Consider the following 57,671-nt stretch of genomic DNA (forward strand, 5'->3'; position numbering starts at 1 on the left):
AATAAAATATCCATCCATACCTTTATGGCCACTGCCAAAATCAATATCCCCATTATCATTTGCAGAATTTTAGTATTCATTCTCTTCCCTGCATTAGCACCAATTGGCGCCGCCAGTAAGCTGGCCACAACCAGTATCAGCGCAGGTAAAAGGTCGACGTGACCGGTAGTGATTTTACCGGTAATCGAACCAATAGATGAAATAAGGGTAATCGCCAATGATGAGGCGATGGTCATCCGGGTCGGTATCTTTAAAACAACAAGCATGATTGGCACCAAGAGGAAAGCACCTCCCGCCCCCACAATGCCGGCTCCAATCCCGACGATAAATGCCAATATTGCCCCCAGCCATTTATTAAATTGGACTTGATCGAGCGGGATATTATCAATCCCCTTTTTCGGGATAAAAATCAAAATGACAGCAATTAAAGCAAGAATACCGTATACAATATTTATGCCGCTTTCGGGCAATTGCGAAGATACGAATCCCCCAATAAAACTACCAAGCAAAATACTGATCCCCATATAGGCAATAAGAATTTTATTTAAATAATCGCCCTTCCGGTAGGCTAAAACACCCCCGATTGTGGCAAAAAATACCTGGATGGCCGTTATTCCTGAAACCTCGTGTGCTGTAAAATGGCCGATACCAAGCGCCGGAGGAATATACAAAAGCATCGGAAAATTTATGATGGCTCCGCCTATTCCCAACATACCCGATAGAAATGCACCTACGAATCCGATAATAAAAACTGTAATGATAAAACTAATTTCCATGACTGCCCCCTAAAAGTAAGGAACAATTTAGTCCCTTCCCATAATAAATATTACAGGTTGATGCCCAGTTGCACAAGAAATGTTTGTCTGACCAAACATAAATACCCATGTGGGTATTTATTTGAAAAAAAATAAAAGAGGGTACCTCCACTCTTGTTACCGGCTTTTCACGAGTAGATTTACGGCCTCTTTTACTAGATCTTCCATGTTTTTATCCCCTTGCTCTTCTGCCTTTTTTACGCACTCCACCAAATTGGAGCTTACAATAACACCAATTGTACGATCAATGGCAGTTCTAGAAGCAGATAGTTGGGTAATAACGTCTTTGCAGTCCTTGTTTTCTTCCATCATTTTTAATATTCCGCGCAACTGGCCTTCAATACGTTTGACTCTATTTTTAATTTGATCATTATAGTCCAAATCGCTTACCTCCTAATAAAAACAAGCATTGACATGATTTATATTATACCCGCAAAGGTATATTGTCAACCTACTTAAAATTAGTTGCATTTCTTCATAATTTAACTCTTCCATATTCACCTAATTTTTAGGACCCCATATGATAAAATAAACGTTAACTATTGATATTTAAGGGAGATAATGTATAATTCATAGTATAACTATAGGAATTAAGGGATAGGAGGACTAAAGCGTGATGCGTTTTTTTAAAAACCTTTTCGTTGAACATTGTCCGAAATGCAATAAAGAGTTGGAAACACATAAATCCAATTTATTAAGCTCAGTTGTCGTAAAATCCTGTCCAGAGCAGCATTATCAGAAAGAATATCATCCAGCCTTTGAAACATATATTGAAAGCGATACTGTCTCGTAATAGGCGGAGCTTCACAGCTCCGCTCATTATAGTTTTTATTACATATGAATTTTTCGTTTATTTAGAGATAATGTACATTTCTTTTTGGAATTTTTCTAATATCTCTTCAAAGGGGGAATGAATTAAAAGAGGAAACAGATCTTCGAGGGCTTCATAATAGTCCTGTCCTAACAACTCGCGCAAAATCACATACCTCTGAAACAGCAGGGCTATTTCAAAGTCAATGCCCATGTCATATAAACCATTAAACAAGTCTTCTTTTGGTAATTTTCTTATTTTCCTCAGAATCTTTTCATTTTTTTCGATAAATTTTTCATGGAGATAGTAGGTTACATAGTCTGTATAAATCATTTGCCCGATTTCATTTGTTTCTTTTTTGGAATGATTAAAGCCGATGACACGGTCTTCCTTTTTTTCCTGTAGGATAAATGTTTTATTGCCGCTTAAATGGGTGATGAAATTCTTGACACTTTTATCAAAAATTTTATCAAACTGGATGATTTGATGTAGTTTTACTGCAAAATCCTTATGTTCCTCCCCTACGACGAATAACCGGTCTACAATCGGCAACAGCTTTAAAACCCCTTCAGAAAGCTTGCTGGATGCATCATAAATGATAATATCATGTTTTTTCTTCATCGTTTTGACTTTTCGCTTTTGTTCCGTTAATGTCAGTTTGGCGAACTCATGGATCAATTCGTTCGAACAATCTTCCTTTTCTAGACTCCCATATGATATAAAAGCGACGGATAAATTTGTGTTTGTCTTAAGCCAATTATAGATCGATAATGACAGTTCAGTTACACCTGATTTTGCTTTCGGGGAATAAAACCCGACCAAATACATTTTTCTCACCTGCCTTATAGTTATTCATATTCAGATGTGAACTATTTGGTTGGACAAACTCCCATTCTTACAAAACGCTTTCTTGGTCCACTTCTATTTACAAACACTCCCGTTAAAAATTTTTCAAAAGACAATCCCATTTTCCTATGTTTTGCATTTACTATACCTGAGAGGAGATGAATAGACGAATGAGCGATAAAACATTTCATCAATTTGCCCATGAATTAGTAAATGAAGAAGTGAATGTTGTTACAACTCAAGGAAATTTTGAAGGAAGGCTTCTTTTAGTCGGTTCAGATATTATTGTCCTGCAAAATAGAATGGCTGCACGGCGCAGAATTATCATTAGGATTCTCGAAATCGTAGCACTGTTCCGAGCAGAAATCCGGCCAACAGGCCCATTTGGCTTTATGGGCGCCGCTCCTGAGTTTGAGGAATCCCATGAAAGCCGTGATCACGAGCACAACTAATCATGTAAAAATCCGCATTAAAAATACATGTTTGTCTATACGCCGTAAAACCTTCAGACATACCCTGTAGTAAAGAATGTTGGAGGTGATATGTATGAGCGGCGGCGGCGGAGCAGGATTTGCTTTAATCGTAGTTCTGTTTATTTTGTTGATTATTGTTGGTGCAAGCTTTATGGGCGGTTACTTTTATTAATAAATACCGTTAATATGGTAATCCACCATAAAAGACGATCTATTTGCAAAAATAGATCGTCTTTTTCATTCTTTCAAGCTGATATTTTAATATCTTTTTTGCTAATATAAAAGATAATTAAGATAAGTTATAGATGGCAGGGTGATATACATGGAGAAAGAGTTTTATAATCGGATGGGTAGTCAAGAACTGCTGCTGCTTAATCGTCTTTCAAACTATCAGGAAGTATACTGGTCGAATGGCAAGCTTGAGAAATATGAGACGGGAATCGAAAAATGTACGTTAACTTGGAATGATGTTGACGATGCGGAAAAGCGTCTGGAGCGCTTTGCTCCCTATATTGCAAAAGTGTTTCCAGAAACTCAGAATACAGGCGGCATAATCGAATCTCCGTTAGTAAAAATTCCAAGCATGCAACAAAAAATGGAACAAGATTTAGGGCAGCGAATTTCGGGTGATCTTTGGTTAAAATGTGACAGCCATCTTCCTATTTCAGGATCCATTAAGGCTAGAGGCGGCATTTACGAGGTTTTAAAACATGCGGAAAAATTAGCTTTGAGCCAAAGGCTTATAACAATGGATGACGATTACTCAGTTTTAGACAGTGACCAATTTCGTGGTTTTTTCTCGCAATATTCGATTGCAGTCGGTTCCACCGGTAATCTCGGTTTGAGCATTGGTATTATGAGCGCAAAGCTAGGTTTTAACGTTACTGTACATATGTCTGCGGACGCCAAACAGTGGAAAAAAGATTTGCTGCGTTCAAAAGGGGTAACTGTGGTTGAATACGAATCGGACTACAGCAAAGCGGTCGAGGAGGGCCGACGTCAGGCCGAGGCTGACCCGTCCTGTCATTTTATTGATGATGAAAATTCCCAAGATTTATTTCTAGGTTATGCCACTGCTGCATTGCGGTTAAAAAATCAATTACAAGAATTAAAGATAGCTGTAGATGAAAATCATCCATTATTTGTATACCTGCCATGCGGTGTTGGCGGAGGGCCAGGCGGTGTGGCTTACGGTCTAAAGCTACTGTTCAAAGATAATGTTCACTGTTTCTTTGCCGAACCCACTCATTCCCCATGTATGCTGCTGGGAATGATGACAGGCCTTCATGACCAAATTTCCGTGCAGGATATTGGACTAGATAATCTTACCGACGCAGATGGACTTGCTGTCGGCAGACCTTCCGGCTTTGTAGGGAAAATCATCGAGCCATTTTTAAGCGGAATTTATACGGTTAGTGATGTGAGGCTGTATAAACTGCTGAAGGATTTGGCAGACTCGGAAAATATTTATTTAGAACCCTCTGCATTAGCCGGGATGATTGGTCCTGCGTGGCTGGCTGGTGAGGCTTCGGATTATCTGAGAAGGCATGGGTTATCTGAAAAGTTAAGCCAAGGTACGCACATTGTTTGGGCGACTGGTGGAAGTATGGTGCCAAAGGAAATGATGGAGAAGTATTATCAAAAAGGTGTTAATTCATAAGTTCAGGGCCGCTGAATATGGTTGCGGCCCTTTTTAGTGTACCCCAAATTGGGCAATATGACTTCCAAAAGCTATATCTTTCCTTGGAAAATTCGACTCTTCTTTTAACAGTTTTGCCAGCATAATTAAGGCTTCATTAATAAAATGACCTTTATTCAACATGACGCAATCTGACCTCTTTGCCTGAGACACATCGGTAATTTCCGAGCGTGCCGCTATTCCCTTTTTCGTCAGTTTCTCTAAAACACCCGTTGCCCAAATAACAGGGACATGAGCAGCAGAACAGATCGTGAGGATTTCTTCCTGAACAAATGACAGGTTTTCGGGGCCAACCTCTACGGCCAGGTCACCTCGGGCAATCATAATCCCAAATTTATTAAAGTTTAACCCTTCGATGATGATTCTTGATAGTTGATGAATGGCGTCCTTGGTTTCAATTTTCGCTACAACGGCCAAATCCCCTGCTGCTTTTAGATCCAATTCCACCCTTAATTTTCTTAAATCCTGCGGTGAATGTACGAAGGAAATACCTGCAATGTCGGCATGTTTGGTGACAAAGCTTAAATCCTGAATATCTTTTTCAGTTATGGCGGGAACATTTAAGCTAAGTAGTGAATCAGGTAAATTTATCCCCTTCCCTTGTTTGACCTGGTATGGGCCAATTGCCGGTGACAGGATTTCAACTTCCACGTACTCTTTTGTTACGTGGTGAACAATTCCCATAATTTTTCCGTCATCGATGAAAATTCGGTCTTTTGCACGGACATTTCGAAATGCTTTCACCAGCGTCACCGGAACTCCAGCAGGTTGATCTGTTGTTTCCGGATGTCCAATTTGCTGGGGATCCAGATATAATCTTAATGTATCGCCTTTTTTGACAAAAATATTAGCGGATTGCAAGTCACCAATCCGCACCTTTGGGCCAGCCAAATCCATGAAAATTTTGCATGTCCGGCCTTGATAGTTACCTTCGTCCCTCAGTTTATTTTCCGCATTCCGCAATGCTCCAATAATTTGCAACCAAACCTCCGGATGATGGTGGGCACAATTGATTCTGGCAACATTCATCCCATTTAATAGTAAACTCTCCATTAAGACTTGCTCATGGATACTCTTTGCATCCAAGGTGACCATGATGGAGGATTGCAGGCCAGGGTTGGTGTTTCCAAAGAGTCCGTAGGTGCGGTGTTGCACGTTTTGCCTTGCAGCTTCCGGTGTCGGAGCGTGGAGGCTTGACGATGGAATTACCTGAGCATCCAAGTTTTTTAATATTTTTTCTAATGTATATAATACATGGGGCGCCGAGTGGTCAAGTGCTGCCAATCCTTTGTTTGTTAATTGTTCGCTGATTTCTGAGGTTAATTTTTTCCTTAAAGACAAATAGGCAATTAGGTTATCCCGACTTTCCACGAAGTTCGTTACTGGGAAATTATTGCTGGCATTTTCGCTTTCCTGTTTGACCTGATAATCTATACTCAACAGTTGTTGGGTGAAATCTGGAGAATTAATGGAAACCACTCTTATTCTCTCCTTATTGATATATTTAATTAAGGAGTAATCGGATGTTATTTTGGTTACCTTGGTAATCATTATATATATGGCAAAAGAATCATTATCATAAAATTGTATGCAGCGACGGGTAGAGCGATGTATGTACAGCTTTTTACTTGTGGTAACTTACATAGAAAAATTGATTTTGGTACTATTTTAAGGTGCTGGATGCAAGGAATTGGAACTGGGTAGTGTATAGAGGGGTTCTATGCGACCAAACGTGTGGAATCGAATCTGGTTGGGGAGCGTAGCGGGCTTCTATCTTACCGAACTTTGGAAATCGGTACCTGTTCGGGAGCATAGCGGGCTTCTATTCGACCGAACCAAGGAAATCGAAATTGGTTCGGGAGTATAGCACAGATCTATACGACCGAATTCGGGAAATCGGTACCGGGTTGGGATCCTAAACACCTTTATATCGACCGAACCTCCAAATTATCCCTCGCTCCGGTCGTTATGAACGCCCCCATAACGACTGAACTACCAAAACCCTCCACGATTCAGGCGTTATAAACGCCTCATAACGACTGAAACATCGAAAAGTTCCACGCCTCGGTCGTTATGAACGTCCCCATAACGACCGAACTACCAAAAACCACCACGCCTAGGGCATTATGAACGCTTCATAACGACTGTACTACTAAAACTCCTATGCTTCAGGCATTATAAACGCCTCATAATAACCGAACCATCGAAAAATTCCATGCTAAGGGCGTTATGAACGCCCCATAACAACCGAACTACCAAAAACCACCACACCACGGGCGTTATAAACCCTTTAAAATAGACAAAAAGCAGCACCAGCTCAAAAACCTACCGCCGGTACTGCTTCTACCCAACTTAAACCTGCTTATTCTTCCCTGTCCACCCGCTCAAATCCTTCCCCATCAACGCGTCCTCAAGCAGTTCCGGCAGGCGCTCCGGAGTACACCCGAAACAAGGAATCCCCATCGCAGCCAATCTCCTAGCATTGCTCTCGTCATAACTAGGAACACCCTTATCAGAAAGTGCCAATAACGCAATCACCTTTACACCTGATTCGCGCATCTCCTTCATTCGGCGCAGCATCCCCGCCTGATTACCACCCTCATACAAATCCGATATCAATATAAAGATGGTTTTTCCAGGATCACTAATAAATTGCTCACAATAGGCAAGCGATTTATTGATGTCCGTACCGCCGCCAAGCTGGATACCAAATAACATATCGACCGGGTCTTCCCTGCATTTTTCCGATAAATCCAAAATCTCGGTATCAAAAGCAACCACATGCGTCTTAAGCGACGGAATACTCGCAAAAATGGAGCCAATGATTGAAGCGTAAATCACCGAATCGGCCATTGATCCACTTTGGTCAATATCTAAAATGATATTCCATTGACTACTTTTTCGCTTCTGGTTGAAAAAATAAAATCGCTCCGGAATAATTATTTTACGCTCCAAATCATAATGCTTCAAATTCCGCTGGATCGTATATTTCCAGTCAATATAATTTGCACCGCTTGGCACAGTGGATCGTTTTTGCCGATTGATTGCTCCCTTCACCGCACGCTGCACATCGTTTTCAACAAGAAGCTTAATTTCCTCGACAACAGCCCGGACCAATTCCCGAGCGGTATCCTTTGTCCGCTCGGGAATTTTTCCTTTTAACGTCATTAATGTGGCCACCATTTCAATACTTGGCTTCACATTTCGAAGGGTTTCGGGCTCAAATAATAGTTGGGACATGCCTTTCCTCTCAATCGCGTCTGCTTGAATCACCGAAACAACATCATCCGGAAAAAAGGTCCGAACGTCGCCGAGCCATTTTGATAGGTGGTATCCGCCAGACTGTCCGAGCCCTGCTCCTTTTCCCTGGTCATAAAGTGCTGCAAGGGCTTCGTCCATCAACACCTCATCCGCCGATAACAATGAACCTCCATCAAGACCTGTCTGAAATTGCGATTCTGAAGCATTTCCCAATACCAAGCGCCAGCGTTTCATTTTTTCCTTCATGTCCATTTTAAAAGTCTCCAAAGTCAAATTCGTTCAATTCATCGAGAATCGTTTCTTCGGCTTCGGTAAGCGATTCATTTAAATACTCACTTACTTGAAGCTCGTCAAATCCCCAAATTCCACCTAAAATTTCTGCAACCTTCCCTCGGTCAGATGCGGAGAAGTTAGTAAAAGAGCGACGCAGGAACACAAGGGCGCGACGAAACTCTTCATCAGACAAGGTAGCAATGTAATTATCCATATTCTCCCATAGGTAGCTCCGCGACAACAACGCGTATTTATTGCTCATGCACAGACCCTCGAACCAACTCGCTCCAAGGTCGGCCGGAATCCCGGGCGAAAGCCTTCGGGAAACCTCTTCCTCCAGCGTCAGTGAATCTATTATGTTTTTCTCCAGCAACAATCCACAGGCATACCCGGATAACAATGGATTAAGGTCGTCACGTAAATATAATTCAGTCAGTTTCTCGAACCAAAGTTTTTCATCCACATGCTCAAATAGTTCCCGGGCTGTCTCATTCATTACCTGAATGGCTTTCATCATGACTTTTGCCCGTTCATCATCACATGACGCTGCCCCCAAAATCAAAAGCGTTCCTCGTAGAAATAGCCGCTCAACCAAGGGAATCAGCGTTTTTGTATCAAATCGTCTGACATCACCGAATTGAATTACTCTGCTTAATTCGTTAATCGCCTCGGCATTTTCCACAAAATCAACCGAATCAATGGCAAGACTCATTACCGTCTCTCTTGCTGCCTCAAGCATCTCCGGCATTCCGCACATATAGCTGATGCGGACAAGAAGGGCGGCGGCTCCGACGTGCTCGCAGGTATTCAGGTTTTCCCTTATTCGATAACCGGTTGCAAGCTCAAGCGTTTCCCCGAGCAGTGTCGATTCGACAAGCTGAATTTCAACCTCCGGGTTATACCGCAAACTCCAATTTTCAGCCCACGAGGCGTGCTCCTGTTGAACATTTAATGGCTGTGCAAATTGAATTCCCAGCACCTGCAGCTGATGGAAAAAAAACGAGCGATGCAAATCTAAAAACGCTGCAGCTTGACTTTTTACTCTTCGATTCTCACGCAAATCCAATTGGATGACTGCAGCAGTATTGGTCCGATATTTTACAAGCTTCAAATCTTTTAATCTTCTTAAAAAATCCTCCTGGATTGGGGTTTGCGATACCCCATCAGGAAGTTCTCCTATTTCGTTTCCGATTTCTACCTTTACGCAGGCATCAACAATTCTTGAAAAATCACCCCGGCCCATGCAGACAGTTGCAGCATCCCGTAAATCCTTTAGCGTTGGTGTGCTGTTCCTAAACGATGCTAAGGCATTGGCCAACCGGACCCCCTCCAACACCTCGGCGGTCGAACAATGATTTCCCGATGCCCGCAGTTCAGAAACAATTTTTATAAGATATTGTGAAGCAAGACGCTCCCAATCTCTCCGCTTAAGGCACTCCCACAACATTTGAAAATAAGCAGGCGCATGGTTCCCGGCGCCATATCCAGATTGTGAGGAAAGCTTATAATTGGAATAGGGCATTAAGGTGGTACTGATTTCTCTGTTTGGCAGCGCGTTAAAATCTACCTCAGGGAGCGAATCCGCCAAAAGTGCCGGAACATGGAATGCACCTGTTATAACGACCACTTTATCGGGCCGATGGCCCGCTTCTATTATTCTTTCAATCTTCCGGCTCATATACGATTCCCTGACCCGATGGTACTCCAGTTCAGCCTCGCTGTCTGTCTGCTCCTCTAATTTTCGTAATTGAACAGCAAAGCTCTCCATTGCCGAATTAAAGTCTTCCAAACTGCGAATTTGTTCAAATGACCTCTCCCAAAAGGTTTCATAATCGGACTCACCGGCAAGCTTGGCGATGGTTTCATAAATATTCACCCGATCTACTTGACTTACATCATCGGCCATTAGCTTTTTTCGAGGATAGCAAACCGACATACTGCTTGGCAAATCAATAAATTCAACATGAACATGATGCCTTGAAGCCCACATCATCGCCCGGTACTCCGGAGAATATTCTGCCAGCGGGTAAACGATTGTTTCGACCGGCAGCTCCTTCGTATACGCCATCATTGCAATCGGAGGTTTTGTTTCCACACGTGTAATGTCGGCAATTAATCCGGTCAGATCAGTTGGCCCTTCAATTAATACTGCGCTCGGTTGAATCTCATTCAATAACGTCTCCAGATGATAGGAAGCGGCCGGTGACAGGTGCCTGACACCAAAAACATTCGGTTTCATCGCTGATTCAGCTCACTGCAGGCCAGATACAATTTCCGCCATTCCGTGCCCTTTTTCTTCATGACATTTTCGAGGTATTCTTTCCAAACCAATTGGTCCTTCTCCTCATCCTTTACAATCGTTCCCTGCAGACCTGCGGCAATGTCTTCCTCTGTAATCACACCAGAGCCAAAGCTTCCGGATAGTGCCATGCTGTTGGTCAGCAAGGAAATCGCTTCTGCTGTTGAAATCACCCCGCTTGGTGATTTTAGTTTTTCTTTACGGTCAAGACTCATCCCGGAGCGAAGTTCACGAAAGATTGTGACCACCCTCTCGATCAGTTCCGCAGCCGGCGGATCTGCATGTAATTGATGCTGAGCGGAAAGCTCAGCAACCCGTTTCCTGACAATATTTATCTCAGTTTCCATATCCGAAGGCGCCGGCAATACCAAAATATTAAAACGTCTTTTCAAGGCGGCAGACATTTCGTTGACTCCCCGGTCTCTTGTGTTAGCAGTTCCAATCACGGAAAATCCTCTTACTGCCGATACATCCTCATTTAGTTCAGGGATGCTGATTGTTTTTTCTGATAGAATCGAAATCAGCGCATCCTGGACTTCTGAAGCACAGCGGGATATTTCTTCAAAACGGGCGATGGTTCCCGTTTCCATTGCACGAAAAATGGGGCTCTTCACCAACGCTTCCCGGGTCGGGCCATTGGCCAGGAGCATCGCGTAGTTCCACGAATATTTCACCTGATCCTCAGTCGTTCCGGCAGTTCCCTGGATAACTTTCCCGGAATCAGCATGAATTCCTGCCGCAAGCAGTTCCGAAAGCATCGATTTGGCTGTCCCTGGCTCACCAATCAACAACAGAGCCCTGTCAGTCATTAAAGAAGCAATAGCCATTTCAATCAGGCGCCGGCTGCCGATGTATTTAGGCGTGATCTCCAGTGCACCAGCTTTTCCACCGGCAATAAAGGTAAGCACGGATTTCGGCGACAGCTTCCAGCCGTTCGGAACAGTGCCGCTGTCATGCTTTTTTAGTTCATGTAATTCCTCCTCATAAAGCTTCTCAGCCGGCAAACGCAATAACTCCGCCATCAAATTTCCCCCTTATGGTTTAAAAAATAGACAATTTCCTGTAACCTGCTTTTTATTCGATCATTATCTATTTCATTTTCAGCAATTCTTCTAATTTCCTCTGCATATTTTTTCGGTAAGGCACACAACATCCCTAAGTTGGTAATAATCCAGCCATGATGAAACTGGACAGACTTCATATTGACATCTGTTTTTTTCAACACATCCATTAAAACGTCAAACATCTTTTCATAACCAATTTGGATAAGCGAAACCATGACTCCAGTTCCTCTCTTGCTCGAAAAATAAGGATTTATGGCAAGCTTGTCCAACAAATACTGAAGATGCTTTTGACTCATCACTCTTTTCGGGAGGCGAAAGACAAGCTGTTCTTCATCAAGCTCCATCAGCACGTCAACCCAGCGCTCATCCCATTCCATTCCTACCAGCTTATGCTCAGTAACAGGTTTATCGCCATATCCCGCATATTGGTTTTTCAGAAACCTTTCATCATATCCCCTTAGTTCCGGAATAAAGTAGATGAAGTTGTCCATCGTAGCAAGAATCGCATTGCCTCCGGGGTCTTTGCGCGACCGTTTTGCATATCTTGAGAAATGGTCAAACACTTCCTCTTTTGACCTTATGTACAGGCTAGCTTGCAGGGATAAATCAGCAAGCCCGGCCAAACGGGGAATTTGATGAACCTTCTCAACAAATTCAAGCGTTTCGGACCTACCTTCGTTAAGTAAACTAACAGCAGCAACTCTTGCAAGGGAGCTCGGAATATCCCGATTTTCAATGATTTCTTGTAAAAATTGGCCAGTTTCCAGGTTGGGAACAGGTCTGAAACAGAATAGCACAGCGTGAAGCCGTTTTACTTTTTCCTCCTCTTTTGTTTCCAGGAAGTCATTAAGTAATCCCTTGGCATAACCCAGCAGGGCTTCTTTTAATCTATCAGAAGCAAATCTGGCTAGATGAATCACGGTATCATGGTCACGGCCTTCCAATGCCTTCAGCAAAAATTGGACCGCTTTCGCACTATCCCGCTTCACTAATGACTCAAATGCAGCTCTCCTTGTATCCGGCTTTTTCGCCATCGCATATTCCAGCAAAAGTTCCTCCGCAGCATCATACGGATATAAAATCTCCAGCGCGGCGATTCGTACCTGCTCGGACCCTTTTTCCACACATTCTATATAAAACGGGAGGCCTTCTTCTTTTAAAATTCCACTGATAACCCGTAACCGTCTACCGTCAGCTTTTTTCCCTTTGATTGAAAAAGTAGATTGAACCATCGGCAGCACGGCCATGCCGAAGTCCGGCAATACTTTTTCCGAGATAAAATCAGCCAGCTGGAGATTGCTGTCGCCCAAAGCGGAAATAAGCGGCTGAATCAAGCGAAGGTCGTTTAAAGAGCCTGACTGGTAGGCCTGCTCAATCACCTCTGAACGGCTGGAGCCCTTTGTTGTCAACGCTTCCAAGATTGGTTTTAATTTTTGATAGCCAATATTGGTTGGGAATTCGTACACGGTACCCTTTGTAACCAAATCCCCGTCAACCCCTGTTTTCCCCATCGTATACATGACGGATGTGAGTAGTTCGGCTAACTCCAGCAATTGATTTGAAGAATCCCCGCCATCTGTCAAAGATTCTGTTAACATTGCCAGCCTTCCGAAAACCGCCGATTTTTCTCCAAGCTTCATAAGAACCGGTACTTTTTTCTTTAGACTCATATCGCCTTCAGCCAGGTCGCTCCCGGCAATCATCAATCGTTTTAAGTCATCGTGTAAATCCTGCAAGATTGGTAGACTCATACTGTTTCTCCTCCGTTAACCCAATAATCGGACAATCCGTTTTGGTGTGATCATCGTTAGAGGCTTTGCTGTCAACGCACCTGTCCCTAGTTCATGATAAAATTGGACAAGCATCGCACCATCGACTAAATCCTGATTTGACAATAAATCTATTATGCTAAGAGTATCAATTTCGGCAGGCGCTCCATTTGTCAGTGTCAGCCTTGTGCCGTCCTGTCCATCTAACACCCACTGTTCATCAACTTTGCCGACTTTGGAAAAAGAAATAAGCGCCACCGGATACTTATCCGCAAGCGGAAGCCTTAATTGTCCACGCACCTGCTTAAGCACTTCGGCTACATTCTGTTTTGCCATGCTAATGATCTTCTTTGTTTGTGGCGCCGGACCAAACTGATACTCCTCCCAGCGTATCCTCCGGTTACCTTCGCCCGGGTAAATAAATAACTCCTTTATGCTGACAACAGGAAAAATCGAATCATCTTCTTTAATATGCTTGGCGGCACGATAAGGGCGGTAATTTTTTGAGAAATATAGTTGTCCATCCGCTAAATCAAGCCATACACCCAGATCAATAAATTCCTTGCGGGCATCACTTTTGATTATCGAGAAGGATAATTGAACCAATTCGACATCTGTCTTGGTCATCCCTTGTTCGCGCAGCTCTGCCAGCTGCCAAATATGACCTAACTTCTCCTCAATGCTTGTCCCGGTGTCAGGCACCAGAGCCTGGTCCTCAAGCCTCTTGGTAAGATGCTCTTTACCTTTCTTGGTTATAGAATACAGAAGTAATACTTTTTCAAAAGCTAGTGAAAAGATTTCCTCTTCAGAAAGATTCTGCTGCCAAATGAATTGAAATTCCCGCAGTTCATTTTGCAATTCTTTTAAATAATAATTTCCTAACTGCTTGGCCGTTTCCTCAAGCCCTTTCAGTTTTTTGACATCAATCGAGGCAAATCCAGCTCGAACAATCTGCTGCAACTGGCGGTCCAATACATCTAGTCCTTCTAGCTGCGCCTTTAGTTTCTTCGTTAAAGCAGACTTGTTTACCTTGTGGGTGTTTGTTGGCTGCTCCTTCTTTTTCTCCCTACGGACAGCTGCTTTTGCCCGTTTGGAAATGATATCTTCCGGAATCGGTGCTGTCGTAAAATTAGCCCCGTTTAAAAAACTATACAGCAGCCCAAGCGAATGCTTACAGGGGAATTGCCTACTAGGACAGGTACAGCGGGCAGTGGGTGTTTCCCCAATAAAATCGACCGAGGTTAGATAATTGTTTTTCCCGCTTCCGATACATTCGCCAAATAAAACGCTTCCGTCTTCACTTTTTTGAAGGACAACGAATTGATTTTTCTTCACTAATCCCCAGCCATTTTTTACAGCTGAAGCATTCGGCGCCAAAGAATCTACATACTCTTCTGTAAATGTCAGCATATCCTACTCCCTCACAAACCTATAATTATAGATTCATTATACCTTATCGAAAGAGGTTGTTTGAACTACACCTTTACAATATGTGGTAAAAAATTCACAAAAAAGTACATGCACTAGGCATGTACCTTTTAAGCTTATGGATTTATACAAAAACTAGCAACAGCCATAGGTATAAGCTGATTAAGGTAAAAATTAATGTCGGCGGAATAACGAGAATTGTTACCTTTATATACTCCATCCAAGGAATTTGAATTTTATTGTTTTTAAGAATGTGCATCCAAATAAGGGTTGCCAGCGTTCCAATCGGCAGAATGAGCGACCCGATATCACTGCCAATGATATTGGCAAGATAAACAGTTTTCATGATTAATGGGTCCAAGCCCATTTCTGTTAATGCCAATGTAGAAATCATCAAAGCAGGGTGATTGTTAAAAATATTTGAGAGCACTGATGTAATCACACCCATCGTCAAGCTGGCATGGAACAGGCTGTCATTTACGATCGATTTTAGATGCACCAGCAACAAATTGGTCAGTCCAATATTGTGTAATCCGTAAATGATAACATACATGCCGAATGCAAAAATTAAGATATGCCATGGAATTTTACCAATAACATCTTTTGGGTTAATTTTTAAATACACCCATCTCCAGATTAACAGGATAATGGAGCCTAAGACAGCCACCAATGATACAGCAATGCCAAGATATGAAGCAATAAATAAACTGATTCGTACTATGAATATGAAGATGAGCATATTGATCATCAATTTCTTTTTTTCATTAAACAAAACATCGCTATTTTTTTGCAACGGGTGATAGAGTCGATTTTTTTGCAGTGGAATGGAGTAGGAATGCGGGGAAATTTGTGGAGGAATTTCCTTCTTGAAAATCATATAGAGCAGGAAGGATAGAAACACTAATCCAAGAACACCTGGCACAAACATCATTTCCGTCTGCATATAAAGGTCCATCCCGATAATCTTTAAGGCAATTAGATTTACGATATTGCTGACCCCGATTGGCGCACTTGAGGCTGTCGCAATGAGGGCACCACTCAAAAGGTATGGAATCATTTGCCTCACTTTTAAGCCTAAATTCTTGAGCGTTAAGATTAAAATGGGTGTAGTAATCAAAATGCTGCCGTCATTATTGAAAAAAAGTGTCATTAAAAAGCAAAGCAGTAATGTATACCAGTATAGACGTACACCAGAACCCTTTGAAACTTTTAACATTAAAGCTGCTGTCCAGCTGAAAAATCCGATGCTTTCCAAAACAATCGCCATAACGATTGTGGCTATAATGGTGATGGCTGCTCCCGTTACTTTTGAACTAATATCTATTAGATCGGCCGTAGAAACACTTCCGCTTAAAAAAACGATCACTGCTCCAATGGAAGCAGGAATAGCTTCATTCATATTTTTTGGACGGATAAATATCATTATCATAGTAAATAAAAAAGCTAGTATGGTAATGATAACCGTCGATTGGTTATAAATCGTAATAATTTCACATCCTTACCAATTGTGTTATTGACTTGATATTGTTTATCCCACCCCTCGTCCTATAGTTTATTTTACGCCTGTCCTTGACTGCTTGACCTAAACGAGTATCTCGGTCTCACATAAATCAGCAAAAGACTAAATAATTTTTCCTTTCATTATGTAGGCACCTGCCTGCTTTGGTTACAGAAGAAAAAAACAAAAATCCGGTACTATGGCTAAAAGTACCGGATGTTATTTTATATTTTCATAAAATACATTTTTAACTGAGTTATTATTTCTTTTTACCCTTGCCGCCCTTTTTTCCTTTGCTGCCATGGCTTCCGCTGCTGCCGTGGCTTCCCGAACTGCCATGGCTTCCGCTCCTGCCGTGACTGCCAGTGCTACCGTGGCTTCCTGAACTACCATGACTGCCGGTGCTGCCATGGCTTCCTGAACTGCCCTGACTGCCGGTGCTGCCGCCGCTTCCTGAACTGCCATGACTTCCGCTACTTCCTGAACTTCCGTGGCTGCCATGCTTTTTCGGACCAGGGCCAGGTTTTTTATGTTTTTTATGTTTTTTATTATGACCAGGGCCTCGACCCCCACTTGATCCTCCGCTGCTTCCGTGACTGCCGGTGCTTCCACTGCTGCCCGTACTGCCATGTGATCCAGTACTGCCGCTGCTGCCGGTACTACCATGCGATCCAGTACTGCCGCTGCTGCCATGTGATCCGGTGCTACCGCTGCTGCCATGTGATCCAGTGCTACCGCTGCTGCCCGTACTGCCGCCGCTTCCAGTGCCTCCGCTGCTGTGATGTTTCTTTGGACCAGGACCATGCTTCTTATGTTTTTTCAACGGGCCTTTTCCACTGCTGCCAGACTTGCCAGAACTACCGCTGCCCTTGGAGCCTGTGCTGCCAGTGCTTCCGTGACTGCCGGTGCTTCCATGACTGCCGGTGCTTCCATGACTGCCGGTACTTCCATGACTGCCGGTACTTCCATGACTGCCGGTACTTCCATGACTCTTTCCGCCTTTGCCTTTCTTATGTTTACCAGCAGGATTATTATGCATAAATGCAAGTACACCATTTGCTTCTGCTTGTTGTAATAATTCTTCAACGCCCAGATTTAACACCATTTATACACCACTTTCCAATACAATTTATTTTCTCTTTCAATTTATGAAATTGGCGTTTGTTTTGATATAGACAGATATATATTTTTCAAAACTAAAAGTCATTAGGAACAAATACACACCTCCAATATCTATTGCATATATCTAGATAAAATATGGTATAGGGGTATTAAAGTGTTAAAATACGAAATTTTAATAAATCCTAAGTGGTTAAGAAAATTGGAATATGATATTTGGAATGACGATTTAGTCCCAGCTGTGTTAAAGATTGGAAACAATCGCTATAAAATCAGACTTTCGTACCGCGGCAATGTAATTAGAGATAAGAAAAAGAGATCCTACCGGATTGTATTTGAAAAGCCATTTACAAAGAATGGCGCCCATGAACTTCATCTTAATGCCGAGTTCTCAGATATATCCTTGTGCAGGAACAAACTATCACTAGATTTTTTTGATCGGATCGGCGTTATATCTCCTCACTCACGCCATATACTTTTATACGTTAACGGATATTGTAAAGGCATTTACTTAGAAATAGAATCATTAGACCAATACCTTCTGGAAAAAAGAAATTTACCGGATGGTGCCATTATTTACGCAACCAATAATCGAGCAAACTTCTCCTTAATAACGAAAAAAAATGAACCAAAAAAGAGGCTCGACCAGGGGTATACGCTAAAATATGGCACTAAAGAAGATATGGAACATTTACGGAGCTTCATTGCGATGATAAATGTGCTAAAAAATGAGGATTTTAAAAGAGAAATCGTCAATATATTGGATGTAGACAAATATTTAAGATGGCTTTGTGGCGTGGTCTGTACACAAAACTACGATGGATTTATCCATAATTATGCACTCTACAAAAATGGAGAAACAAATTTATACGAAATCAGCCCATGGGACTATGACGGTACCTGGGGAAGAAACCTCCATGGCCGGCTCCTTGATTATGATTACGTCCCCGTTACAGGATATAACACTTTAACTGGGCGAATTCTACACTTCCCGGAATTTAAATCGAAATATAAAGAAATTCTATCATCTATTTTAGATAATGATTTTACCGTAGAGGTTCAAGCACCGATTATCAATGAGCTATTGGAAAAAATAAAACCCTACATCAGCCTAGATCCTTATATTGAATTGGATGAGGAAACACTGGACGAGGAAAAAAATGTCTTTTTTGAGTTTATTCGAAATAGAAATGCCTATCTTAGCAGCGAACTTTCTATTTTAATTTAGGCCTTAAGTATATGGTTTTTGACCATATTTTTTTTGCCTATTTTTCAGGTACTAGTTAAAAAAAGGCTACTTTATTAGTACAACATCATCCCATGATACATATAGATGCAGTGTAAATGTTTATCTAAATATAAGGAGGAAACTATGGGTTATGAATAAAGAGTCGATGATGCAATACGTGGGCAAAACGATTCGTGTCGATCGGGGTGGCCCTGAATCCAGGATGGGAAAAGTATTGGCCGTTTTTGAAGATTATTTTGTTCTTTTAACTGAAAGAGATGGCGTGGTTTATTACAAAACCAATCATATTAGAAGTGTGACTGAGAGTTCAAGGGATCTTTTGAAACTCGGTGTGAATATTCCAAAGGACTTCGAATACAAAACTGGCGAAAACTTTGTCAAACTATTAGAAAGTATTCGATATCAATGGGTACGTATTAACCGTGGTGGAACTGAAGCATTAGAAGGTGTACTAAATGATGTTAATAAGGATATTGCTTCATTAATTGTGAAAGAAGAAGTTGTACGTTTTTCTATGAAGCATATCCGAAACATAAGTTATGGTTTAGTGATTGAGGGCAAATCCGGCGGCGGTAAAAGCAACAAGAGCAATGATGATAATGACCATGATGAAGATAATGAGGAAGATGAGGGTTCAAGAGAGGAAAGTAACGATTAAAAATGAGTCGCTTCTCCTTTGAGGAGCGACCCATAATCTCTTTAGGAGGCTGAATAATGGGATTAGAGAAATTTACTGCTGCATTAGATTTGCTAAAAGGCTACTATGTGAATCTATTTGTTGGCGAGGAAGTTTATAAAGGTAAATTGCTTGGCGTTGAAGAAGACCATGTTGTCTTAGAAACCGACCAAAAATTTATCTTTTACTACCGAATTGATAAAATTCAGGCCATTACGAAGAATACAAAAGACTTTAAAGTTCTAAATTCCAAGACACCTTTTCAAAAAACACAAAGCTTAATTGCTTTATTAAATTCATTTCAACACTCCTGGGTCACCATTCTAAGTATCCATAAGCAAAGATTTAGCGGCGTGCTTAGTGAAGTAGATTCAGATTTTGTTACTTTGATTAATGGTGAAGAACGAATTTTATTAAAATTAGACTATGTTTCCAATATACTCAAAGGGTTTATAAAAGAAGAAACAAAAGCCAAGGAAAAAAAGGAAGCAGCGGAAGGACAAAACAAGACAGAAAACAAACAAGAACAATCGAAGGAAAAAGCAGCTGCTAAAAAGGATAATAGTAACCAAAAAACGGAAAAAAGTGCTGAAGCGGCAAAATCGGATTCACACTCTGAAAAGAATGTAAAAGCGGAAATCAAGGAAAATGATGAAAAGCATCAGGCGGCGGCACAAGAGCATACAGGCTGGTCTAAGCCATTTAAATTGGAAACCCCAGTGGCATCTATTGAAGAGGAAGAAAGCCATTCCAGCTCTGGAAATGAGGAATCAAAACAGGAGGAAAAAACAGCTCCAGTATTGCTTAAGGCTGTAGTAAAAAAGAACAGCGATAATCAAAATGATAATAAAACTAAAAATCAAGAGAAAACAAAACAGGTAGTTTCACAAAAAGGAACAGCGAAAGAAAAAAATGAGCAAAAGTCAAAACAAGTGGCGAAGTCGGATACTACTGCTGCTAAAACAAAGGAAAAAACAAGATCGGATGCTGTATCACCAAATAAGAAAGAAATGAAAACAACGGGAACCGCTCCAGCCAAATCAAAAGATAAAATAACAGCAGAAACCGCACAATCCCCATCTGCTACCACAAAATTTGAAAAAGGCCAAAAAGAAAAGAGATTTATATGGAATGCCTTCGAGCAGGAAAAGAAATCCTCCCGTTTTGCTGGTGAAGGAGCAGGTGGTTCAAATGTAAAGCCTTCCCCATTCGAGGGTGAAAGCGTGTCAGGATCGATGGTGAAATCTTTACCATTTGCCGAAATGGCATCTGGCTCCAGCAAGAACTCATACTCATTTGCTGAACCTGCAAAAATAAAGAGATTCAGAGTTTATTAATAAAAAAGCTGTTAATTATTTATGATAATATCAAGTAATCATTCAACCATTTTTATTGTCCACCCTAATCCCCTTTTACAAAAGTGAGCTGGGGTCTATTATGTTCATCCAATTTTTATTATAAGGGAATGTTGAAAGCCCCTCTCTTTTTGTAAACGTCACTCTTTGGAAAGGAGTGTGTGAAATGAATTTTAAAGAAGCAATTGGAAAATATATAAAAATTGAAATTGCCGGCAAGAAGCTTTTAAGCGGTATGCTGATTGATGTTGGCGGTGATTTGTGTGTATTGTTTAACGGGACTGATTATCTTTACATCCCTACTATTCATATACAAAACTGGCAGTATCTCAAACAGGATGAAATTGAGGAAATAACAATCAGTAATGAACCGACCCCTATCTATAATCATAATGAAGATATCTCTTTAAGGAAAATCCTTACATCCGCGAAGGGTATTTTTACAGAAATCTATGTTACAAGTAAACAAGCACTGCATGGCTACATTATCAGCATCATGAACAATTATTTTGTTTTTTATTCACCTATTTACAAAACCATGTTTATCTCCTTAAATCATTTAAAATGGCTTATACCTTACACAAACAATAAAAGACCTTATGGCCTAAGCAACTCCAATTTACCCGTAAATCCAAGTAATATCACCTTTGCTCGATCATTCGAAATCCAAGTAGAAAAACTAAAAGGAGAACTGGTTGTCTTCAACATTGGAGAAAATGAAAATGTCATTGGCAAAATCCAAAACATAAAAAACAACTTCGTCGAATTAATCTCAGCCAAAGAAGACCCAGTCTACCTCAACCTCCATCACATCAAAACCCTCCACATGACGTAGCAACTATCTATGCTCATCTGCCCGCAAAGTAAACAAGCTCTAGGCACAAAATAAAGTGGTATCTAAGTGATGTCAGGCACAGCCTTAGACAATTTACTGATAAGAAAGGCTGAACCAGATTCTTATTGTTTCTGATTCAGCCTTGTTGTTTTATTGGTAGGCCGTTTTTCAAAGTTATAACTTTGATTGAAGGTTTTCAGCCTCTGATATGATCCTGCCGATTAATTTGCTCACGGTTATGTTTCTAGCCAGCCTTGGACTTTGTCCGGACCAGAGTGACATATATTCGTGTTTTCCATTAGCGGCCGAGGCTTTTCTAACCGCCTTAGTCAGCTCGTTTTGCACTGGATAGTCAGGAAGCTTATCCTCCATTTGTTTATGCTTTTCGATAAACTGATTGTTTACCCCTCTAGCCATTTTACCGGAAAAGGCTTTGGTTAAAACTGTTTGGTCCTCTACCGCTTCTAGAATTGCCTGTTTATGTAGTTTATTGGCGCCGCTTTCTTGACATACCAAGAAGGCCGTCCCCATTTGTACTGCTAATGCGCCCAAACATTTAGCCGCCATCAAACCACGCCCATCCATGATACCGCCTGCAGCGATAATGGGAATACTTACATTGTCCGCAGCTTGTGGAATAAGTGATATCAAACCGATTAAACTTTCTTGGTCCCCGCCTAAAAACGACCCGCGGTGTCCGCCCGCTTCCATCCCTTGGACCACAACCGCATCCATCCCTGCTTCTTGATTCAATTTTGTTTCCTGTACTGTTGTGGCCGTTCCAATCAGGATAATAGAATTTTGTTTAAGTTTGGCTGTGATTTCCGCTGACGGCAGTCCAAAGGTAAAGGAACACACTGGGATTTTTTCTTCGATAATGATATCCACCTGTTCATGAAACTTCTTTAGGTCTTCTTCGAAACTAGGGAGACTTGGATTACCCTCTATTCCCAATTCCTTCTGCAGAGGTATTAAAACGGATTTGGCATTGTTAATCTTATCCTCATCGACATGATAAGTACTTGGAACAAATAAATTCACACCAAAATTACTTGAAGTTAACTCACGAATTTCATGAATTTGCTGCCTCAATTGACTTGGATTTAAATAACCCGCGCCAATCATTCCGAGCCCACCGCTATTGGAAACAGCGGCAACTAATTCCGAAGTTGTCACCCCTCCAGCCATTGGCGCCTGAATAATTGGATACTTAACTTCCAGCAACTTCGTTAAAGAATTTTCCCACATATTCAACCTCCTCTATACCTAACTTAACTATAACGATTAAATTCGATTTCCTGCAAGATAAATTCGGAAAATCATGATATTTCTGGTAAGCAACAATGAGAAACTGCTCCAATATTATGGTAAGCTATCGATATAAACAAAGTGTGAATGGATAAGTGGGTGTCTAAATGGAACGAATTATTTTGTATGATGGGGTCTGCAATCTTTGCAATAAGAGCGTCCAATTTATTATAAAAAGGGATTCCTCAGGCCAATTCAAATTTGCATCCCAGCAAGGTGTCTCCGGACAAAACCTGCTCAAGAAATTCACCTTACCCCATAAGATGAACAGTTTTGTGCTAATAGAAAATGAAAAAATCTACCTTGAATCAACGGCAGTACTTAAAGTTTGTAAGGATCTTTCAGGGGCATGGAGACTCCTCGCTGTTCTGTTCATCATCCCCCGCCCCATTCGTGACCGGCTTTATAAAACAATTGCCAGCAACCGATATAAGTGGTTCGGAAAAACAGAAAGCTGCATGCTTCCAAAACCGGAATGGAAAAATAGATTTTTAGATTAATGCTGCTAAACTAAAACAAAACAGCCCCTCTAGGTGCTGTTTTTTCCTTTTTAAAGATTTCAAGAACCGGTAAACGACTTTTTATGAAAGGCACCAATATACTTAAAAATTTCCTCTCCGCTTTCAGGCAACGCGGTGTCAGGAACCAATTTAAAAAACATGGCCCGATAAGGTTCAGGCACCCATATGTAATGATGAATGTAATCTGTTATGGTAAAACCGCATTTTTCCCAAAAGCGAATTCTTGCGAGGTTTTCGGGGGTCGGGTCGGATTCAACCTCTATAACAAGATTCTCACATTGGCCTTCCAGCGCCGACCATTCTTTAATATAAGTAACCATGTTTTTACCAATTCCCTGGTTTTGGTATTCTGTTTGTACAGCAAGGTAATCAATTAATAACGCAGATATTCCAGCAAGTTTTCCGCTGATTGCCATTGCCGCTGCCTGATTATCCAAAAATCCGACATGCAAGAAACAAAGCTTCTTCCTGAACATGTTTTCGGATAATCTTCTCCGGCTTTGCTCCCTTACCAAGAAAAGCCTCTTGATAAATGGGAAAAATCTTGCCCCATATAGCCTCATCAAAGTAGTCAATTGTTTTAAATTCCAATAATGGACAACCTCCATAAAGTACTTTCTATCATCATACTCATAAAATTCCATTAAAAAAAAGACCCTTGAACAAAGTCAAGGGCCAAAGCGAGAACCTAGCGGTCACAACTAAGTCTCAAATTAGGAGGTCTAAACTCAGAAGAATTTAAACATCTATAGTGTAACATTTTCTAAAAATTCATTCAATAGTTTAAAGTGTTAAAGACTAAAAGTATTTTAAAAATTCAGGAAAACCAGGATTTTCTATCCAAACGCTCCCACTTTTACTGACTTTTTTTGTTGACAAACCTGTATATACAAGTCATAATGAAAACGTAATCAAAACTTGTATATACAGGTTGTCTGAACAAACTGGTAAACGTATACAAAACCTGTATAAAATTAAGGGTTTGATAAAAATATAGGAAACAAATGGGGTATTACCCATTCGTTAGGGGGAAATCAGATGAGTAAATACACAGATCCTTCAAAGGAATTACTCAAACATATTGGCGGTAAAGAAAACATTGCGGCCGTTACTCACTGTGTAACTAGGATGCGGTTTGTTTTAAATGATCCATCAAAAGCTGATGTAAAAAGTATTGAATCAATCGGACTTGTAAAAGGTACATTTACCCAAGCCGGTCAATTCCAAGTTATCATTGGAAATGAAGTTTCAAGCTTCTACAATGAATTTGAAAAAATTGCAGGTGTTGAAGGCGCTTCAAAAGAAGAAGCAAAAATTGCAGCGAAGAAAAATCAGAACTGGCTTCAGCGTATGATGGGCCATTTGGCTGAAATCTTCACACCATTAATTCCGGCCCTTGTTGTCGGCGGTTTAATCCTGGGATTCCGAAATATTATTGGCGACATTAAACTATTAGATGATGGAACAAAAACAATTGTAGAAGTTTCTCAATTTTGGGCCGGTGTCCACTCCTTTCTTTGGCTGATTGGCGAGGCGATTTTCCACTTCCTTCCTGTCGGCATCACCTGGTCCGTAGCCAAGAAAATGGGCGCATCGCAAATTCTTGGTATTGTTCTCGGAATTACCTTAGTATCACCGCAATTGCTAAATGCATATGCCGTTGCAGGAGCGAAAGAAATTCCTACGTGGGATTTTGGTTTTGCACACATTAAGATGATTGGTTATCAGGCTCAAGTAATCCCGGCGATTCTAGCTGGATTAACTTTAGGCTTCCTTGAAACAAGACTGCGTAAAGTGGTGCCAAATTCCATCTCGATGATTGTTGTACCATTTTTTGCACTCGTTCCGACTGTATTAATTGCTCACACAATTTTAGGTCCGATCGGCTGGCAAATCGGTTCAGGCATTTCTCATGTGGTTTATTCAAGCTTAACCTCTTCATTCGGCTGGTTGTTTGCAGCAATCTTTGGATTTGCTTATGCTCCACTAGTCATTACAGGCTTACACCATATGACGAACGCAATTGACCTTCAGTTGATGAGTGAACTCGGCGGTACAAACCTGTGGCCAATGATTGCTTTATCCAATATCGCTCAAGGTTCTGCCGTTCTTGCGATGATTTTTATCAACCGCAAAAACGAAGAGGAAAAGCAAGTTTCAATCCCAGCGACCATTTCCTGTTACCTAGGAGTTACCGAGCCGGCAATGTTTGGGATAAACTTAAAATATGGTTTCCCATTCTTGGCCGCAATGATTGGTTCCATGGTTGCAGGCGTTGTATCTGTAGCAAGCGGTGTTATGGCTAACTCAATTGGTGTCGGCGGTCTTCCTGGCATCTTATCGATACAAGCAAAACATATGGCAATGTTTGCAGTCTGCATGATTATTGCTATTGTAGTTCCATTCCTGTTAACAAATATCTTTGCAAAAACAGGTATGAATAAATTCTCTTTGAAAAAATAACTCCAATCAAGGAGGGAGAACAACTCCCTCCTTTTCACATTAAATAAATTGGGCAGGTGCAAAAAATGTCAACAGCTTGGTGGAAAAATGCAGTTGTTTATCAAATTTATCCAAAAAGCTTTAAGGATACAACCGGAAACGGTTCCGGCGATCTACAAGGAATCATTGAAAAACTCGACTATTTGAAAAATTTAGGTGTTGATGTCCTTTGGCTCACCCCTATTTATCAATCTCCGCAGCGGGATAATGGTTATGACATAAGCGATTATTACAGCATTTATCCAGAATACGGCACAATGGAAGATTTCGAACAGCTCCTGAATGCAGCCCATCAGCGCGGTTTAAAAATCATGATGGATATTGTCATCAATCATACCTCAACAGAACATGAATGGTTTAAGCAGGCAAAATCCTCAAAGGATAACCCATACCGCGACTTCTACATTTGGAAGGATGGTGTAAACGGAGAACCGCCTAACAACTGGCAGTCCAAATTTGGCGGTTCAGCGTGGCAGTTTGATGAAACGACCGGCCAATATTACCTACATCTCTTCGATGTAACCCAAGCGGATCTAAACTGGGAAAACGAAAGGGTCCGCAAAGCCTTATATGAAATGATGCATTTTTGGCTTAAAAAAGGTGTCGATGGCTTCCGTCTTGACGTCATCAATCTCATCTCGAAAAACCAGCAATTTCCGCAGGATGAAACGGACGGACGCAAATTTTACACAGATGGTCCAAGAATCCACGAGTTTCTGCATGAGATGAACGAAAAGGTTTTTTCACATTATGATTTAATAACAGTCGGTGAAATGTCGTCTACTTCTATTGACCATTGTATCAATTACACAAAACCCGAACGTGAAGAGTTAAATATGGTGTTTAGCTTCCATCATCTGAAGGTAGATTACCCGAATGGGGATAAGTGGACGAGAGCGGATTTCGATTTCCATGACCTTAAAACGATTCTTTCTAAATGGCAGGTAGAGATGAATCAAGGTGGCGGCTGGAATGCCCTTTTCTGGTGCAATCACGACCAGCCACGAGCTGTGTCACGTTTTGGGAATGACAGGAAATATCATAAGGAATCAGCAAAAATGCTGGCAACAGCTCTCCACATGATGCAGGGCACCCCTTATATTTATCAAGGGGAAGAATTCGGAATGACCAATCCGAACTTTGATTCGATCGGAGACTACCGTGATGTGGAATCCTTGAATATTTATGAAATCATGAAAAACGAAGGTATGAGTGAAAAAGAAATACTCGATATCTTGAAACAAAAATCACGAGATAACTCAAGAACGCCCGTGCAATGGGATTCCAGCCGCAATGGCGGGTTTACGGATGGCACTCCATGGATTAATACAGCGGAAAATTCCCCTGAGATCAATGCCGAAAATGCCATACATGATCCCAATTCTATCTTCTATCATTATCAAAAGCTCATTCAACTTAGAAAAAATTACGATATCATAACAGACGGAGACTTCGAATTAATTTTAGAAGATGACAAAGAGGTTTTAGCTTACGTTCGTTCTAATGGCGTTGAAAAAATACTTGTTCTAAATAATTTTTACGGAAAAGAAAAAACGGTCTCTCTCCCTTCTCACTTACATCTTGATGGTGAACATGCTGAAGTGATAATCTCTAATTATGAGGATTCGGCTTCATTTGGGAACGAAATACATTTACGGCCGTATGAATCGATAGTTTACCATTTAAAGAAGTGATTGGTGATGTCTTTATGACTAACAAATATTTAACGATCTATAATAGGATTGTCGAACAAATTAAAAACGGAGAAATTTCTCCACAGACGCTGCTCCCCTCTGAGAATGAATTAACGGAACAATTCCAAACATCGAGGGAAACGATCCGTAAAGCGCTAAATTTGCTGTCGCAAAATGGATATATTCAAAAAGTCCGCGGCAAAGGATCCATCGTCATCGATGTCTCCAAGTTCGACTTCCCTGTTTCCGGACTGGTCAGCTTTAAAGAGCTTGGGCAAAAAATGGGCCGGAAACCCAAAACCATCGTGAATGAGTTAGAATTAATGAAACCGGACAGCTATATCCGGCAGCAGCTCCAGCTATCCGGGAAAGATCAAGTCTGGAAAGTCGTGCGGACACGTGAAATCGGCGGCGAAAAGATCATTTTAGATAAGGACTTCCTGAATAAAAAGTTTGTTCCTGAATTAACTGAAGAAATCTGCGCAGATTCTATTTATGAGTATTTGGAAAAAGACTTGAATCTTACTATCAGTTTTGCGAAAAAAGAAATAGTGGTTGAAGAACCGACGGATGAGGACCGTGCCCTTCTGGATCTTGATGGTTTTCATAACATTGTTGTTATTAAAAACCTTGTATACCTGGATGATGCCAGCCTATTTCAATATACGGAATCTAGACATCGCCCCGATAAGTTTCGGTTCGTCGACTTTGCCCGGAGGACACATTGATTCTTAAAGGAAATCTCTTGTAAAAGAGGTTTCCTTTTTAATTTTTTGCTACAATAAACCTAACTTAAGAACCTGAGGTGAAAAGTATGTGCGGGCGATTTACCTTAACAGCAACGATTGATCAGATTCTTGACCGGTTCGATATACAAGCTTTCCTTGATGAGGAAAATTATTTGCCAAGCTTTAACATTGCCCCCTCTCAACTGGTATTGGCAATCATCAATGATGGCACGTCCAATAGGATGGGCTTTTTAAAATGGGGGTGGATTCCTCCCTGGGCCAAGGACATGTCGATTGGTCATAAAATGATCAATGCTCGGGCAGAAACTTTAACAGAAAAACCAAGCTTCCAAAAGCCATTCCAGAAAAAGCGCTGCCTTATTATTGCGGATAGCTTTTACGAGTGGAAACGAAATGATGATAAAACGAAAACACCAATGCGGATTAAACTGAAGGATGATAACCTTTTTGCGATGGCCGGACTTTGGGACAAATGGAAATCCCCCGAAGGGCAATCTGTCTTTTCCTGCTCTGTCATAACAACAGCCCCGAACGAATTGATGAAGGATATTCATGACCGAATGCCGGTCATTTTAAAACCGGAGGACGAACATAAATGGCTTGACCCCTCGATTACGGATACGAATTTCCTTAATCAATTTCTGGTGTCATTTAATAAAAATCAGATGGAAGCATACGAGGTCTCTTCGCTAGTAAACTCGCCAAAAAACAACTCGATGGATCTCATTCAAAAAATATGCTAACGCACATTTTTTCCGACTATGGACAAGTTGCCTATATGCACGTCCACATTCTTTCATATGATGTACTAACCCATTAAGTTTTTCCTTCTTTTAAGTGGCCGGAAGCCACTTTCTTTTTTTTGTCCGAAACCCATCCGTATAAATGGTCTGTATCACATATAAAGTGAATACAATGTAAAATACCATCAGCAAATAACCAGGGGCACCCCCACTAAATTGCAGTGACTTGTTGATACCTTTTGTTTTTAGAGGTGAGATGATTGGTTTTCATTCCTACAAATATGAATATTTGTTATTTAAAAGTTGGCACCCCTGACCATAAGAGCGCTGTTTCCTTTGGTCAAAATATTTATTTGGGCATCAATACAGTTGGGAAGAAAAATCAGGGATTCGGCCAGCAGATGGCCGATGATTCTACAACCGTTTTTCCTATCGGAATCATATTTGATGATGAAATGATTGATATGCCTTCGATTAAAAGCGAACCCAAGCCGGGGCCGCACGCCTAAAAATTGAACAGGAGTGATTGGTTTGAATATTGCACCTATGGCCATCAATTTCATTGGTTTTAAGATTAATGCAGTGGATAACACCTCTGTGATCAACTTTGGACCGAACCAATTTATCGATCAGTTTCTATCTTATAAAAGAAACCAAGGAGTCGGCGAACAAAACGGTGATATCTCCCCTGTCAACATTCCGATTAACTATGTCATTGATCCAGACATTAATGATAGTGGAACAGTGAAAAACAGTGTTATCTAAATGGCATTAGGGAAAAAAATCCACTATACATTGAGGTGAACCTTTTGATCTTTGCACCAATGAACATCAATCTTGGTGATATAAAAATTAATGTTTTCGACCACGCCTCCGTCATGAACATGGGCCCCAATCTATTTATCGACCAATTTGTTTCCTATAAACGGAATCAAGGCTATGGAGAGCAAAACGGCGACTTTGTTCCGCTTTATATTCCGATTTGTACGGTATATGACCAAGATTTCAGTGACAGTTGGACAGGAAAAAGCAGTTTTATTTAGTATATAAAAATGGCCGTCTGGCTTTTCTGCCGGCGGCCATTTTTATGTTCTTCTTCACTAAAACTTTTCCAATATTCCAATTTGTTAGAATAGTAGTATAATAAAGGAAACTTTACATAAAGGAGAATCGCTAGTATGGATAACCTACTAAACGAATTTAAGAATCTGCCGACAACCTGCATTTCCGATGGAATGGATGGTTTAAATAACCTACACCCTTCCATTAAACCAATTAAGGAAGAGTACAAGCTTGCAGGGCGGGCCTTTACGGTCAAAATTCCAGTCGGAGATAATTTGGCTGTTTTAAAAGCGATTCGCAACGCACAGCCGGGTGATATCTTGGTGGTTGATGCCAAAGGAGACCAATACCGTGCCATTGCCGGCGATTTTGTTGTCGGCATGATGCAGACTCTCGGAATCGGCGGCTTGGTGGTTGATGGTGTCATCCGTGATATTGTGGGTATTAAAGAATTAAACTTCCCTGTTTTCTCCCGAGGTACGGCGGTCGCGGCAAGCGGCAAAGCAGGTGTCGGGGAAATCAATGTGCCGATATCCTGCGGCGGAGTCACGATAAACCCTGGTGACATCGTTGTTGGAGATGCCGATGGAGTAGTTGTCGTCCCTCAATCAATTGAACAAGAGATTTTAACTAAATCTCAAAACAAATTGAAAAAAGACCAGCAAAGAGAAGAAAAGATTTCCGGCAATCGTGAAGCGATCATTAAACATTTGGATGAAATGCTTTCCAAATAAAAATGCCCCCTTTTTCCTATTCAGGAATGGGGGTTTTATATTTTTTGATCCTACTTTAAAATGGTGCCTGACCGTTTTTAATTCGTATACTTATTTGGCGAAGTTTGGGAAATATAAAGATTATAAATGTAGATTTTTGGCTGGGATGGTTGCTTGTGGGGATGAAGATTAAAAAGATTCTTTATCATTTAATTATGCTCAGGGATAAAATATTAGTCCCTTTTGTGCTTTTATACATTTTATTGGCGGCGCTTGGGATTTTCTGGATAGAACCAAAAACCTTTGAATCGTACATTACCTCAATCTATTGGGTATTAACCACGCTGGCAACTGTAGGTTTCGGTGACTATGCGCCAGTAACAGATGCAGGAAAAATTTATACCATCTTTCTTTACATCACCGGTATTGGGTTAATAAGTGTATTTGTTGGTAAAGTCATTAATACCGTATACATAATTGATAAGCTTAAGGTTGGAGGAAAAATGAAATATACAGGGAAACATCATATTATTCTGATTGGCTGGAGCCCGAAAACAAAATTAGCCGTAAAGGAAATTCTTAAGACAGACAAAAAGACGGATATCGTCATTATTGATAATTTAGAAAAAGCTCCAATTTCCGAGGAACACCTATTTTATGTCCGCGGTGATGCGACCGACGAAGAAACACTCATGAACGCCAACCTTCCAAAAGCTAAGGGTGTAATCATTTTTGCCGACCAGGTTGCACAGGATAACTTTTTAACCAAGGACCCTCTTCTTGTTGACGGCAAAACCTTACTAGTGGCGACCGCGATCACAACACTTGAGGAAAAATTAAAAAAAGATATTCATGTTACGGCAGAAGTTATCAATGAAAACCATATCCAATTGTTCAAACATGTTCAGGTCGATGAATTTATTCCAACCCAGGAAATGATTTCGCACGCTGCCGTCCGTTCATTATTCTCACATGGCGTTACCCATATGTATTCAGAATTAATGAGTACACAGTATGGTGATTCCATGTATGAAATTCCGAAAAAAAAGGAGTGGAAAACGTACCGTGATGCTTTTTTTGAACTGCTTAATCAAGGGGCAACGTTAGTAGCCGACCGGGGAGACATGCACATTAATCAAAAGCTGGACCAAATGATTCCCGAAGATGCCCAGCTGTTTGTCATTTGTGATAAGGAGACCATCAGCCAATTAACTACACATGTTGAAAAATAATTTTTAAAAAAAGGGTGGGAAAAACACCACCCCTAAATAGAAAAATAATAAAAATAATGTGTTTCTCTTTTGAAGCCAATTTTTTCATAAAGACCTTGAGCAGGAATATTGTCAGAGGCTGTCTCAAGCAGTACACCTTTTGCTCCAGTATCCCGTGCCATTTCAATTGCCTTATGAATTAATTTTTCGCCGGCACCCTTGCCACGGTATTCCTTTTTCACATACAAATCATTCAAAATCCAAGAACGCTTCATGCTAACTGATGAAAAGCTTGGATACAACTGCGTAAAACCAACCGCTTCCCCACCTTCATAAGCGATGAAAATAACCGATTCCCCATTTAATATTCTCGTCTTTAAAAACTCCCGTGCTCCTTCGGAATCAGGCGATTGCTGGTAAAATTGTCTGTATAAATCAAAAAGCTCTGTTACAGCATCCAGGTCATTGATTGTGGCTTTGATTAGATTCATAATTCTCCGCACCCCCTTATAAATTCTCAGTTTCCTATTTTTGGTACACTTTATTGTACTTCAATTGGATTCATTTTTAATAGTCTTTTTTATTCCCCAAAAATGAAAAGTTCTTTTTACAAAAAATAAGGATTTATTTTTGGCTTAAGGTTTTCTTAAGGTTCACGCACCATAATGGGAAACAGTTAAGGTGAATGAATGAATTCGGAGGAATTAAGATGAAAAAGAATTATACGAAAATTGTTCTCGATTTGATGATGGCTATCACGTTTGTGCTGCTAATGAATCCAAGAGTATTAGATGGACTGCCGTTTCACGAAATTGCAGGACTGGTAATAGGAGTTGCTATTCTAGTACACATCGGCTTGAACTATCGCTGGGTGGTCAATACAACAAAAAAGATCTTTGACCCGAAGCTTCCTAATAAAACACGATTTAGTTATCTTTTAAACGTACTGTTGTTAATTTCGATGGCAGGTGTTATTATCACAGGCATATTAATTTCTAGGGTTGTATTACCAAGCCTCGCCATTCAGGGAAATCACACTATTCGTGAATTGCATGGACTATCTGCTGATGCCACACTTGCATTTGTTGGACTTCACGTTGGTGTACATTGGCAGTGGGTAATGAGTATCTGCAAAAAGGCATTTAAAACAAAGGAAGGGAAATTTAGGAAAGGTGTTATTGCATCAGTTGCCCTGTCACTCGCTATTTTCGCAGGGGGAATTCAATGGTTCGGTTCTACAGCTACACCAAGCATTGGTGAGTTCAAACCGATGCAAATGCAGCAAAGCACTCAAACATCTAATAATGGAAATACCCTAAATACAGAGAACTCAACTGCGATGACAAAGCAAGGACCTCCTAATGGAGATTTTCGAAATGAAAAATTCCATGGAAAAGAAGGACATGGAGGATCAAGCAACCCGTTTCTCGTAGTTCTTAACTATTTTGCGATTTGGGCAGTGATCATCATTCCTACTTATTATATTGAAAAGCGAATTTTAAGGAAAAAACGGAAATCTAAATTGGCCCATCCTCAAATGACATAAAAATGTATTTGTGATTTAAAAAAAGTCCGGTTGTAGCTCCGGACTTTTTTACTTCTTATGATAATTTGAGAAGATATTCATTCATCCAATTGTTACTTTTCCACTTTTTAGAAAGAATATCATTAATTGCAGGGGGATATGGACTTATTCTTATATGCTCATGAATACTTCCAAGTACGGACTCGTAATCCAACTCGGCACAAACGCTAAACCATTGTTGGACCGTTTCATTTTTTGCCACAAAGAGAGGATATACCCTTTCAATCAAGACAATCAGTTTATACGTCTCTTGTTTAGTCAATGAGAATCTCCTTTTGTAATCCCTTGGAATAATGATTATTTCAGTAATCCGCCACGTAATTGATTCACGCCAAATTCCAGATAAGCTTTTAAACAGGTCAGCATAAATACCCAACCTTCTTTATTGTCCAGAATATTATGTATTAATGCAGTGTCATTCTCTTGAAAGCCTTCTTCCATTATTTCAATAATCGTGCCGGACGAATCCATTTCTTTTAAGCTGATGGTTACGGTATGTTCGTCCTCTGGCGGACCCCAAAGAAAGACAATTTTTTTATTCTCCTCTACTTTTACCACTTTAATTTCCAGTTCAGCATTATACAAATCATATTCCAATTTGATGGTCTTTCCCGCTGCCCATCTTTCTGAACTCGATGAGAACCAAAAATTACCGATTTTCGAAGGATTGACAAAGGCCTCAAATACATCTTTGGCAGGCTTTTTAATTTGAAACTTTGTTAAATTATTCATTTCTAATCCACTCTCTTTCACGTATTAACATAATCAGGGTCGTCTCATAAAGTTTATTTTATACCATTTTAGCTTTTTCTTAGTCCACTATCTGAATAAATCTGTTTATCTTGTTTCGGTTTCACCTTCACACCAAAAATCCATCTCGTAACGGCCGTCCGCTTAATGATAAACTCATATATTAGCCAAGAAATAAGCAAAGTCAGGACCATAATGAGGAAAAACGACATAATCATACCAAGATTGATTTTTAAAACATAGTAACCTATGACAACTAAAACACTCTGGTGAATAATATAGATAGGAAATGCTGCTTCATTCATGTACGGGATAGCCTTGTGAGGAAAATTCAAAAATTTGTGACCGAAACCCAAAATTACCGCAAGCGTTAGCCAAACATTGAAGGTTCTTAAAATAGATATAAGTATATCCACACCTTGGAAAATCTGCCCATCCTGATTCATTTGCAGCAAGACAACCCATGCCGGAACTAAAACGACCAGTGCTGCCAATCCCTTCCCGCGAATTCGATTGAACATATTTTGATAGCTTTGATGGGAACAAGTAATAAAGCCCATTATAAAAATGAACAAGAAAAAGAATGGATTTTGACCGCCTGGTGCTGGGAGTGCCTGTGTCACAAACAAACCAATGAAAAGTAGGAAAAATACAGGTGGTCTGCTGCATACTTGATTAGATTTTTCTATTTTGCTTTTTCTCAGGGGATTTTTATAAAAGTTGAAAAACGGCAAGGCCACAACCGAAAGGACAAATAAATAGAGTATGAACCAAAGGTGTGCCGGTGTGAAGGTGCCAAAATAACCGGATAAATCGCTGAAATCAGTAAAAAATGATCTTAAAAAAGTGAAATAATTCCCTGCTGCTCCTGTGTGATTTAATTTCGCAAAATAACCCTGTGGCGGAATGATAAACAAAACGCCAAAAATCAAGGGAATCAACAATCGATTCACGCGATCTTTTATGTATTCCTGGTTCGACCTCCTCTTGAGGGCGTACCAGCTCGCTGACCCTGCCAGCCAAAAGAGCAGCGGCATAAACCAATAACTAGTTACGGCAATGAACCAACTAAGCCCCCAACTTAATTCCCCACTTTTCACATAAAACGGATCCCAATAATCAAACACCCTGGCGGAATGAAACGGAAATAACAGCAGGATTCCCAAATTTCTCAGCCAATCAATATCATATCTTCGATTCTCTTTCAATCAGACTCCCCCAGTCTAAAACCAATTTTTTCCTAGATATATTGTAGTGATTCCCACTGCTTCTTACAAGGAAAATTTTCCTAAAACCGAAAAAAACCCCCGATAATGGGAGTTTCATATTATGCTTTTATGAAAAAGTAGTAGGACGACATTCCTGTAGAAAATATAAAATAGCGGACTGGAAACAAAAATCCAACCCGCTTATTAATTCTATGAACCATTTTAGTTAACGAACCTTCCTGTTTTACCTTTTGAGCTCCAGTATTCATTACGGAGGTGAACCTTTTGGATTTTTCCGGAGGCAGTCTTCGGAAGTTCTTTTACAAAGGTGACACCTGTAACCGCTTTAAAATGAGCCAATTTTTCACGGGAAAACGAAATGATGTCCGCTTCGCTGACTTCAGCACCTTCGCGCAATACTACATATGCATGGGGAGTTTCGCCCCATTTTTCATGTGGAACTGCAATGACGGCAGCCTCTAATACCGCAGGATGCTCGTAAAGCGCCCCTTCCACTTCAATGGAAGAGATGTTTTCTCCGCCGCTGATAATAATATCCTTTTTTCGGTCAACGATCTCAATATTACCGTATTCATCGACCGTTCCCATGTCACCCGTGTGGAGCCAGCCGTTTCGGATGGTTTCCATGGTCGCCTCCGGGTTTTTCCAATAGCCAAGCATAACACCGTGGCTTCTTGTGATGACTTCACCAATCTCCTGACCGTTATGGGCTACCTCTTCTCCATGCTCGTTGACTACTCTAACATCAGATCCAATCATTGGATAACCCGCTTTTGCTTTGATGCGTGCTTTCGTTTCGGGTGACAAGTGTGTAAGCTCCGAGCGGATTGTTGAAACCAAGCTAAGAGGCGTAGATTCTGTCATTCCGTACACCTGAATAAACTCCCAGCCAAGCTCCTGTTCAACGCGGGTCACGAAGGCCGGTGGCGGTGCGGAACCCGCTATAACCACGCGCACGGCATGCTCTATTGCCGGTTTATTTTTTTCATAGTATTGCAGCAAAGAATTCAGCACGGTTGGTGCCATGTGCAGCACTGTCACCTTATGTTCCTGGATGGCATGAAAAATTGATTCAGGAGTAGCCTTTTTCAAACAAACATGTGTTGCACCATTCGCCGTATAATAAAATGGCGAACCCCAGCCGTTTACATGGAACATCGGAAGAACATGAAGATAGACATCTCGGTCGCTCACGCGCAGGTGGTGCATCGTGCTTAACGCATGCAGATAATTATTGCGGTGCGTCAGCATAACCCCCTTAGGGTTTCCAGTTGTGCCGCTTGTGTAAAGAAGACTGCAGACGTCATTTTCATCAAGTTCTGCGCGATTGAAATTCCCTGATGGGTAGCCTGCCAGCCATTTCTCATAATCTACCTCATCGGTTTGTTCATCTTTATATTGAACAATAATGTGTTTGACTGTTTCGAGCTGCTCTTTAATTGGAGTGATTAATTGATACAAATCCTGGTCAACCAGCAGTACTTTGGATTCACTATGATTTAAAATAAATAAGTAATCCTCAGGCTTCAAGCGGATATTGAGCGGAACCATGATGGCCCCAAGCTGGAAAGTGCCATAAAAACCTTCAAGCATTTCAACAGTGTTTGGCGCAAGAAATGCAACCCGTTCCCCTTTTTCTACACCTAATTCCCTTAACCCATGAGAAAGCTGGTTTACTCTGCCATTCAGCTCAGCATATGTAAATTGGCGTTCATCGCAAAAAACAGCCTGCTTGTCTCCATAAAGAGAAACGGCACGATCTAAAAATTCCGGAAGTATTAAAGGTACATTCATTTTTTTCACCTCTTTTTAAATTTTAGAATATTCCAACATAATATTATTCTATCATACAATTTTTAAATAAAAATACAAAAATTTGTCTAAAAATAAATAATTGCACCTAAGTACTAATCTGCTGGAAAATCCCATAAAATAGAATATACGTTCGTAGAGGAGGACGAGGAAATGCTTAAAAGCAATGATTCCTTGATTACAGGTGAGATGTTAGTCAAATATTACGAACTAAACAAAAAGAAAAAAGAAATCGAACTGGAAATGGATGAATTAAAGGAAGTGTTTCAAAGCTATTTTAATAATTTAGTAGGAAAGGACATGAAGGGCGAAATTACGGTGAGCGGTTATAAATTGCAAAGGCAGATTCGCAAAATGGAAAAATTCCATGAGGCGGAAACGGTGAAAAGGTTGGAAGAAATGCAATTGAACGACCTCATCCAATTGGTGAAGAAGCCCGATGATTCAAAAATAAAAGCGGCGCTCGAACTGGGATTAATAAAGCCAAATCAACTAGAGGGCTGTATCGTTACTTCTCTTTCCCCTGCTATCTCGGTAAAACCAGTGACACCGCGATAAATACAGACAGAAAATTTTATAACCGTATTGCATGCTTGAGGAATTCCCCAACCTTTATCGAAGTATTAATACGTATTTATTTTTACCTTCGTTTTCGTCTTCAACGGCTTCATGAAGAACAATTTACTTTCGGGGTCCTTTTGTTTTGGTCTTCATCGGCTTCATGAAGGACATTTTACTTTCGGGTTCCTATCGTTTTGTCCTTCATCAGCTTCATGAAGGACATTTTCCCTTAGGGTTCCTTTCATTTTGTCCTTCATCGGCTTCATGAAGGACATTTCCCCTCGGATTCCTATCGTTTTGTCCTTCATCAGCTTCATGAAGGACTTTTTCCCTTTAGATCCCTTTCTTTTTGTCCTTCATCACCTTCATGAAGGACATCTCCCCCTCGGGTTCCTTTCTTTTTGTCCTTCAACAACCTCGTGAAGGACATTTTCCACGATAACCCAATCCATTTTGTCCTTTATCCACTTTCCCCGTTACACTTTGTTGTTTATCCCCCATGCATCAGCCAAAATCCGTATCCCCTCTTTAATTTGATTCTCTGACAGCCCGCCGTACCCAAGTAAAACCTTCGAATCCACCCCGCCAGCCAACTCCGCATCATAGACAGACAACGGATACACTTTTACTCCAGCAGCCATCGCCCTCCGTACCAACTCCTCCTCCCTCATGCCATTCCTAACGTCCAAAACAATATGCAAACCCGACTTTTCACCGATTACCTTCACCCATTCACCCATAAAATCATGAATCGCTGAAATCAGGAAGACTTGCTTTCTCCGGTAAAGTGTCCTCATTTTATTTAAATGGGTTTGCCAATGGCCGTCGTGCATAAAACGATAAAGCGTATCCTGATGGAGCCGGGAGACCGTTTGTTTATAAATGGTGAATTGCTCCCTGTAACTGGCCAGCAGTTCTTCAGGAAGGACCATATAACTGATTCGCAAGGATGGTATCAACGACTTTGAAAAGGTGCCTAAATAAACAACTCTTCCGGATGAATCCAGCCCTTGCAAAGCTGGAATCGGTTTTCCTTTATATCGGTATTCCCCGTCGTAATCATCCTCAATAATGTATCCGTCCCTTTCTTCCGCCCATTTCAACAATTCCATTCGTCGAGCAATTGGCATAACCATTCCCAGCGGGAACTGATGGGATGGAGTGACATACACGACACGGGCGCCGCTCCCGCGCAAACATTCTACAGCAATCCCTTCTTCATCCAAAGGAACCGGAACAGTTCCGACACCTAAATCTTGCAAAACTGCCCTTGTCCGGTGAAATCCAGGGTTCTCCAAGGCATAAATTTCATCCCTGCCGATTACTAAACAAAGGAGTCCCATCAATACCTGTGTTCCCGCACCAACAACAATTTGCTCAGCTTTGCAACGAACACCTCTAGACTGAAATAAATACTTGGCAATTTCCTCGCGAAGCAGCCTTTCCCCTTGCGGATTGCCGGTATAAAACAAATCCCCCTGATCCTCATATAAGGCTTGAACCGACAGCCTTCTCCATAAACTGAATGGAAAATGTTCAAGGTCGACCTTTCCCGAATTAAAATCTATTTTTACAGCAGGATCCGTCAGCTCCTCAGCCATCCTTACAGGCTCCACCTTATCATGACTGACCATTAAATCCTCCAGCAGCTCAACAACAAACAATCCTGAACGCGGACGGCTTTCTAGAAATCCTTCCGAACAAAGCTGGTCAAAGGCAGACTGAACCGTGTTTAGACTGAGTCCCAAATAATTAGCCAAATTTCGTTTGGATGGCAATTTTTCCAGAGGTTTAATATTACCTTTAAGAATTTCATCTTTGATAAAGTTCGCAAGCTGCATATATAAAGGCGTTGGGCTTTTTTGATCCAATACAGGCATTACCTCAAGCATTGCCAATCCCCTCCAAAAACTGACCCTACTAAAATCATTTAATTTGATATCTTTGATTATACCAGTTTACCAATTAAACTTGAGTTCACATCTAAGAATTTCTCTTAGTGAATCCGTAACTTAATCTCTAAAAAATTTATTGAAATTGGCTACCCAATAAATATCCCAAGTAAGCAAGAAAAATTCCGATTATGTAGGTTAAAAATGTATAAATGTAAAATTGCCATTTTTGTTTTTTCAAAAGGAATTGTAGCATTTCTAATTTTAACGTAGAAAATGTGGTAAAGGCTCCCATGAACCCGGTTCCAAATAATAGAGCGAGCGTTGGGTCGGCCTTTGCCCCGCTAATCATTCCTAGAAGAAATGCACCGGCCAAATTAACAGTTAAAGTTCCTAGCGGAATTGCTGCCTTTGCATTTAACTGCTTGCTTATCAAAAAACGGGCAATTGCGCCAAAAAATCCCCCTAATCCGACCATTATTAAATGGACAATTGTCATGATTCTTGCACCGCCTCATTGTATTTAAATCCTAACCGGCTCATTATAAGACCACCGATAACACTAATAGCAACGTATAATACGCCTAAAACAACTTTTCCATCATGAAACATTTGGACAGTTTCAACACTAAGCGTGGAAAATGTGGTAAATGAGCCGACGAACCCTGTCCCAATCGCAGTTGTAATCACAGGTGGCAACGAAACCCGTTTAAACAAATTAGTCGTAAACCACGCCAGCAGAAAACTCCCGATTAAGTTAATTGTTAGAGTGGAAAAAGGAAAAGAAGCGCCTTTAAACAGCGAGATCCCTATCCAATACCTTAAGATTGCACCTAGCGCCCCGGCAATGCCCACTAAAAAATAAACCAAATAAAATGCCCCCTTGGCTTCGATATAAAAAACTCCTGCAAGGAAACACCCCGCAGGAGATAACAACAAATTTATTATAAACCCTGATTTTTGAAAAGGAAAGATTCCCTATTTTTAGAAAAATAAATGTGAGGAAATTTGCCGGTCCTTATGTTCCTCATATAGCTGATCAATCAACTCTTGGTGTACGGCCTCTTCCATGGTCACATTGCGTTTTTTTATTGTTATGGTAAAAAACAACATATTCAAGTTCATTTTGAGTTCCTCCTTCTAATGTTTCCTTTATTTATCTCTAGTATAGAAGGATTTCCCATTTCTAAAATCGTGACTATGATGGAGATTTTCCTACTCCTTTAGTCTGAGAATAGTAATCTTGCTTGAACATTTTATGTACAGAATAAATATTTTTAGCTGCGTACTGCTACCTTTTCCGGAAGCTCTGCCCCTTCCCAATCTTTGCAAACATCGACCCAATCCTTGGCGAAGGAATATTCAAAAACTTCATCACCGGTCAACTCGATTGCAGAATTTGCGCTTCCGCAAGCTGGAAAGAGAGTTTCAAAACGTTTCATGGAAACATCTAAATATACATCTAAATCATTTTTCAAACCAAACGGACATACACCGCCTACAGCATGTCCCGTTTGTTCCAACACTTCCTCGGCAGATAACATGCGGGCTTTAAAGCCAAAGGTTTGCCTAAATTTTTTATTATCAATTTTTGCATCTCCAGCCGCCACAACCAGAATGGCTTTTTCTTCTTCCCCTCTGAAGGACAAAGTTTTGGCAATACGCGCCGGAATAACGCCGATGGTTTCAGCAGCAAGATCCACTGTTGCACTCGACGAATCAAACTCCATCACATCCTGTTCGCGTCCCCAATGTTTGAAATGGGCTTTCACACTTTCTAAAGACATCCTATTCCATCCTTTCCCATTAATTTTATGAAGTATCATAACAATTTTCGTGGCGCAAAACAAATCAAATGCTTATCTTTGAAGCTTTTCAGCAATTAGGGACACCTGCAACCATATTGTTAGATACTGCTATCATTATCTACTTAAACAATATAAAATTGATATACATTTGCAATCATACTGGGATTAGTGACATTTGCCTATTTTTGTAGTCTCTCCATCGCTTATTATGATTTAATGGAAATAAATATTACAAATGGGAGGTAATTAAGTGAATACATTATTTAGTAAAGTTTTAGAATTAGACATTGCTTACCTGGATACCTTTACGAATAGAATCGACACATCCTGGGGGTATTTGTTTCATAATGAAAACCAGCCAGCCTATTATGATGCCAATCATGCGCATATCCATGAAGCTCCTTCTGATCCTAAGTCTGTTATTGAAGAGGTACTGGATTTTTATCAAAAGAGAAACTTGACCCCAAGATTCTATATCTTCAATATTGAAAATCAAGGACCTTTAATAAAAGAATTGTATGCCAGCGGCTTTCGATATGAAGAGCTCATCTCCCCTGTCCAAATTTGGAATAAAGAATTAACATCACGACAGCAAAATAACAGATTACAAATTGAGAGAGTTACAGAGGCCAATTATACAGATGCATTAGAAATTGAATGCCAAATTAAAGAGTTTGGCGGTCGGGGAGTGCGAGAAAAAGCCTTTGCCGTAGAGTTTAAACACCCAGCATTCAGCCGCTATCTGCTTAAGTTGGATGGCACTGCCTGTTCCACTGCCTGTTTGTTCGAACATGGGAATCAAGTCCGTTTGGAACACGTTGCCACACTTGAAGAATATCGCGGTAAAGGCTTAATCGGCGACCTCATTTATTTTCTTCAAGAAGAAGTTAAGAAAAAGGGCTTGGAGAACTTGTGGGTTTTCCCTATCGATGAACGGGTTCAGAATGTATATGCCAAATACGGATTTCAATCGTTAGGAAAATTTATTACAGGGCATGCTTTTTTGTCTGGAAAAAGCGTGATGGAAATCAGGGGCAGCTAATAGTGTTCCCTAATCAACCAATTAGTTTATACGAAGTTAGGTAGGGACAAATTCCCCCTTTTAAAACGTTTGAAACTTTTGTAATATTAAGAGATTGAGAGCTTAGAAACACCTTTGGGGGGATACAAATGAATTCGCATGGTGCAGTTTTGCCATATCCAAGGGCAAAGGGCATTATATTGGTGATTATCGCAGCTGTCTGCTGGGGCGCTTCCGGTACAGTTGCCCAATATTTATTTCACAATAAAGGCTTTAACTCAGGCTGGACGGTTGTCATTCGACTCCTTCTCTCCGGGACAGGATTATTATTTTTTGCACAAACTGTTGCGAAACAAAATATATGGAATGTCTGGAAAAACAAACAGGATGTGGTCCAGCTTATCTTGTTTGGAATCTTCGGCATGCTTGCCGCACAGTATACCTATTTTGCAGCGATTGAGTATAGTAATGCAGCTGCCGCAACGGTCCTTCAATACTTGGCACCTGTTATGATAGCTTCTTACCTTTGTCTGAGGAAAAAAAGATTACCGTCAAGGCTTGAAGTGATGGCCATCTTGTTCGCATTGGGCGGAACATTTTTGCTAGTTACAAAAGGGAATATTCATGCGTTAGCAATCTCTGTCCCTGGTTTTACTTGGGGAATTCTTTCAGCATTTGCGCTTGCTTTTTACACACTATACCCGGGCCGCCTGCTTGCAAAGTGGGGGTCGCTCATTACGGTTGGATGGGGAATGATGATCGGAGGTATCGTCTTCAGCTTTGTCTATCGACCATGGCAGTTTCATGGTGATTGGTCCGGGACGTCATTTTTGGCGATGGTGTTTGTCATCATTTTCGGAACAATCATCGCTTTTTTCTGTTACATGGAAAGTATGAAGTATATTAATGCATCAGAAGCGAGTCTTCTTGCTTCCGCAGAACCGTTATCGGCAGCCTTTTTATCTGTTGCTTGGCTGCAGGTTTCGTTTGGACCCGCTGAGTGGCTTGGCTCTTTCGCCATCATTGCAACAATATTTATTTTATCGGCTGTAAAAAAATAAGGATAACCTAAAGGGTCGTTGAATGACGACTCTTTTGGGTTATCCTCTGTTTTGGCTGATGAGAAAGTATAAATTCAACTACGCCTCATGAACCGTCCTATCGGACTCGCCAATCGGCGAGTTTTCATTTATTATTCCCCTAAATCAACGTTATGATAAACCTGTTGAACATCCTCAAGATCTTCAAGCGTATCGATTAATTTCTCGAACTTAGCAACAGCATCTTCCGGAAGCTCAACCTCGTTTTGCGCAAGCATGGTAAGTTCAGCTGTAGTAAATTCTGTTATGCCGGCATTTTTGAAAGCTTCCTGCATAGCGTGGAACTGGTCTGGCTCAGCATAAACGATGACCTGATCCTCTTCCTCTACCACGTCACGAATGTTCACATCCGCTTCCATAAGGATTTCAAGGACGTCCTCTTCTGATTTTCCTTCTACGCCAATTACAGCAGTTGCATCGAACATATATGCAACAGAACCACTGACACCCATATTTCCGCCATTTTTACCAAATGCAGCACGGACCTCAGAAGCGGTGCGGTTAACATTATTAGTTAAGGCATCAACAATAATCATTGAGCCATTCGGGCCAAAGCCTTCATAACGAAGTTCATCAAAGCTCTCATCCGAACCGCCTTTTGCTTTATCAATCGCCTTATCAATAATATGTCTTGGCACGTTGTAAGTCTTGGCACGCTCCAGGACAAATTTTAGACCCTGATTAGCATCCGGATCGGGTTCGCCGCGGCGTGCTGCCACATAGATTTCACGGCCGAATTTAGCATAAATACGACTTGTATTTGCATCCTTTGCTGCTTTTTTATCCTTGATATTGTTCCATTTACGACCCATATGAACACTCTCTTTCTGGTTTGAATCTATCCAAAATTATTTATGAAAAAGCTGTTACAATTCAACCTTTTCAAAAATAGCTTTTGGGAGTCTACTTTTCTAAATATACACAGATAATATTATACCTAATTTAGCTCATTTGTTAAGAGTTTGATTATCAAAAAGAAAGAAAGTTCATTAGAACATGATCATTACCTTCACCTCATCAAGTGTTAAAGCCATTCATTATCAGAAATAATAACGAGAAATCCACTGTACTGCCATAGCATAATGCCAGTACTAATGTTTATCCAGCCCAGTAAGAGTGAGACTATTTTTTCCTTTTTCATATTTAAAAAAGCGGTCCACTTTTAAGTGAACCACTTACAACATTGCTTATCTAAATTTTGGTGTCCTTCAACACTTTCTCCGAAATTTTACACCAACATTTGAAATAGCGTACTATCCTTATTTACTTCCCTGCAGTTAAAACCTTTCGTCTTGATTCGTTCAATTAAAGGGAAATAGTCTTCTCTATCCTTCAACTCGATACCGACTAATGCCGGACCGGTTTCACGGTTGTTCTTTTTCGTATATTCAAAATGGCTGATATCATCATTTGGTCCAAGGACCTCTAATAAGAACTCCCGCAATGCACCTGGGCGCTGTGGAAAATTAACGATAAAATAATGCTGCAGTCCTTCATAAAGCTTTGAGCGTTCCTTGATTTCCTGCATCCGGCCGATATCATTGTTTCCGCCGCTGACGATGCATACAACAGTTTTACCTTTAATCTGTTCAGCATAAGTATCCAATGCAGCAATAGATAAAGCACCTGTAGGCTCCACAACGATCGCATTTTCATTGTATAAAGATAAAAGCGTCGTACAAACCTTTCCTTCAGGTACAACTACGATATCATCGATAAGCTCTTTACAGATATTAAAAGTCTTCGTACCAACTGTTTTAACCGCCGCACCATCAACGAATGGGTCAATTTTATCAAGCGAGGTGACTTCCCCTTTTAAAACCGATTCCCTCATCCCAGGGGCGCCTTCAGGTTCAACACCGATTAATTTAGTTTCTGGAGAAAAATGCTTCAGGTATGTACCCACACCAGCCATTAGACCGCCGCCGCCAATTGCTCCGAATAAATAGTCGATATTTTCATGACAATCATTTAGAAGTTCTACACCTACTGTACCTTGCCCGGCAATGACGTCATAATCATCAAACGGATGGATAAACGTCCTGTTTTCTTCGCGGCTGCATTCTATTGCTTTTTCGTAAGCATCATCAAAGGTATCGCCTACCAAAACGATTTCGACGCTGTTCTTGCCCCAAAACTTTACTTGGTTTACCTTTTGTTTTGGTGTCGTATTCGGCATAAAGATTTTCCCGCTAATGTTTAATAGGTGGCAGGAATAGGCAACCCCCTGTGCGTGGTTTCCAGCGCTTGCACAGATAATGCCATTCTCTAAATCCTCGGGGCTCAACCTCTTAATTCGATTGTAGGCTCCACGGATTTTAAAAGAACGGACACTCTGCATATCTTCACGTTTTAAGTAGACGTGGCAGCCATAACGCTCAGACAATAAATGATTGTATTGTAGCGGAGTCGGCGAAATCACATCCTTGATGGTGTGACTAGCAATGATGATATCCTCCACATTAAATGTTTCGACCTGTTGACTCATGGTCAATTTCCCTCCTCAAGTTTGAAAAATCTCAGCTTTTATAAACAATAAAAAAACCCGTCCCCATTGGTATAGGGACGAGTTAGCTCGCGTTACCACCCTACTTCCGCAGCATTCAATAAACAACTTGCTGCGGCTCTCGATCATCCGTACATTGTAATATACGTGTTCCATTGTAACGGCGGACTTCCCGGTGCGGCTTACTGGAAATTATTTCAGCAGCACATCTCAGAGATGATTTTCAGATAAGGCCTGTCATCGGCTTCCACCAACCGCCGACTCTCTTTAGACAAACAGCAAATCCTACTCTTCTCGTCATCGATTTTATAGATCAATTTTTAATAAGGTTAACACCGAAAAAAGGGTCTGTCAATATTTTTAGACTATTTATATTATTTAGACAATTATTAAAGCGCTTTCATTTCCATTTCAGGACACAGATGTCATTTATTAAAAGCCAGCTTCATTAAAAAGGACAATTCCCCTTTATTTCCACTAATTATGTTATAATAAAATATAAAAATATTCTGATATTTAAAGGAGAGGTAAAAATGATTATTCCCTACAATGGCAAAACCCCTTCTGTTCATGAATCTGTATTCGTGGCTCCTGGCGTTTATATCGTTGGCGATGTTACCATCGGCAAAGACTCCACCGTTTGGTTTAACGCTGTTCTACGGGCAGATGATGGCCCGATCATTATCGGAGAACGCTGCAGTATCCAGGATAATTCCACCATACATATGTTTGAATCATGTATCATCGAGGACGATTGCACGATTGGCCATAATGCCATTCTCCACGGCTGTAAAATTGGCAGGAAGACAATCGTCGGTATGGGCTCTACCATATTGGACAATGTCGAGGTTGGCGAGGAATGTATTATTGGCGCCAATACCCTGCTGGCAGGCGGAATAAAGATACCGCCCCGCTCCCTTGTGTTAGGTTCACCGGGAAAAGTGGTCCGCGAGCTGACCGAGAAGGACTTGCAAATGCTGCAAATGTCCAGTACCCACTATGTCCAGAAAGGGAAAGAATTTAAGGATATATTAAAATAACGTTAATTAGGGCACTTGCTTAAGCAATGCCCTTGGATAAACATTTTAGTTTACATAATATTATTATATTAAATATTATTGTAATAATTTAATATCCTTAATAATCTGCTCATAAGGTACATCCGCTACACCTTCATACTTCTGAACAACAATCCCCTCTTTGTTTACCAAATAAAACGAAGTGCTGTGCACATATTGATTTGACCCTTCCAACTTCGCTGCCGGAGCCATAAACGACTTATTAGCGAAGCTTTCAATAAACTCCTGCTGATAGCCCGTAATCAAATCCCAATTTGAGAAATCAGCCTTCACTCCGCTCGCATATTGCTTTAGGATTGCAGGCTGGTCCTGTTCTGGATCAATGCTGAAGGAAACCAGCCGGGCATCCACACCCGCATCCCCCATCTTGCGCTGCAGCTCGGCCATATTGGCAGTCATTGGCGAACAAACCGTGTCACAGTTCGTAAACACAAAATCAGCCACCCAGACCTTACCCTTTAATTTTGATAGGTCAACTTGTTTCCCGTCTTGATTGATTCCTTCAAAACTCTCCACCTTCATGCTAAGCGGAAACTCTACCTTCTCCTTCTTTTCATTATCCGCAGAACAAGAAGTAAGAAGCAGGACAGAAAATAATAAAATTAGAAAACGTTTCATTTTCACAATCCCCTTTTGCTTAAAAAAAGTGCCGAGTATCCACTCAGCACCTTCTTTCATTTTTAGTTAATAAATTCTGTATCAATTAATGCCGCAAAATCAGGCTTTTCCTTCAGGAATTTTAACTCAACAGAAGAATTGGCAAACTCTTGAATAACATCTTTATTTACATCAGTAGTGAAATGAATGTTATTCCAAGCCGCATCGACGACATCCTTAGCAAGGTCTTGCTTTGTAATCTCTTTAATGCTCTTAATTGTGATGTCTTTTGCTTCTTCTGGATTTTTTTCGATAAATGCAATTGCCTCATCTTGTGCTTTCACAATTTTAGCAATAACATCTTTATCAGCTTTAATTTTCTTGCCGCTTGAAACTAAGATTGTGTTAGGCAGAGTTTTACCAAAAGAAATTTTAGAACTGTCGACGATAATTTTCGCGCCGCCGTCTTTCACTAATTGCGATGCCCATGGCTCCGGTACTGCCGCAATATCAACCTTGCCAGATTCAAACATGTTCGCATACTGGGCAGGGTTGCCTGTTACATGCTTCAATGTACCTCCAATCCGAGCCGAAGAGATTCCGAAATCCTGTAAAAATGTTTCCATCTGAACATCATGTGTACAGCCAACACCTGGTGTAATAAACGTCTTTCCGTTGAAGTCCTCAACAGAATTAATGCCGCTCTTCTTGCTTGCTACAATGGCTGTACCGCCTGAAGAGGCACCTGCAAGGATTTTAACATCTGCGCCGTTTGTAAAGTTATTCATAACTGGGCCAGGTCCAACTAAACCAGCATCAATATCGCCAGTTTTAAGAGCGGTCATAAATGCGCCGCCGTCCGGGAATGTTTTGTATTCCACTGTTACTTCCTTACCCAATTCTTTTTCATAATATCCTTTCGCCTTTGCAACCATTGCCGGAGCATGGTCAATGTTTGGAAAATAGCCGATGACTACTTTTTTAGCAGCCTTTTCTGAACTGCCGGAACTAGCTTCTTTTGAGCCACAGCCCGCTAGCGCTCCGAATACCAATAATAGAATAATGCTGATGATAGATACCTGCTTTTTCATTTTTTTCTCCCCTTTTAATCTCTAATTGCCAGTTTCTAAACCCCATCGGCGCATGACATTTTTTTCAACGCGCTGGAAAAAGGTAATATCAACAATCGTTCCAATGACGCCGATGATGATCATAATCGCGATAACAAGGCTCATATTTCCAAAATCAGAGGCAAATTTAAGTGTATAACCAAGGCCCGGACCGCTGCTTAAAAGTTCCCCTGCCATAAGCGCTCGCCACGCAAATGCCCAGCCAAGTCTGGCACCCGTCACGGCGTATGGGATGGATGCCGGAAAAATAACCTTAAGGAATAAGTCCAAGCCCCCTGAACCCATCGTTTGTGCGGCTTTAATATATAGAGGCGAAACGTTTTTAATCCCCATCCGCATATTGATGGTCATTACCAAGGTGGCGCCAAGAATGACGATAAACGTAACGGCTTGTTCGTTTAATCCGAACCACATGATTGCAATCGGCAGCCAGACGATGCTCGGTACACTTTGCAGTGCCAAAATCAAAGTTCCAAGAGTCTCATCAGCGGTTTTATTTTTTGCTAAAAGAATGCCAAGACCGACACCAATTACGATGGCAAGTGACAATCCAATAGCTAAGCGCCGCAGGCTGGCAAGTATATCGTAGATTAGTGTTTTATCAGAAAAACCTTTGGCAAGCGCTTCGTAAACATCCGTTGGTGCCGGCATTAGCGATGGTGAAATGTCAAAAATTCTTACTGCCCCCTGCCAGATGATTAAAAGCAGTGCAAAGAATATGGTGCGTTTAATTGTTTGCTGCATATGCGAGTTCCTCTTTCACAACTTTATCAATCTCGGATTGTAGTAATCCCATAATCTTTTCTTCCAATTTGGCCACCATTTGCGGGTGGTTTGCGCGCGGCCTTGGGATTTTAACGTGAATATCCTCGAGAACCACTCCTGGACGCGTTCCCATTACAACAATCCGGTCTGATAGCTTAATAGATTCGCTGATGCTATGGGTGACAAATAGGATCGTTTTCCGTGTTTCAAGCCAAATTTTTTCTAACTCGGTGTGCAGTCGCGAACGTGTCTGTTCATCAAGCGCACCAAACGGTTCATCCATTAAAAGGACCTTTGGATTCATTGAAAGCGCACGGGCGATTGCCACACGCTGCTGCATTCCGCCCGATAGTTCATGCGGTGAATGCTTTGTATAGTTACTGAGCTGCACCATTTTTAAAAATTGGTGGGCTGTTTCCCTTGCTTCCTTCTTTTTCATCTCTTTGCGGAGCGGGAACATAACATTCTCTTCCACGGTCATCCACGGGAATAGAGCAGGCTGCTGGAACACCATCCCGCGGTCTCGGCCCGGTTTTGTAATAGGCTGGCCATTCAAGAGGACTTCGCCGCTGGAGGGCTTAGTCAACCCGGCCACAATAGATAATAAGGTCGATTTCCCACAACCGGACGGTCCAAGAATCGAAACAAATTCGCCCTCTTTTATTTCCAGATTTATATCTGAAAGAACTGTACTTACCTCATTTTGATTAAGAAACTGCTTATTTACCTCATTAATGTGAAGAAACACTTCGCATCCCCACTTTCCCTATAATTCGCATTAATTTTATCGGATTTATATTGATTAAAATTTATTATAAAGGTTCTGTGGGTAAAGTCAATTATTTTTCTGCAAATTTTGCAAATTAATGATTGTGGGTTGGGTAAAAAAGGTGCCAGGCTCCTCTGTATTTGTATATTTGGAAAATTCAAGGGGAAATCTACAGGAAAAAGGAGGATTCGTTGATGCAAAATGTATATCGTTTGGCAGCCAAGTTTATACCCTGCTTGATTGTACTTGGGATCATTCTCGGTTTGTTTTTTGATTTTAGTTTTGGAGATGTCCTTTTGATAACGGCTGTACTGGGGATTGTCAGTTATGTAGTAGGAGATTTATTGATTCTTCGTAAAACCACCAACCTCTTGGCAACCGTGGCGGATTTTCTAGTAACCTTTTTGGTGGTGTGGTTAATGGGGCGAATGCTGACAAACGAAAATAATCTAATTTGGGCCTCGTTTATTTCAGCTGCTGCCGTGTCCTTATTTGAATACTTTTACCATGGTTTTCTTACGAATGAGAAAAACAAACAATTTACAAATACCTCGAGGTCTATCCAACAACAACCACATTTCCAAACAGAAGCTGCCGAGGAGTTTACTCCGGTAAAGCCGGACGTCAGGAGTTCGGACGAGAATAAGTAGGAATAACCTAATTCAGAGCATGGTTAACTCTTATAAAAAAAGTCCTCATGGAACAATTCATGAGGACTTTCACCATTAGGTTTACATAATGTTTTTATGTGTTACCTTCTTATCTAGTCATATGTGTTATCCCTCACTCAATTCTGCAGTCTTCGCAGGAATGAGGAAGCTTAGCAGAACCGTGACCAAACTTAAAATTAAGGCATAGAGAAAGACATTCTGCATGCCATTTACAATATTTGCAGTATGGTTAATAATTAACCCCATCACGGTAACGCCAATCGATGTACCGATGTTCCGCAAAAACATCTGCAACGAGGTGGATACTCCTTTAATATTGGCTTCGGCGAACTCCTGCGAAGCAATCGTGCCGACTGCAAACAATAACCCAAATGAAAAGCCCTGTACTGTCAAAATTAAAAACAAATTCGTATACGACAAATCTTTAATAAACATAAACAGTGCAAGTCCTGATAACGCAGTAATAAAACTGCCGATAATAAATAACCGTTTATAACCGAATCGGATAATCCATTTTCCAGCAGGTGTACTGCCAAACATCCAGCCGACCGCAATGCTTAATAAAATCAAGCCGCTCTTATAAATACTCATATGCGAGCCCTCTTGAAGAAACAGCGGTATATAATTAGAGGTGCCAAAAAACGATAAACAGTACACTAGCATAAATAGATTCGTCATCAGGATGCCTTTATTTTTAAAAAGGGAAACAGGTAAAAAAGGATGCGCTTCCTTTCTTTCTACCAAAATAAAAATAATCATGCCAATTATGCCCGCTATCACATACCAGATGGCGTTGCCTACATTGGTAGATAATAATAGAAGGCTGACCGAAGCCCCAAATAAAAAGAAACCTTTATAGTCAATATGAGTTTTCTTAAATTCTGTTTGCTCTTTATAAGGAAGCAAACATAATACCGTTGCTATACCAATCGGAATATTAATAAAGAAAATCCATCTCCATGTCAGAGCCTCGACGAAAAAGGAGCCCATCACTGGCCCGACAATTGAAGAAATGGCCCAAATACTGCTGAAAACCGCTTGGATCTTGCCACGCTTTTCAATCGTGAACAAATCTCCGACAATAATCATCGAGAGTGGAATCATGCCGCCTGCTCCCAGGCCTTGAATACCTCTATATATAACTAAGGAAACCATTGAGTTCGCCATGCCGCATAAAATGGAACCTAATGTAAAAATTCCAACCGCAATCATCAACAGATTTTTTCGTCCATACATATCCGATAATTTTCCGTACAAAGGTACGGTTACTGTACTTGCCAGCATATAGACAACAAATATCCACGCAAACAACTCCATTCCGCCAAGCTGTTTGACAATAGTAGGACTAGCTGTCTGCATAATATTGGCGTCAAGCGCCGAAATGAGGGTCGTGATGACCAGCCCCCAAAATACATATTTATTTTTCCCCATATAAACCTCCGTGAAAAAGCCAAATATAACTCTTCCTATTTTTTACATATATATGATTTCAGACTAAACTATTATAGCAAAAGGTTTACTAATTTTTTATTTTTTAAAAAATATGAATAATCGGCGCCCGGACATATGTTGCATTAGAACTGCCCCATACCTCTCCAAAAAAAAATCAGTTCTCATGCAAATGATGCACAAGAACCGTCCCCATGTTTCATTTTTTTAATAATGGCTGCGTAATTGTTGGGAGGGTGACTTCTACGGTAGTTCCTTGGTGTACTGCGCTTGTAAATTTGATTTGGCCGCGGTGGCCTTCGACTATTTTGAAACAGGTCATTAGTCCGAGACCGGTTCCTTTTTCTTTTGTTGTATAGAATGGCTCCCCTAGTGTTCGAATCCGTTCTTCTGGTATGCCGACCCCTTCGTCGGTAATCCGGATGGATATTTTGCCTTCTTCCTTTACCCCTACCGTTACAAAGATATCGCCGCCTTGAGGCATGGATTCAATTGAATTCTTCAAGAGATTTAAAAAAACTTGCTTTAACTGATTTTCTTCACCAGATATCATCGGCAGCTCTTCAACAATTTCAGTATAAATCTGCACATTATTAATGATAGACTGAGTATTTATTAAGGTAATAACATCAAGTAACAATAGTTCAATATTCTGTTCCTTGAAAACAGCCGCGGATGGTTTGGCCAGAACAAGGAATTCGCCCACAATGGCATTAATACGTTCCAGCTCTGATAATACGATATCATAATATTCACCCTGTTCACTGTTTGCTTTGAATAATTGGATAAATCCCTTAATGGACGTAAGCGGGTTGCGGATTTCATGAGCAATTCCCGCCGCCATTTGGCCGAGCAAAGCCAATTTTTCGGATTTTTGCAGAAGTCTTTCTGTTTCCTCTCTTCGGGCTGTGACATCCTTCCCAACCACGAGGATCGCTTCTTTTTTTCCAAAAACAATCGATAAGGGAGTAACTTCAAGAAAAAATTCCGTTCCGTCGGTCCGTTTAATTTTATATTCAATAGTAGCAAGGGGGCATTTTTCTTTCTTAATTAGCTTGATTCGTTCTTCGAGCCGTTCTTTATACTCAGGCGTGATAAATTCAAAAATAGACTTCCCCAGAACTTCTGCCAAACTTTTGGCGCCAACCATACTGAGGGCTGCCCGATTTCCATAAACAATTTTCGTATCCTGATAAATAAAGATAGATTCAGGGAGTGAATCAAGTAATCTCTTATAGCTTTCTTCACTTTCACGTGCTTTTTTTTCAAAAAATCTAGCCTTATCGTATTGCCAGCCAACAAACCAAGCGATCAGGGTAAAAAGGAAAAAGTCAAATGTAAAGATGGGTTCATGATACATAATCTTTTGGTAGGTAGTAAAAATGAGTGATAGTAGAAGCAAAATGATTTGTCCCGATTTATTCATGTCCATTCCTCTTTGTGTATGTAGGTTACCTGATTTAATTCGACGAAATCACAAATAATCCTTTATCATTCTCCAACTTTTTCATCTCAAGGAAAAAAGGTCCAATATAAAAGGTATCTATTTTATGCCCGGGTATAAATTAATTATTCGTTATCCAACTAGGTCATTAAGAAGAAAAAACCACCTGAAAAAACTCAGGCGGTTCTTCTTATAGACTATCAACCCAGTGCATAAATTCCCCAACAACCCGTAAAAATTCTTCCGGTTCCTCAATATATGGCATATGGGCACTGTTTTCAAACACATGAAATTTCGAGCCAGGTGTGGAACGGCTGTAATGTTCTGTTGTTTCCGGCGTAGCCTCATCGTACCGGCCACACGTATATAGTGCGGGGCAAATGATTTCCTTCAATTGTGAGGTGCAGTCAAATTCTTTTAAATTCCCCAGTACCGTAAATTCGGATGGGCCCCACATAATATTGTAAATTTCGGAGTTTCGGTATTCAGGGTGCGCTTTTAAATGCTCAGGTTTTGGAATCCGGCAGACAAATTCTTTGCTGAACACCTCGATGGCTGCCTCAAACTCTTCCGAATCCGTGGCTCCGTCTTCTTCACAGCGTTTTATGGTATCTTGGACTTCAACCGGCAGCTTTTTCAAATTCCGCTTTTGATCCTGTTCCCATAATGGCGCACTCAGGCATGGGCTTGAAAAAATGACACTTTTCACCCCGCTCGGCTTCGTTAAACAATAAGCTGCAGCTAGTGTGGTTCCCCAGGAATGCCCAAGAATATGTACATCATCAAGGTTCAAAGCTTCGCGAATTTGTCCCAACTCCTTCACGAATCGATCCAACTGCCAAAGTGAATCATCTTGTGGCCTTTCTGACCTGCCGCAACCTAATTGATCGTATAGAATGACCGGGCGGTCTGCCGCCAACTGCTTCAACCCCTGTAGGGAAAAGCACGATGAACCTGGCCCGCCGTGCAAAATAATTACCGGTGTGTTCCCCGTTCCATGATCATATTTCTCATACCAAACTTTCCCACCGGTTACTTCTATGTATCCTTCTGTTCGCATAAGAATTTCTCCTTTGAATATGTATCAAGATTCTATTAAAGACTATTTTACCTCATTTATCTACAATGAATATGAATAATTTTTATTTTACTTCCCACTCTATAGGATGTCAGGGAGGTGAATAACATAATGAACCAATCGCCTAATAACAAACAGCAAAAAGGAAAATCACTTACGAGCGGTCAGAATTCTGGAACACAATATCATGAGGAACATGCCGGAAATATAGAAGGGTACGGCCAGCCGCACCCCATTACTAACAGCATCGATACTGAAACGAATAACACAGAAGCATAAGAGCTGGCCAAGAGTGAATATCTCATTCACTCTTTTTTTAAGACAGTGTATATAGGAAAATTAGCAGTATTATTTCCAAACTCTACGAAGACGCATGACCTCTTGCAAATAGCCCCACACAGATACCGGGGACATAATCATCTGATAGCACAATACGTACAGGAAGAATCCCTTACGATTTTTTCTAATGCCAAGGTTAAGTTCCTGAAAAACACCCTTTTGGTATCGATAAAGGACGTAGTTTGTCAGTAAAGCTAAAGGTAGGACGAAAAGCGTCTGCAGGCCGGCAATCCAGTAGAATCCAAATAAACTCAAGAATAACCCGGGGATCCAAACAAAGGTATAAACAAAATCCAAATATGGCATCACAAGGTTCGAACCGGTTAAATACCTCGTAAAAATCCTTGGCTGCTGCCATGGCTTGACCCGTTTGAGCGCCTCAATCATCCCTCGTGCCCAGCGGCTCCGCTGCCGGACGAAATGGCGAAAGTTCGTCGGTACATCCGTAAAAGCAATGGCCGTCGGTTCAAAATATACCTTATAATTTTTCTCTAAAAATGACCATGTAAGAACTATATCTTCTCCAATGGCATCAGGCCAGCCCCCGACTTCCTTGACAACTTCCGTTCGGTAAAGGCTGTAGGCCCCTTGAGCAACAAGCGTTCCCTGATATAAGCCCTGCAGCCTTTTAATAGAAGCAATTCCTAAAAAGTAATCCCATTCCTGAATCCGGGCCAGCCAGTTTTCACGGCTGTTACGGACAAGAACGGCTCCCGCCACCGCACAAACCTCATGCGGTGCGGATTCCATCCGGGCTACCAGACGCCTTACTGCTTGGGTATGAAGTAAGGTATCAGCGTCCAATGTAATCAAATATTTGGTCTCGACATATCGGAGTGCTTGGTTTAACGCAAAATTCTTCCCAGGTTTTTTTTCAAAAAGAATTTTTATATTAAGACCCAGCTCATCACCTAATTGTTTTGCCACCAGTGCTGTACGGTCTGTCGAATTGTTATCAATGACGATAATCCGGATTTCTCCTGCATAGTCCTGTTTTGCTATTTGCTGTAAGGTACTAACTATCCCTTTTTCCTCATTCCAGCACGCAATTAAAATACTCACAGGTTCGGCGGGATGCAACGTTTTAAATCCCGGTTGTTTGTCAAACAAAAGGCTTAAGACCATAAAGGCATTAAGGTACCCGGGTATATAGGCAATTCCGGTTATCATAAAAATCGCTACTGGGACGGTCACATATTCCCCTAAATCCTTCACCCAAGGAATCGAGATAATAATGGACATCGACATCCAGGCAAAAGCAAATCCATGGCTGAGCCAAAACTTCCATAAAACTGAAAGATATAACCTCTCTCGAATACGCAACGGAACATCCCTTGGTGTTTCTCTAAATGAAGTAGTCAAATGGACGTCAAACCCCGTTTCAGTTTAAGTTATGTGAGACTATTTTATATGGAAGGCCTCGTAGATACCATGGTTGTTTTCAAATTACCAATAAGATTAAAATTGAGGGAGGATTTTCCCTCAATCGAGTTATAGTCCCTTTTCGCAAACCTCTCCCTAATTGACTGATCCGCAAAAATAACCTGATAATACAAAAAGAGATTGGGCTTTGCTCCAACCTCTTTCTTGTTTTGCCATTTAAATCAGGTGATTGGTTTTAACCAGATTTTCTGGCAATAATCTTCCGCTTCATAGAACCACTTAACACACCTGCATTCCAATACACCATGCCCATGGCAGTTAAAAGAAGGACACCGGTTACCAGGAACACACTTTGAACCGGTAATATTCCGCCTAAGAAGCCACCAATCATCGGGCCTGTCATGCCGCCAATCTGATTGGCGGTTTGGTTTAATCCAAAGGCGCGGCCTCGGAATTCATCTGGCGTGGATTTTACAACCAAACCGTTTAACGCTGGATAAACCGCGCAGAAGAAGACGCCAAACATGAAGCGGATGATAGAAAATCCCCATATTTGCGAGACCAGTATCTGGGCTAACATGCCGATGCCTCCGCCCATCAAGCCTATGAATAACACCCGCTGAAAACCAACTTTATCGGCCCATTTTCCCCAATACGGGGCAAATAAAGCACTAGCGATGCCTGGCAGTGAAAACACGATACCGGCAATTAAAGAAGCGTTATCGGATGA

62 protein-coding genes and 1 other annotated feature (1 of these 63 running past the window's edge) are annotated in these 57,671 nt (G+C 40.9%); of the genes, 26 read left to right on the plus strand and 36 right to left on the minus strand.

The window, feature by feature from the left end:
* Together ACNQGS_RS03795 and ACNQGS_RS03800 are read right to left on the minus strand one after the other, a co-directional pair.
* A partial coding sequence (locus tag ACNQGS_RS03795; RefSeq protein ID WP_491486196.1) for a sulfite exporter TauE/SafE family protein occupies nt 1-776 on the minus strand: 776 nt, incomplete at its 3' end.
* Between the two features lie 156 nt (nt 777-932).
* A complete protein-coding gene (locus tag ACNQGS_RS03800; RefSeq protein ID WP_491486197.1) occupies nt 933-1,196 on the minus strand; it encodes a metal-sensitive transcriptional regulator in 264 nt (87 codons plus the stop codon).
* A 232-nt stretch (nt 1,197-1,428) separates the two neighbouring features.
* Here ACNQGS_RS03800 and ACNQGS_RS03805 point away from each other — a divergent pair, with 232 nt between their 5' ends.
* Nucleotides 1,429-1,608: a hypothetical protein gene (locus ACNQGS_RS03805; protein ID WP_213141340.1), complete on the plus strand. Its 180-nt coding sequence runs from the start codon at nt 1,429-1,431 to the stop codon at nt 1,606-1,608.
* Between the two features lie 57 nt (nt 1,609-1,665).
* Here ACNQGS_RS03805 and ACNQGS_RS03810 read toward each other — a convergent pair whose 3' ends face one another.
* On the minus strand, nt 1,666-2,454 hold the full coding sequence (locus ACNQGS_RS03810; RefSeq protein ID WP_491486198.1) for a hypothetical protein: 789 nt from the start codon (nt 2,452-2,454) through the stop codon (nt 1,666-1,668).
* 188 nt (nt 2,455-2,642) lie between these two features.
* On the opposite strand from ACNQGS_RS03810, the gene ACNQGS_RS03815 reads away from it, so the two are divergent.
* The 3 genes from ACNQGS_RS03815 to dsdA all read left to right on the plus strand — a co-directional run bounded on the left by ACNQGS_RS03815 (nt 2,643) and on the right by dsdA (nt 4,605).
* The gene (locus ACNQGS_RS03815; protein WP_217036543.1) at nt 2,643-2,924 is read left to right on the plus strand and encodes a DUF2642 domain-containing protein; all 282 of its coding nucleotides are present in this window, start codon (nt 2,643-2,645) and stop codon (nt 2,922-2,924) included.
* A gap of 94 nt (nt 2,925-3,018) precedes the next feature.
* Nucleotides 3,019-3,117: a YjcZ family sporulation protein gene (locus tag ACNQGS_RS03820; RefSeq protein WP_241113772.1), complete on the plus strand. Its 99-nt coding sequence runs from the start codon at nt 3,019-3,021 to the stop codon at nt 3,115-3,117.
* Between the two features lie 150 nt (nt 3,118-3,267).
* A complete protein-coding gene (gene dsdA, locus ACNQGS_RS03825) occupies nt 3,268-4,605 on the plus strand; it encodes a D-serine ammonia-lyase (protein ID WP_491486199.1) in 1,338 nt (445 codons plus the stop codon).
* A gap of 33 nt (nt 4,606-4,638) precedes the next feature.
* On the opposite strand, the gene ACNQGS_RS03830 is transcribed toward dsdA, so the two are convergent.
* On the minus strand, nt 4,639-6,123 hold the full coding sequence (locus ACNQGS_RS03830) for a pyruvate kinase (RefSeq protein ID WP_491486200.1): 1,485 nt from the start codon (nt 6,121-6,123) through the stop codon (nt 4,639-4,641).
* A gap of 241 nt (nt 6,124-6,364) precedes the next feature.
* Here ACNQGS_RS03830 and ACNQGS_RS03835 point away from each other — a divergent pair, with 241 nt between their 5' ends.
* Entirely contained in the window at nt 6,365-6,511 is a 147-nt protein-coding gene (locus ACNQGS_RS03835) for a hypothetical protein (RefSeq protein WP_491486201.1), read from the plus strand.
* Between the two features lie 485 nt (nt 6,512-6,996).
* Here ACNQGS_RS03835 and ACNQGS_RS03840 read toward each other — a convergent pair whose 3' ends face one another.
* The 8 genes from ACNQGS_RS03840 to ACNQGS_RS03875 all read right to left on the minus strand — a co-directional run bounded on the left by ACNQGS_RS03840 (nt 6,997) and on the right by ACNQGS_RS03875 (nt 17,223).
* Nucleotides 6,997-8,157, minus strand: a complete 1,161-nt coding sequence (locus tag ACNQGS_RS03840) for a VWA domain-containing protein (protein ID WP_491486202.1) — start codon at nt 8,155-8,157, stop codon at nt 6,997-6,999.
* 1 nt (nt 8,158) lies between these two features.
* Complete coding sequence (locus ACNQGS_RS03845; protein WP_491486203.1) at nt 8,159-10,417, minus strand: DUF5682 family protein; 2,259 nt, start codon at nt 10,415-10,417, stop codon at nt 8,159-8,161.
* Entirely contained in the window at nt 10,414-11,499 is a 1,086-nt protein-coding gene (locus tag ACNQGS_RS03850; protein ID WP_491486204.1) for an ATP-binding protein, read from the minus strand. Before ACNQGS_RS03850 ends, ACNQGS_RS03845 begins: the two co-directional genes overlap by 4 nt.
* Nucleotides 11,499-13,292: a HEAT repeat domain-containing protein gene (locus ACNQGS_RS03855; RefSeq protein ID WP_491486205.1), complete on the minus strand. Its 1,794-nt coding sequence runs from the start codon at nt 13,290-13,292 to the stop codon at nt 11,499-11,501. Before ACNQGS_RS03855 ends, ACNQGS_RS03850 begins: the two co-directional genes overlap by 1 nt.
* Before the next feature lie 15 nt (nt 13,293-13,307).
* Entirely contained in the window at nt 13,308-14,720 is a 1,413-nt protein-coding gene (locus ACNQGS_RS03860) for an SWIM zinc finger family protein (protein ID WP_491486206.1), read from the minus strand.
* 142 nt (nt 14,721-14,862) lie between these two features.
* Nucleotides 14,863-16,167 carry an arsenic transporter gene (locus ACNQGS_RS03865; RefSeq protein WP_491486207.1) on the minus strand — a complete coding sequence of 435 codons (1,305 nt, stop codon included), beginning with the start codon at nt 16,165-16,167 and terminating at the stop codon, nt 14,863-14,865.
* 288 nt (nt 16,168-16,455) lie between these two features.
* The gene (locus tag ACNQGS_RS03870; RefSeq protein ID WP_491486208.1) at nt 16,456-17,040 is read right to left on the minus strand and encodes a hypothetical protein; all 585 of its coding nucleotides are present in this window, start codon (nt 17,038-17,040) and stop codon (nt 16,456-16,458) included.
* A 15-nt stretch (nt 17,041-17,055) separates the two neighbouring features.
* Complete coding sequence (locus ACNQGS_RS03875) at nt 17,056-17,223, minus strand: hypothetical protein (RefSeq protein ID WP_491486209.1); 168 nt, start codon at nt 17,221-17,223, stop codon at nt 17,056-17,058.
* A 289-nt stretch (nt 17,224-17,512) separates the two neighbouring features.
* On the opposite strand from ACNQGS_RS03875, the gene ACNQGS_RS03880 reads away from it, so the two are divergent.
* From ACNQGS_RS03880 to ACNQGS_RS03895, 4 genes are all read left to right on the plus strand, one after another.
* Nucleotides 17,513-18,583 (plus strand): CotH kinase family protein, encoded by a 1,071-nt coding sequence (locus ACNQGS_RS03880; protein WP_491486210.1) that lies wholly within the window; start codon nt 17,513-17,515, stop codon nt 18,581-18,583.
* 151 nt (nt 18,584-18,734) lie between these two features.
* Entirely contained in the window at nt 18,735-19,262 is a 528-nt protein-coding gene (locus tag ACNQGS_RS03885) for a hypothetical protein (protein ID WP_491486211.1), read from the plus strand.
* 56 nt (nt 19,263-19,318) lie between these two features.
* Nucleotides 19,319-20,617 (plus strand): hypothetical protein, encoded by a 1,299-nt coding sequence (locus ACNQGS_RS03890; protein WP_491486212.1) that lies wholly within the window; start codon nt 19,319-19,321, stop codon nt 20,615-20,617.
* Nucleotides 20,618-20,801: 184 nt separating this feature from the next.
* Nucleotides 20,802-21,470, plus strand: a complete 669-nt coding sequence (locus ACNQGS_RS03895; RefSeq protein WP_423802293.1) for a DUF2642 domain-containing protein — start codon at nt 20,802-20,804, stop codon at nt 21,468-21,470.
* A 174-nt stretch (nt 21,471-21,644) separates the two neighbouring features.
* Here the strand turns inward: ACNQGS_RS03895 and ACNQGS_RS03900 are convergent, their stop codons facing one another.
* On the minus strand, nt 21,645-22,718 hold the full coding sequence (locus tag ACNQGS_RS03900) for an NAD(P)H-dependent flavin oxidoreductase (RefSeq protein WP_491486213.1): 1,074 nt from the start codon (nt 22,716-22,718) through the stop codon (nt 21,645-21,647).
* 167 nt (nt 22,719-22,885) lie between these two features.
* Here ACNQGS_RS03900 and ACNQGS_RS03905 point away from each other — a divergent pair, with 167 nt between their 5' ends.
* Nucleotides 22,886-23,278: a thiol-disulfide oxidoreductase DCC family protein gene (locus ACNQGS_RS03905; protein WP_491486214.1), complete on the plus strand. Its 393-nt coding sequence runs from the start codon at nt 22,886-22,888 to the stop codon at nt 23,276-23,278.
* 59 nt (nt 23,279-23,337) lie between these two features.
* Here the strand turns inward: ACNQGS_RS03905 and ACNQGS_RS03910 are convergent, their stop codons facing one another.
* Nucleotides 23,338-23,943, minus strand: coding sequence for a GNAT family N-acetyltransferase (locus ACNQGS_RS03910; protein WP_491486215.1), 606 nt, complete (start codon nt 23,941-23,943; stop codon nt 23,338-23,340).
* Nucleotides 23,944-24,337: 394 nt separating this feature from the next.
* Between ACNQGS_RS03910 and treP the strand changes: the two genes are divergently transcribed.
* The 9 genes from treP to ACNQGS_RS03955 all read left to right on the plus strand — a co-directional run bounded on the left by treP (nt 24,338) and on the right by ACNQGS_RS03955 (nt 31,994).
* Nucleotides 24,338-25,762 (plus strand): PTS system trehalose-specific EIIBC component, encoded by a 1,425-nt coding sequence (treP, locus tag ACNQGS_RS03915; RefSeq protein ID WP_491486216.1) that lies wholly within the window; start codon nt 24,338-24,340, stop codon nt 25,760-25,762.
* 65 nt (nt 25,763-25,827) lie between these two features.
* The gene (gene treC / locus ACNQGS_RS03920; protein WP_491486217.1) at nt 25,828-27,495 is read left to right on the plus strand and encodes an alpha,alpha-phosphotrehalase; all 1,668 of its coding nucleotides are present in this window, start codon (nt 25,828-25,830) and stop codon (nt 27,493-27,495) included.
* A 14-nt stretch (nt 27,496-27,509) separates the two neighbouring features.
* The gene (gene treR, locus ACNQGS_RS03925; RefSeq protein WP_491486218.1) at nt 27,510-28,223 is read left to right on the plus strand and encodes a trehalose operon repressor; all 714 of its coding nucleotides are present in this window, start codon (nt 27,510-27,512) and stop codon (nt 28,221-28,223) included.
* A gap of 86 nt (nt 28,224-28,309) precedes the next feature.
* Nucleotides 28,310-28,987, plus strand: a complete 678-nt coding sequence (locus tag ACNQGS_RS03930) for an SOS response-associated peptidase (RefSeq protein WP_491486219.1) — start codon at nt 28,310-28,312, stop codon at nt 28,985-28,987.
* A 281-nt stretch (nt 28,988-29,268) separates the two neighbouring features.
* Nucleotides 29,269-29,496: a hypothetical protein gene (locus tag ACNQGS_RS03935; protein ID WP_491486220.1), complete on the plus strand. Its 228-nt coding sequence runs from the start codon at nt 29,269-29,271 to the stop codon at nt 29,494-29,496.
* A gap of 13 nt (nt 29,497-29,509) precedes the next feature.
* Complete coding sequence (locus ACNQGS_RS03940) at nt 29,510-29,752, plus strand: hypothetical protein (protein ID WP_423802285.1); 243 nt, start codon at nt 29,510-29,512, stop codon at nt 29,750-29,752.
* 35 nt (nt 29,753-29,787) lie between these two features.
* On the plus strand, nt 29,788-30,030 hold the full coding sequence (locus ACNQGS_RS03945; RefSeq protein ID WP_491486221.1) for a hypothetical protein: 243 nt from the start codon (nt 29,788-29,790) through the stop codon (nt 30,028-30,030).
* Between the two features lie 135 nt (nt 30,031-30,165).
* A complete protein-coding gene (locus ACNQGS_RS03950; protein ID WP_491486222.1) occupies nt 30,166-30,783 on the plus strand; it encodes an RraA family protein in 618 nt (205 codons plus the stop codon).
* 104 nt (nt 30,784-30,887) lie between these two features.
* Nucleotides 30,888-31,994 (plus strand): ion channel, encoded by a 1,107-nt coding sequence (locus tag ACNQGS_RS03955; RefSeq protein ID WP_491486223.1) that lies wholly within the window; start codon nt 30,888-30,890, stop codon nt 31,992-31,994.
* Between the two features lie 32 nt (nt 31,995-32,026).
* On the opposite strand, the gene ACNQGS_RS03960 is transcribed toward ACNQGS_RS03955, so the two are convergent.
* Nucleotides 32,027-32,464 (minus strand): GNAT family N-acetyltransferase, encoded by a 438-nt coding sequence (locus ACNQGS_RS03960; RefSeq protein ID WP_464494135.1) that lies wholly within the window; start codon nt 32,462-32,464, stop codon nt 32,027-32,029.
* Between the two features lie 218 nt (nt 32,465-32,682).
* Here ACNQGS_RS03960 and ACNQGS_RS03965 point away from each other — a divergent pair, with 218 nt between their 5' ends.
* The gene (locus ACNQGS_RS03965) at nt 32,683-33,519 is read left to right on the plus strand and encodes a DUF4405 domain-containing protein (RefSeq protein ID WP_491486224.1); all 837 of its coding nucleotides are present in this window, start codon (nt 32,683-32,685) and stop codon (nt 33,517-33,519) included.
* A 55-nt stretch (nt 33,520-33,574) separates the two neighbouring features.
* On the opposite strand, the gene ACNQGS_RS03970 is transcribed toward ACNQGS_RS03965, so the two are convergent.
* The 4 genes from ACNQGS_RS03970 to ACNQGS_RS03985 all read right to left on the minus strand — a co-directional run bounded on the left by ACNQGS_RS03970 (nt 33,575) and on the right by ACNQGS_RS03985 (nt 37,331).
* A complete protein-coding gene (locus tag ACNQGS_RS03970; protein ID WP_491486225.1) occupies nt 33,575-33,820 on the minus strand; it encodes a replicative helicase loader/inhibitor in 246 nt (81 codons plus the stop codon).
* 35 nt (nt 33,821-33,855) lie between these two features.
* Nucleotides 33,856-34,290, minus strand: a complete 435-nt coding sequence (locus tag ACNQGS_RS03975; protein WP_491486226.1) for an SRPBCC family protein — start codon at nt 34,288-34,290, stop codon at nt 33,856-33,858.
* Nucleotides 34,291-34,358: 68 nt separating this feature from the next.
* The gene (locus tag ACNQGS_RS03980) at nt 34,359-35,516 is read right to left on the minus strand and encodes an acyltransferase family protein (RefSeq protein WP_491486227.1); all 1,158 of its coding nucleotides are present in this window, start codon (nt 35,514-35,516) and stop codon (nt 34,359-34,361) included.
* A 222-nt stretch (nt 35,517-35,738) separates the two neighbouring features.
* On the minus strand, nt 35,739-37,331 hold the full coding sequence (locus ACNQGS_RS03985; RefSeq protein WP_491486228.1) for a long-chain-fatty-acid--CoA ligase: 1,593 nt from the start codon (nt 37,329-37,331) through the stop codon (nt 35,739-35,741).
* Nucleotides 37,332-37,502: 171 nt separating this feature from the next.
* On the opposite strand from ACNQGS_RS03985, the gene ACNQGS_RS03990 reads away from it, so the two are divergent.
* Nucleotides 37,503-37,907 (plus strand): hypothetical protein, encoded by a 405-nt coding sequence (locus ACNQGS_RS03990; RefSeq protein ID WP_423802275.1) that lies wholly within the window; start codon nt 37,503-37,505, stop codon nt 37,905-37,907.
* A 161-nt stretch (nt 37,908-38,068) separates the two neighbouring features.
* Here ACNQGS_RS03990 and ACNQGS_RS03995 read toward each other — a convergent pair whose 3' ends face one another.
* From ACNQGS_RS03995 to ACNQGS_RS04020, 6 genes are all read right to left on the minus strand, one after another.
* Nucleotides 38,069-38,218: a hypothetical protein gene (locus ACNQGS_RS03995; RefSeq protein ID WP_491486229.1), complete on the minus strand. Its 150-nt coding sequence runs from the start codon at nt 38,216-38,218 to the stop codon at nt 38,069-38,071.
* Nucleotides 38,219-38,386: 168 nt separating this feature from the next.
* Nucleotides 38,387-39,802 (minus strand): MocR-like pyridoxine biosynthesis transcription factor PdxR, encoded by a 1,416-nt coding sequence (pdxR, locus tag ACNQGS_RS04000; protein WP_491486230.1) that lies wholly within the window; start codon nt 39,800-39,802, stop codon nt 38,387-38,389.
* 136 nt (nt 39,803-39,938) lie between these two features.
* A complete protein-coding gene (crcB, locus tag ACNQGS_RS04005) occupies nt 39,939-40,301 on the minus strand; it encodes a fluoride efflux transporter CrcB (RefSeq protein WP_491486231.1) in 363 nt (120 codons plus the stop codon).
* On the minus strand, nt 40,298-40,672 hold the full coding sequence (crcB, locus tag ACNQGS_RS04010) for a fluoride efflux transporter CrcB (protein WP_491486232.1): 375 nt from the start codon (nt 40,670-40,672) through the stop codon (nt 40,298-40,300). Before crcB (ACNQGS_RS04010) ends, crcB (ACNQGS_RS04005) begins: the two co-directional genes overlap by 4 nt.
* 114 nt (nt 40,673-40,786) lie before the next feature.
* The gene (locus tag ACNQGS_RS04015; RefSeq protein WP_491486233.1) at nt 40,787-40,927 is read right to left on the minus strand and encodes a YrzI family small protein; all 141 of its coding nucleotides are present in this window, start codon (nt 40,925-40,927) and stop codon (nt 40,787-40,789) included.
* 152 nt (nt 40,928-41,079) lie between these two features.
* Nucleotides 41,080-41,589, minus strand: coding sequence for a YbaK/EbsC family protein (locus ACNQGS_RS04020; protein ID WP_491486234.1), 510 nt, complete (start codon nt 41,587-41,589; stop codon nt 41,080-41,082).
* Nucleotides 41,590-41,860: 271 nt separating this feature from the next.
* On the opposite strand from ACNQGS_RS04020, the gene ACNQGS_RS04025 reads away from it, so the two are divergent.
* Both ACNQGS_RS04025 and ACNQGS_RS04030 read left to right on the plus strand, forming a co-directional pair.
* Nucleotides 41,861-42,652, plus strand: a complete 792-nt coding sequence (locus ACNQGS_RS04025) for a GNAT family N-acetyltransferase (RefSeq protein WP_491486235.1) — start codon at nt 41,861-41,863, stop codon at nt 42,650-42,652.
* Between the two features lie 128 nt (nt 42,653-42,780).
* Nucleotides 42,781-43,692, plus strand: a complete 912-nt coding sequence (locus ACNQGS_RS04030; RefSeq protein WP_491486236.1) for a DMT family transporter — start codon at nt 42,781-42,783, stop codon at nt 43,690-43,692.
* A 131-nt stretch (nt 43,693-43,823) separates the two neighbouring features.
* Here the strand turns inward: ACNQGS_RS04030 and ACNQGS_RS04035 are convergent, their stop codons facing one another.
* Nucleotides 43,824-44,543, minus strand: a complete 720-nt coding sequence (locus ACNQGS_RS04035) for a YebC/PmpR family DNA-binding transcriptional regulator (protein WP_491486237.1) — start codon at nt 44,541-44,543, stop codon at nt 43,824-43,826.
* 416 nt (nt 44,544-44,959) lie between these two features.
* Complete coding sequence (gene ilvA, locus ACNQGS_RS04040) at nt 44,960-46,219, minus strand: threonine ammonia-lyase IlvA (RefSeq protein WP_491486238.1); 1,260 nt, start codon at nt 46,217-46,219, stop codon at nt 44,960-44,962.
* Nucleotides 46,220-46,289: 70 nt separating this feature from the next.
* Nucleotides 46,290-46,547: a binding site (T-box leader), on the minus strand.
* A 223-nt stretch (nt 46,548-46,770) separates the two neighbouring features.
* On the opposite strand from ilvA, the gene ACNQGS_RS04045 reads away from it, so the two are divergent.
* Nucleotides 46,771-47,277, plus strand: a complete 507-nt coding sequence (locus ACNQGS_RS04045) for a gamma carbonic anhydrase family protein (RefSeq protein WP_491486239.1) — start codon at nt 46,771-46,773, stop codon at nt 47,275-47,277.
* 75 nt (nt 47,278-47,352) lie between these two features.
* Here the strand turns inward: ACNQGS_RS04045 and ACNQGS_RS04050 are convergent, their stop codons facing one another.
* From ACNQGS_RS04050 to ACNQGS_RS04065, 4 genes are all read right to left on the minus strand, one after another.
* Nucleotides 47,353-47,934 carry an SCO family protein gene (locus tag ACNQGS_RS04050; protein WP_491486240.1) on the minus strand — a complete coding sequence of 194 codons (582 nt, stop codon included), beginning with the start codon at nt 47,932-47,934 and terminating at the stop codon, nt 47,353-47,355.
* A gap of 62 nt (nt 47,935-47,996) precedes the next feature.
* A complete protein-coding gene (locus tag ACNQGS_RS04055; RefSeq protein WP_491486241.1) occupies nt 47,997-49,004 on the minus strand; it encodes an ABC transporter substrate-binding protein in 1,008 nt (335 codons plus the stop codon).
* Between the two features lie 21 nt (nt 49,005-49,025).
* The gene (locus ACNQGS_RS04060; protein WP_491486242.1) at nt 49,026-49,787 is read right to left on the minus strand and encodes an ABC transporter permease; all 762 of its coding nucleotides are present in this window, start codon (nt 49,785-49,787) and stop codon (nt 49,026-49,028) included.
* Nucleotides 49,771-50,556 carry an ABC transporter ATP-binding protein gene (locus ACNQGS_RS04065; protein ID WP_491486243.1) on the minus strand — a complete coding sequence of 262 codons (786 nt, stop codon included), beginning with the start codon at nt 50,554-50,556 and terminating at the stop codon, nt 49,771-49,773. Before ACNQGS_RS04065 ends, ACNQGS_RS04060 begins: the two co-directional genes overlap by 17 nt.
* Before the next feature lie 215 nt (nt 50,557-50,771).
* On the opposite strand from ACNQGS_RS04065, the gene ACNQGS_RS04070 reads away from it, so the two are divergent.
* Nucleotides 50,772-51,227, plus strand: a complete 456-nt coding sequence (locus ACNQGS_RS04070) for a YndM family protein (protein ID WP_491486244.1) — start codon at nt 50,772-50,774, stop codon at nt 51,225-51,227.
* 126 nt (nt 51,228-51,353) lie between these two features.
* Here ACNQGS_RS04070 and ACNQGS_RS04075 read toward each other — a convergent pair whose 3' ends face one another.
* From ACNQGS_RS04075 to ACNQGS_RS04085, 3 genes are all read right to left on the minus strand, one after another.
* Nucleotides 51,354-52,679: an MDR family MFS transporter gene (locus tag ACNQGS_RS04075; protein WP_491486245.1), complete on the minus strand. Its 1,326-nt coding sequence runs from the start codon at nt 52,677-52,679 to the stop codon at nt 51,354-51,356.
* A gap of 217 nt (nt 52,680-52,896) precedes the next feature.
* On the minus strand, nt 52,897-54,123 hold the full coding sequence (locus ACNQGS_RS04080; RefSeq protein ID WP_491486246.1) for an ATP-binding protein: 1,227 nt from the start codon (nt 54,121-54,123) through the stop codon (nt 52,897-52,899).
* 208 nt (nt 54,124-54,331) lie between these two features.
* Nucleotides 54,332-55,201: a proline iminopeptidase-family hydrolase gene (locus tag ACNQGS_RS04085; RefSeq protein ID WP_491486247.1), complete on the minus strand. Its 870-nt coding sequence runs from the start codon at nt 55,199-55,201 to the stop codon at nt 54,332-54,334.
* Between the two features lie 117 nt (nt 55,202-55,318).
* On the opposite strand from ACNQGS_RS04085, the gene ACNQGS_RS04090 reads away from it, so the two are divergent.
* Nucleotides 55,319-55,498, plus strand: coding sequence for a hypothetical protein (locus ACNQGS_RS04090; RefSeq protein ID WP_491486248.1), 180 nt, complete (start codon nt 55,319-55,321; stop codon nt 55,496-55,498).
* 69 nt (nt 55,499-55,567) lie between these two features.
* On the opposite strand, the gene ACNQGS_RS04095 is transcribed toward ACNQGS_RS04090, so the two are convergent.
* Nucleotides 55,568-56,881 carry a glycosyltransferase family 2 protein gene (locus ACNQGS_RS04095; protein ID WP_491486249.1) on the minus strand — a complete coding sequence of 438 codons (1,314 nt, stop codon included), beginning with the start codon at nt 56,879-56,881 and terminating at the stop codon, nt 55,568-55,570.
* 295 nt (nt 56,882-57,176) lie between these two features.
* Nucleotides 57,177-57,671 carry the 3' end of an MFS transporter gene (locus tag ACNQGS_RS04100; RefSeq protein ID WP_491486250.1) on the minus strand. The gene runs 723 nt beyond the window's last position, so 495 of the gene's 1,218 nt are visible here — the last part of the coding sequence; the start codon falls outside the window, past its right edge — the gene reads right to left on this strand; the stop codon is at nt 57,177-57,179.

It is taken from the genome of Neobacillus sp. PVCKKU3 (assembly GCF_058323225.1).

Bases quoted from the DNA above. Each gene is read 5' to 3' on its own strand.
- ACNQGS_RS03875 (WP_491486209.1), bottom strand. From the start codon at position 17,223: ATGGAAGTACCGGCAGTCATGGAAGTACCGGCAGTCATGGAAGTACCG.
- dsdA (WP_491486199.1), top strand. From the start codon at position 3,268: ATGGAGAAAGAGTTTTATAATCGGATGGGTAGTCAAGAACTGCTGCTG.
- ACNQGS_RS03850 (WP_491486204.1), bottom strand. From the start codon at position 11,499: ATGGCGGAGTTATTGCGTTTGCCGGCTGAGAAGCTTTATGAGGAGGAA.
- crcB (WP_491486231.1), bottom strand. From the start codon at position 40,301: ATGACAATTGTCCATTTAATAATGGTCGGATTAGGGGGATTTTTTGGC.
- ACNQGS_RS03865 (WP_491486207.1), bottom strand. From the start codon at position 16,167: ATGATAATGATATTTATCCGTCCAAAAAATATGAATGAAGCTATTCCT.
- ACNQGS_RS03815 (WP_217036543.1), top strand. From the start codon at position 2,643: ATGAGCGATAAAACATTTCATCAATTTGCCCATGAATTAGTAAATGAA.
- ACNQGS_RS03885 (WP_491486211.1), top strand. From the start codon at position 18,735: ATGAATAAAGAGTCGATGATGCAATACGTGGGCAAAACGATTCGTGTC.
- ACNQGS_RS03930 (WP_491486219.1), top strand. From the start codon at position 28,310: ATGTGCGGGCGATTTACCTTAACAGCAACGATTGATCAGATTCTTGAC.
- ACNQGS_RS04055 (WP_491486241.1), bottom strand. From the start codon at position 49,004: ATGAAAAAGCAGGTATCTATCATCAGCATTATTCTATTATTGGTATTC.
- ACNQGS_RS04070 (WP_491486244.1), top strand. From the start codon at position 50,772: ATGCAAAATGTATATCGTTTGGCAGCCAAGTTTATACCCTGCTTGATT.
- ACNQGS_RS03890 (WP_491486212.1), top strand. From the start codon at position 19,319: ATGGGATTAGAGAAATTTACTGCTGCATTAGATTTGCTAAAAGGCTAC.
- ACNQGS_RS03905 (WP_491486214.1), top strand. From the start codon at position 22,886: ATGGAACGAATTATTTTGTATGATGGGGTCTGCAATCTTTGCAATAAG.
- ACNQGS_RS03895 (WP_423802293.1), top strand. From the start codon at position 20,802: ATGAATTTTAAAGAAGCAATTGGAAAATATATAAAAATTGAAATTGCC.
- ACNQGS_RS04080 (WP_491486246.1), bottom strand. From the start codon at position 54,123: ATGAATAAATCGGGACAAATCATTTTGCTTCTACTATCACTCATTTTT.
- ACNQGS_RS03985 (WP_491486228.1), bottom strand. From the start codon at position 37,331: ATGAATGTACCTTTAATACTTCCGGAATTTTTAGATCGTGCCGTTTCT.
- ACNQGS_RS04035 (WP_491486237.1), bottom strand. From the start codon at position 44,543: ATGGGTCGTAAATGGAACAATATCAAGGATAAAAAAGCAGCAAAGGAT.
- ACNQGS_RS03835 (WP_491486201.1), top strand. From the start codon at position 6,365: ATGCGACCAAACGTGTGGAATCGAATCTGGTTGGGGAGCGTAGCGGGC.
- ACNQGS_RS03960 (WP_464494135.1), bottom strand. From the start codon at position 32,464: ATGAATCTAATCAAAGCCACAATCAATGACCTGGATGCTGTAACAGAG.
- ACNQGS_RS03845 (WP_491486203.1), bottom strand. From the start codon at position 10,417: ATGAAACCGAATGTTTTTGGTGTCAGGCACCTGTCACCGGCCGCTTCC.
- ACNQGS_RS04045 (WP_491486239.1), top strand. From the start codon at position 46,771: ATGATTATTCCCTACAATGGCAAAACCCCTTCTGTTCATGAATCTGTA.
- ACNQGS_RS03860 (WP_491486206.1), bottom strand. From the start codon at position 14,720: ATGCTGACATTTACAGAAGAGTATGTAGATTCTTTGGCGCCGAATGCT.
- ACNQGS_RS03820 (WP_241113772.1), top strand. From the start codon at position 3,019: ATGAGCGGCGGCGGCGGAGCAGGATTTGCTTTAATCGTAGTTCTGTTT.
- ACNQGS_RS03950 (WP_491486222.1), top strand. From the start codon at position 30,166: ATGGATAACCTACTAAACGAATTTAAGAATCTGCCGACAACCTGCATT.
- ACNQGS_RS04085 (WP_491486247.1), bottom strand. From the start codon at position 55,201: ATGCGAACAGAAGGATACATAGAAGTAACCGGTGGGAAAGTTTGGTAT.
- ACNQGS_RS04060 (WP_491486242.1), bottom strand. From the start codon at position 49,787: ATGCAGCAAACAATTAAACGCACCATATTCTTTGCACTGCTTTTAATC.
- ACNQGS_RS03855 (WP_491486205.1), bottom strand. From the start codon at position 13,292: ATGAGTCTACCAATCTTGCAGGATTTACACGATGACTTAAAACGATTG.
- ACNQGS_RS04030 (WP_491486236.1), top strand. From the start codon at position 42,781: ATGAATTCGCATGGTGCAGTTTTGCCATATCCAAGGGCAAAGGGCATT.
- ilvA (WP_491486238.1), bottom strand. From the start codon at position 46,219: ATGAGTCAACAGGTCGAAACATTTAATGTGGAGGATATCATCATTGCT.
- ACNQGS_RS04015 (WP_491486233.1), bottom strand. From the start codon at position 40,927: ATGAACTTGAATATGTTGTTTTTTACCATAACAATAAAAAAACGCAAT.
- ACNQGS_RS03840 (WP_491486202.1), bottom strand. From the start codon at position 8,157: ATGGACATGAAGGAAAAAATGAAACGCTGGCGCTTGGTATTGGGAAAT.
- ACNQGS_RS03810 (WP_491486198.1), bottom strand. From the start codon at position 2,454: ATGTATTTGGTCGGGTTTTATTCCCCGAAAGCAAAATCAGGTGTAACT.
- treP (WP_491486216.1), top strand. From the start codon at position 24,338: ATGAGTAAATACACAGATCCTTCAAAGGAATTACTCAAACATATTGGC.
- ACNQGS_RS04050 (WP_491486240.1), bottom strand. From the start codon at position 47,934: ATGAAACGTTTTCTAATTTTATTATTTTCTGTCCTGCTTCTTACTTCT.
- ACNQGS_RS03935 (WP_491486220.1), top strand. From the start codon at position 29,269: ATGAATATTTGTTATTTAAAAGTTGGCACCCCTGACCATAAGAGCGCT.
- ACNQGS_RS04075 (WP_491486245.1), bottom strand. From the start codon at position 52,679: ATGGGGAAAAATAAATATGTATTTTGGGGGCTGGTCATCACGACCCTC.
- ACNQGS_RS03975 (WP_491486226.1), bottom strand. From the start codon at position 34,290: ATGAATAATTTAACAAAGTTTCAAATTAAAAAGCCTGCCAAAGATGTA.
- pdxR (WP_491486230.1), bottom strand. From the start codon at position 39,802: ATGCTTGAGGTAATGCCTGTATTGGATCAAAAAAGCCCAACGCCTTTA.
- ACNQGS_RS03910 (WP_491486215.1), bottom strand. From the start codon at position 23,943: ATGGAATTTTATGAGTATGATGATAGAAAGTACTTTATGGAGGTTGTC.
- ACNQGS_RS03965 (WP_491486224.1), top strand. From the start codon at position 32,683: ATGAAAAAGAATTATACGAAAATTGTTCTCGATTTGATGATGGCTATC.
- treC (WP_491486217.1), top strand. From the start codon at position 25,828: ATGTCAACAGCTTGGTGGAAAAATGCAGTTGTTTATCAAATTTATCCA.
- ACNQGS_RS03995 (WP_491486229.1), bottom strand. From the start codon at position 38,218: ATGAAGGACAAAACGATAGGAATCCGAGGGGAAATGTCCTTCATGAAG.
- ACNQGS_RS03870 (WP_491486208.1), bottom strand. From the start codon at position 17,040: ATGGTCCTGGTCCAAAGAAACATCACAGCAGCGGAGGCACTGGAAGCG.
- ACNQGS_RS03990 (WP_423802275.1), top strand. From the start codon at position 37,503: ATGCTTAAAAGCAATGATTCCTTGATTACAGGTGAGATGTTAGTCAAA.
- ACNQGS_RS04020 (WP_491486234.1), bottom strand. From the start codon at position 41,589: ATGTCTTTAGAAAGTGTGAAAGCCCATTTCAAACATTGGGGACGCGAA.
- ACNQGS_RS03900 (WP_491486213.1), bottom strand. From the start codon at position 22,718: ATGTGGGAAAATTCTTTAACGAAGTTGCTGGAAGTTAAGTATCCAATT.
- treR (WP_491486218.1), top strand. From the start codon at position 27,510: ATGACTAACAAATATTTAACGATCTATAATAGGATTGTCGAACAAATT.